Annotated in this window: 44 protein-coding genes and 5 pseudogenes (1 of these 49 running past the window's edge); 30 read left to right on the top strand and 19 right to left on the bottom strand. The window is 68.1% G+C overall.

What is annotated here, in order from left to right:
* Positions 1-1,009, top strand: partial view of a PQQ-binding-like beta-propeller repeat protein gene (locus ACIP63_RS14685; RefSeq protein WP_401515279.1) — the 3' portion only. The gene continues 497 nt to the left of window position 1, outside the view; only the last 1,009 of its 1,506 coding nucleotides appear in the window; its start codon lies beyond the left edge, outside the window; its stop codon occupies positions 1,007-1,009.
* A gap of 328 nt (positions 1,010-1,337) precedes the next feature.
* On the opposite strand, the gene ACIP63_RS14680 is transcribed toward ACIP63_RS14685, so the two are convergent.
* A complete protein-coding gene (locus ACIP63_RS14680; protein WP_401515276.1) occupies positions 1,338-1,517 on the bottom strand; it encodes a hypothetical protein in 180 nt (59 codons plus the stop codon).
* Positions 1,518-2,021: 504 nt separating this feature from the next.
* Here ACIP63_RS14680 and ACIP63_RS14675 point away from each other — a divergent pair.
* Positions 2,022-3,086: a fatty acid desaturase family protein gene (locus ACIP63_RS14675; RefSeq protein ID WP_401515274.1), complete on the top strand. Its 1,065-nt coding sequence runs from the start codon at positions 2,022-2,024 to the stop codon at positions 3,084-3,086.
* Between the two features lie 11 nt (positions 3,087-3,097).
* Here ACIP63_RS14675 and ACIP63_RS14670 read toward each other — a convergent pair.
* Together ACIP63_RS14670 and ACIP63_RS14665 are read right to left on the bottom strand one after the other, a co-directional pair.
* Positions 3,098-3,450 (bottom strand): annotated as a pseudogene (locus tag ACIP63_RS14670) (CNNM domain-containing protein); the annotation flags it as partial.
* Positions 3,451-4,038: 588 nt separating this feature from the next.
* Positions 4,039-5,520, bottom strand: coding sequence for a LamG domain-containing protein (locus tag ACIP63_RS14665; RefSeq protein WP_401515272.1), 1,482 nt, complete (start codon positions 5,518-5,520; stop codon positions 4,039-4,041).
* A 1,041-nt stretch (positions 5,521-6,561) separates the two neighbouring features.
* Here ACIP63_RS14665 and ACIP63_RS14660 point away from each other — a divergent pair.
* The 5 genes and pseudogenes from ACIP63_RS14660 (at position 6,562) to ACIP63_RS14640 (ending at position 11,981) form a co-directional block, all read left to right on the top strand.
* Positions 6,562-7,131 (top strand): 2'-5' RNA ligase family protein, encoded by a 570-nt coding sequence (locus tag ACIP63_RS14660; protein ID WP_401515269.1) that lies wholly within the window; start codon positions 6,562-6,564, stop codon positions 7,129-7,131.
* 355 nt (positions 7,132-7,486) lie between these two features.
* On the top strand, positions 7,487-8,308 hold the full coding sequence (locus ACIP63_RS14655) for a lipase family protein (protein ID WP_401515266.1): 822 nt from the start codon (positions 7,487-7,489) through the stop codon (positions 8,306-8,308).
* Between the two features lie 384 nt (positions 8,309-8,692).
* Complete coding sequence (locus ACIP63_RS14650) at positions 8,693-10,003, top strand: glutamine synthetase (RefSeq protein ID WP_401515263.1); 1,311 nt, start codon at positions 8,693-8,695, stop codon at positions 10,001-10,003.
* Positions 10,004-10,018: 15 nt separating this feature from the next.
* The gene (locus tag ACIP63_RS14645) at positions 10,019-10,390 is read left to right on the top strand and encodes a hypothetical protein (RefSeq protein ID WP_401515260.1); all 372 of its coding nucleotides are present in this window, start codon (positions 10,019-10,021) and stop codon (positions 10,388-10,390) included.
* Between the two features lie 772 nt (positions 10,391-11,162).
* Positions 11,163-11,981: pseudogene (locus ACIP63_RS14640) on the top strand (IS5 family transposase).
* Between the two features lie 81 nt (positions 11,982-12,062).
* Here the strand turns inward: ACIP63_RS14640 and ACIP63_RS14635 are convergent.
* Both ACIP63_RS14635 and ACIP63_RS14630 read right to left on the bottom strand, forming a co-directional pair.
* On the bottom strand, positions 12,063-12,809 hold the full coding sequence (locus ACIP63_RS14635) for a phosphotransferase family protein (protein WP_401515258.1): 747 nt from the start codon (positions 12,807-12,809) through the stop codon (positions 12,063-12,065).
* Positions 12,810-13,213: 404 nt separating this feature from the next.
* On the bottom strand, positions 13,214-13,711 hold the full coding sequence (locus tag ACIP63_RS14630; protein WP_401515255.1) for a hypothetical protein: 498 nt from the start codon (positions 13,709-13,711) through the stop codon (positions 13,214-13,216).
* Positions 13,712-14,756: 1,045 nt separating this feature from the next.
* Here ACIP63_RS14630 and ACIP63_RS14625 point away from each other — a divergent pair.
* Positions 14,757-14,912 (top strand): hypothetical protein, encoded by a 156-nt coding sequence (locus tag ACIP63_RS14625; RefSeq protein ID WP_401515252.1) that lies wholly within the window; start codon positions 14,757-14,759, stop codon positions 14,910-14,912.
* Positions 14,913-15,308: 396 nt separating this feature from the next.
* Positions 15,309-15,782 carry a transposase gene (locus ACIP63_RS14620; protein ID WP_401515249.1) on the top strand — a complete coding sequence of 158 codons (474 nt, stop codon included), beginning with the start codon at positions 15,309-15,311 and terminating at the stop codon, positions 15,780-15,782.
* Between the two features lie 282 nt (positions 15,783-16,064).
* On the opposite strand, the gene ACIP63_RS14615 is transcribed toward ACIP63_RS14620, so the two are convergent.
* Positions 16,065-16,970: an NADP-dependent oxidoreductase gene (locus ACIP63_RS14615; protein WP_401515247.1), complete on the bottom strand. Its 906-nt coding sequence runs from the start codon at positions 16,968-16,970 to the stop codon at positions 16,065-16,067.
* Positions 16,971-17,376: 406 nt separating this feature from the next.
* Here ACIP63_RS14615 and ACIP63_RS14610 point away from each other — a divergent pair, with 406 nt between their 5' ends.
* The 3 genes from ACIP63_RS14610 (at position 17,377) to ACIP63_RS14600 (ending at position 20,405) form a co-directional block, all read left to right on the top strand.
* Positions 17,377-17,733: a MerR family transcriptional regulator gene (locus ACIP63_RS14610; protein WP_401515244.1), complete on the top strand. Its 357-nt coding sequence runs from the start codon at positions 17,377-17,379 to the stop codon at positions 17,731-17,733.
* Between the two features lie 965 nt (positions 17,734-18,698).
* Positions 18,699-19,397, top strand: a complete 699-nt coding sequence (locus tag ACIP63_RS14605) for a restriction endonuclease (protein WP_401515241.1) — start codon at positions 18,699-18,701, stop codon at positions 19,395-19,397.
* Positions 19,398-19,841: 444 nt separating this feature from the next.
* Positions 19,842-20,405 (top strand): hypothetical protein, encoded by a 564-nt coding sequence (locus ACIP63_RS14600; RefSeq protein ID WP_401515238.1) that lies wholly within the window; start codon positions 19,842-19,844, stop codon positions 20,403-20,405.
* A gap of 473 nt (positions 20,406-20,878) precedes the next feature.
* On the opposite strand, the gene ACIP63_RS14595 is transcribed toward ACIP63_RS14600, so the two are convergent.
* Positions 20,879-21,439, bottom strand: a complete 561-nt coding sequence (locus tag ACIP63_RS14595) for a TetR/AcrR family transcriptional regulator (protein WP_401515235.1) — start codon at positions 21,437-21,439, stop codon at positions 20,879-20,881.
* 127 nt (positions 21,440-21,566) lie between these two features.
* On the opposite strand from ACIP63_RS14595, the gene ACIP63_RS14590 reads away from it, so the two are divergent.
* Positions 21,567-23,177: a carboxylesterase/lipase family protein gene (locus tag ACIP63_RS14590; RefSeq protein WP_401515232.1), complete on the top strand. Its 1,611-nt coding sequence runs from the start codon at positions 21,567-21,569 to the stop codon at positions 23,175-23,177.
* A 257-nt stretch (positions 23,178-23,434) separates the two neighbouring features.
* The gene (locus tag ACIP63_RS14585) at positions 23,435-23,902 is read left to right on the top strand and encodes a hypothetical protein (protein ID WP_401515230.1); all 468 of its coding nucleotides are present in this window, start codon (positions 23,435-23,437) and stop codon (positions 23,900-23,902) included.
* A gap of 1,071 nt (positions 23,903-24,973) precedes the next feature.
* On the opposite strand, the gene ACIP63_RS14580 is transcribed toward ACIP63_RS14585, so the two are convergent.
* Positions 24,974-25,486 carry a DUF4396 domain-containing protein gene (locus ACIP63_RS14580; RefSeq protein ID WP_401515227.1) on the bottom strand — a complete coding sequence of 171 codons (513 nt, stop codon included), beginning with the start codon at positions 25,484-25,486 and terminating at the stop codon, positions 24,974-24,976.
* Positions 25,487-25,720: 234 nt separating this feature from the next.
* Between ACIP63_RS14580 and ACIP63_RS14575 the strand changes: the two genes are divergently transcribed.
* Both ACIP63_RS14575 and ACIP63_RS14570 read left to right on the top strand, forming a co-directional pair.
* Positions 25,721-26,176, top strand: a complete 456-nt coding sequence (locus tag ACIP63_RS14575; RefSeq protein ID WP_401515224.1) for a hypothetical protein — start codon at positions 25,721-25,723, stop codon at positions 26,174-26,176.
* 252 nt (positions 26,177-26,428) lie between these two features.
* Positions 26,429-26,860, top strand: coding sequence for a hypothetical protein (locus ACIP63_RS14570; RefSeq protein WP_401515221.1), 432 nt, complete (start codon positions 26,429-26,431; stop codon positions 26,858-26,860).
* A 451-nt stretch (positions 26,861-27,311) separates the two neighbouring features.
* On the opposite strand, the gene ACIP63_RS14565 is transcribed toward ACIP63_RS14570, so the two are convergent.
* From ACIP63_RS14565 to ACIP63_RS14550, 4 genes and pseudogenes are all read right to left on the bottom strand, one after another.
* Positions 27,312-28,265 (bottom strand): hypothetical protein, encoded by a 954-nt coding sequence (locus ACIP63_RS14565; protein ID WP_401515218.1) that lies wholly within the window; start codon positions 28,263-28,265, stop codon positions 27,312-27,314.
* Between the two features lie 73 nt (positions 28,266-28,338).
* A complete protein-coding gene (locus ACIP63_RS14560; RefSeq protein ID WP_401515215.1) occupies positions 28,339-34,779 on the bottom strand; it encodes an RHS repeat-associated core domain-containing protein in 6,441 nt (2,146 codons plus the stop codon).
* A 325-nt stretch (positions 34,780-35,104) separates the two neighbouring features.
* On the bottom strand, positions 35,105-36,331 hold the full coding sequence (locus tag ACIP63_RS14555; RefSeq protein ID WP_401515213.1) for a phospholipase D-like domain-containing protein: 1,227 nt from the start codon (positions 36,329-36,331) through the stop codon (positions 35,105-35,107).
* A 412-nt stretch (positions 36,332-36,743) separates the two neighbouring features.
* Positions 36,744-37,013 (bottom strand): annotated as a pseudogene (locus ACIP63_RS14550) (CNNM domain-containing protein); the annotation flags it as partial.
* Positions 37,014-37,179: 166 nt separating this feature from the next.
* Between ACIP63_RS14550 and ACIP63_RS14545 the strand changes: the two are divergent.
* Complete coding sequence (locus ACIP63_RS14545) at positions 37,180-37,326, top strand: hypothetical protein (protein ID WP_401515210.1); 147 nt, start codon at positions 37,180-37,182, stop codon at positions 37,324-37,326.
* Positions 37,327-37,331: 5 nt separating this feature from the next.
* On the opposite strand, the pseudogene ACIP63_RS14540 reads toward ACIP63_RS14545, so the two are convergent.
* Positions 37,332-38,535: pseudogene (locus ACIP63_RS14540) on the bottom strand (IS110 family transposase).
* 438 nt (positions 38,536-38,973) lie between these two features.
* Here ACIP63_RS14540 and ACIP63_RS14535 point away from each other — a divergent pair.
* The 7 genes from ACIP63_RS14535 (at position 38,974) to ACIP63_RS14505 (ending at position 45,269) form a co-directional block, all read left to right on the top strand.
* Positions 38,974-39,780 (top strand): hypothetical protein, encoded by an 807-nt coding sequence (locus ACIP63_RS14535; protein ID WP_401515207.1) that lies wholly within the window; start codon positions 38,974-38,976, stop codon positions 39,778-39,780.
* Positions 39,777-40,193 (top strand): hypothetical protein, encoded by a 417-nt coding sequence (locus tag ACIP63_RS14530; RefSeq protein WP_401515204.1) that lies wholly within the window; start codon positions 39,777-39,779, stop codon positions 40,191-40,193. The genes ACIP63_RS14535 and ACIP63_RS14530 overlap by 4 nt, the downstream gene beginning before the upstream one ends.
* A gap of 131 nt (positions 40,194-40,324) precedes the next feature.
* Positions 40,325-41,195, top strand: a protein-coding gene (locus tag ACIP63_RS14525) for an IS5 family transposase (RefSeq protein WP_401515203.1) whose coding sequence is annotated in 2 segments (ribosomal slippage) — positions 40,325-40,744 and positions 40,746-41,195 — 870 coding nt in all. Because the reading frame shifts where the segments join, the coding sequence is not laid out codon by codon here.
* A gap of 73 nt (positions 41,196-41,268) precedes the next feature.
* Positions 41,269-41,598 (top strand): hypothetical protein, encoded by a 330-nt coding sequence (locus ACIP63_RS14520; RefSeq protein ID WP_401515200.1) that lies wholly within the window; start codon positions 41,269-41,271, stop codon positions 41,596-41,598.
* Between the two features lie 388 nt (positions 41,599-41,986).
* Positions 41,987-43,669, top strand: coding sequence for a helix-turn-helix domain-containing protein (locus tag ACIP63_RS14515; RefSeq protein WP_401515197.1), 1,683 nt, complete (start codon positions 41,987-41,989; stop codon positions 43,667-43,669).
* Entirely contained in the window at positions 43,669-44,244 is a 576-nt protein-coding gene (locus ACIP63_RS14510; protein ID WP_401515195.1) for a transcriptional regulator, read from the top strand. The genes ACIP63_RS14515 and ACIP63_RS14510 overlap by 1 nt, the downstream gene beginning before the upstream one ends.
* Before the next feature lie 458 nt (positions 44,245-44,702).
* A complete protein-coding gene (locus ACIP63_RS14505; RefSeq protein WP_401515192.1) occupies positions 44,703-45,269 on the top strand; it encodes a hypothetical protein in 567 nt (188 codons plus the stop codon).
* A 315-nt stretch (positions 45,270-45,584) separates the two neighbouring features.
* Here ACIP63_RS14505 and ACIP63_RS14500 read toward each other — a convergent pair whose 3' ends face one another.
* Positions 45,585-47,096 carry a helix-turn-helix domain-containing protein gene (locus ACIP63_RS14500; protein ID WP_401515189.1) on the bottom strand — a complete coding sequence of 504 codons (1,512 nt, stop codon included), beginning with the start codon at positions 47,094-47,096 and terminating at the stop codon, positions 45,585-45,587.
* 7 nt (positions 47,097-47,103) lie between these two features.
* The gene (locus ACIP63_RS14495; protein ID WP_401515186.1) at positions 47,104-47,319 is read right to left on the bottom strand and encodes a hypothetical protein; all 216 of its coding nucleotides are present in this window, start codon (positions 47,317-47,319) and stop codon (positions 47,104-47,106) included.
* Between the two features lie 1,579 nt (positions 47,320-48,898).
* Between ACIP63_RS14495 and ACIP63_RS14490 the strand changes: the two genes are divergently transcribed.
* The 5 genes and pseudogenes from ACIP63_RS14490 to ACIP63_RS14470 all read left to right on the top strand — a co-directional run bounded on the left by ACIP63_RS14490 (position 48,899) and on the right by ACIP63_RS14470 (position 52,414).
* Positions 48,899-49,696 (top strand): hypothetical protein, encoded by a 798-nt coding sequence (locus tag ACIP63_RS14490; protein WP_401515184.1) that lies wholly within the window; start codon positions 48,899-48,901, stop codon positions 49,694-49,696.
* A 119-nt stretch (positions 49,697-49,815) separates the two neighbouring features.
* A pseudogene (locus ACIP63_RS14485) lies at positions 49,816-50,947 on the top strand (replicative DNA helicase); the annotation flags it as partial.
* A gap of 272 nt (positions 50,948-51,219) precedes the next feature.
* Positions 51,220-51,444 (top strand): hypothetical protein, encoded by a 225-nt coding sequence (locus ACIP63_RS14480; protein WP_401515181.1) that lies wholly within the window; start codon positions 51,220-51,222, stop codon positions 51,442-51,444.
* A 186-nt stretch (positions 51,445-51,630) separates the two neighbouring features.
* Positions 51,631-51,783, top strand: coding sequence for a hypothetical protein (locus tag ACIP63_RS14475; RefSeq protein ID WP_401515179.1), 153 nt, complete (start codon positions 51,631-51,633; stop codon positions 51,781-51,783).
* A gap of 151 nt (positions 51,784-51,934) precedes the next feature.
* Positions 51,935-52,414 (top strand): hypothetical protein, encoded by a 480-nt coding sequence (locus ACIP63_RS14470; protein ID WP_401515176.1) that lies wholly within the window; start codon positions 51,935-51,937, stop codon positions 52,412-52,414.
* Between the two features lie 518 nt (positions 52,415-52,932).
* On the opposite strand, the gene ACIP63_RS14465 is transcribed toward ACIP63_RS14470, so the two are convergent.
* From ACIP63_RS14465 to ACIP63_RS14455, 3 genes are all read right to left on the bottom strand, one after another.
* Positions 52,933-53,262: a hypothetical protein gene (locus ACIP63_RS14465; protein ID WP_401515173.1), complete on the bottom strand. Its 330-nt coding sequence runs from the start codon at positions 53,260-53,262 to the stop codon at positions 52,933-52,935.
* A gap of 3 nt (positions 53,263-53,265) precedes the next feature.
* The gene (locus ACIP63_RS14460) at positions 53,266-53,715 is read right to left on the bottom strand and encodes a hypothetical protein (protein ID WP_401515170.1); all 450 of its coding nucleotides are present in this window, start codon (positions 53,713-53,715) and stop codon (positions 53,266-53,268) included.
* A 204-nt stretch (positions 53,716-53,919) separates the two neighbouring features.
* Positions 53,920-54,465 carry a hypothetical protein gene (locus ACIP63_RS14455; protein ID WP_401515167.1) on the bottom strand — a complete coding sequence of 182 codons (546 nt, stop codon included), beginning with the start codon at positions 54,463-54,465 and terminating at the stop codon, positions 53,920-53,922.
* Between the two features lie 221 nt (positions 54,466-54,686).
* Between ACIP63_RS14455 and ACIP63_RS14450 the strand changes: the two genes are divergently transcribed.
* Positions 54,687-55,154 carry a hypothetical protein gene (locus ACIP63_RS14450; RefSeq protein WP_401515164.1) on the top strand — a complete coding sequence of 156 codons (468 nt, stop codon included), beginning with the start codon at positions 54,687-54,689 and terminating at the stop codon, positions 55,152-55,154.
* Positions 55,155-55,319: 165 nt separating this feature from the next.
* On the opposite strand, the gene ACIP63_RS14445 is transcribed toward ACIP63_RS14450, so the two are convergent.
* Positions 55,320-55,922 (bottom strand): hypothetical protein, encoded by a 603-nt coding sequence (locus ACIP63_RS14445; RefSeq protein WP_401515162.1) that lies wholly within the window; start codon positions 55,920-55,922, stop codon positions 55,320-55,322.
* Positions 55,923-57,671 lie beyond the last annotated feature (1,749 nt).

Genomic DNA, 57,671 nt, shown 5'->3' with positions numbered 1-57,671 from the left:
CCGAACACCGCTCGACCCAGAGGACCCGAGGGTGTACGACGACATAGAGCCAGCGCAACCGCTGCTGCACACGCTTGCCGAGCAGGCCGGAAGCAGTTACGACGCGCGGGGCGGGGTCCGGGCCGTGGCCGGGCTGGGCGACGGCCGCGTGCTCGCCACCCGCAATCACGTGGCGGTGGAGTGTTGGGCCCCGGGCGGATCGGCCCTGTGGAGCGTGCCCGCGCCGTCGGCGAGCGGCGGCACCCGGATCGAGGTGGCCGCAGACGAGCGAAGCGTACGCGTGGCCGTCTCCGGTCCTGACGCCCGCGCTCGGACCGACTTCCTGCTGGTGGACACGGCCGACGGCACCGTCCTCGACCGGCACTCCGTGCCGTTCTCGGCCGCGATGTCCGCCCGTACGGACGGGGTCTGGGCGATCAGGGACACGTACGACCGCAGTTTCGGGACGGAGCCGCCCACCCCGCCCAACACACAGTTCTTCGCCCCCGGCAGCAGCGACCGGATCGGCGCGGTCGACGTGCCGGAGCGGTACGATCTCGTCCCGCTCCAGGTCCGCCGGTGCCCCGAGCTGCTGTACGGGAGAAGGGGCCGGAGTGTGGTCGCGCTCGCCTCCGACGGTGCGACCGAGACCGCGCTCTTCTCCGTCGACGCACCGCTCGGCCCGGTGGTGTACGTATCCGACGCCGCCGGCGCTGCACTGCTGCACGGGCGCACGGAGCTTGTCCGCCGACACTTCCCGTCCGGCGAGGTCCTCTGGACCAGACCGTTGGAATCCGGAGTCATCGACCTCGACGCCTATGACGGAGCCCTGCACGTCCTGTGCGCCGACGGCAGCCTCGTGTCCCTCGACGCGATCGACGGGACTGTACTCCACCGGCACCCGCTGCCCCCGTTCCAACCTCTCTCCCTGCACGCGGCGCCCGACGGCACGGTCCTCGTCGGCACCACCGCAGGCCAGATCCTGCGCTGTCCACCGGTCCGTGTGCAGGGTCGGACGGACGATCAGTAGCACGATGCAGCAGCGTCCACGGCCTGTTCGGCCCTCGCAGAGTCCGCCCGCGCAAACTGCGTGATGCGCTCGGGGGCCGGAGCCCGTGGCCCACAGCCGACGCCCGCGTACGGCGGTCCTACGAGCCCGGGCCGGAGTTATCCGAACGCAGCCTCACCCGTCTGCGAATTGACGGGCCCCCACACTCCGCACTGCACCTCCGCACCATGCACTTTCTGCGCGACCTGTTCGTCCGGTCGACCTCAAGATCCGTCGCGGCAGTCATTCTGTACCGTGGGCTGCAGCCCACGAGGCGCGCCGACGCCCCGGAGGCCCGTCATGTGGATGCTCAGTCCGGCTCGGTGGGGGATGGCAGGGAGCGCATCTGGGTGTGGTTGAGGTTGTGAGCTTGTGGCATGTAGCGGGCGATGACCTCGAGTTCGTCCTCGGTGTGGCCTTCCAGCAGCGACTGCCAGGCCAGGCCGAGGACGTCCCGTACCGCGGTGGCGCGGGCGACGCACTCTGCCACTGGGGCGGCCAGTACCCGGCGGCGGTCCTGCCGGCCCCGGGGCGCCGACCACATAGCTCTCGTTCGAGACGGCCCACCGGTCGTCGGGCGCAGCCTGCGGGTCCGTCATGTCGGCGATCCGCCTGACAATGAGCGGCCCGGCTCGCCCGCATTCCGGCCACACCTGCTCCTTACACCCCCTTGTGTACCCTGAAGCAAGGATGCCCGCCCCCCGGTTGCCCTGACGGGGCCTTGGGGGGAAGTACTGGTGTCCGAGCCGAATTTTTGGACCGCGGAGATTCCAAGTGCTGCGCCAGCACCGCGTGGAACCGATCTGCTGGACACGTGGCCACCGCGGCGACATAGATTCACCCCCTACCACCCCGACCCGCTTCCGTACGCGACGTGCCCTTGTGACGTCGCCCGCGTACTGGCCGGCGCCGGGAAATGAGGCATCATGCCGACCACTCGTCGTCTCTTGACGACAACCTGTCCCCGCTCTGTTCGCGAACGACAGGACCGACGATGACCACAGACACGACGCAACGCGCCGGCGACCCCGTCGCACCGACCCGGGAACGCCGCGCAGGCAGTGACTTCTCGCGGCTCGCCAAGCAGATCAAGGACGCCGGACTGATGCGGCGTCGCCCCTTCTACTACGGCGTGCGCATGGCGCTGGTGACTGCGGCCTACGCGGTGGGCTGGCTGGCCTTCGTGACGGTCGGCGACAGTTGGTGGACGCTGCTCACCGCCGTGTTTCTCGCTGCGGTTTTCGGACAGGTCGCGCTCGTCGCGCACGACGTCGGTCACCGTCAGGTATTCCGGCGCAGCAGTTCTAGCGCGCTGATCGGGCGGCTCGCCGCCAACATGGGGATCGGTATGGGATACGGCTGGTGGCAGGACAAGCACTCCCGCCATCACGCGAACCCCAACCACGAAGAGCTCGACCCTGATGTGGCACCCGACATCCTGGTATGGAGCCAGGCTCAGGCTCGCAAGGCCACCGGTCTGCCGCGCCTGCTCGGCAGGGTGCAGGCGTATCTGTTCTTCCCGCTGCTGACGCTGGAAGGCTTCAACCTCCACGTCGCGGGGATGAGGGCGCTGGCAGACCGAACCCTCAAGCAGCGCCGGATCGAAGGAACTCTTCTCGTCGCCCACTTCGTCCTGTACCTCGGCGCGCTGTTCCTCGTGCTCTCCCCGTGGAAGGCCGTGCTGTTCCTCGTCGTGCACCAGTGCCTGTTCGGGGTCTACCTGGGAGCCATCTTCGCCCCGAACCACAAGGGAATGCCGACGCTCACCGCCGGCGACCGGCCCGACTTTCTGCGCCGTCAGGTCCTCACTTCCCGCAACGTGCGCGGAAACTGGTTCAAGGACGTGGTGCTCGGTGGGCTGAACTACCAGATCGAGCACCACCTGTTTCCGAGCATGCCCTCGCCGAATCTCCGCAAGGCACAGCTTCTCGTGCAGCGGTACTGCGACGAACTGGGCGTGGCCTACCTTCAGACCTCGCTCATCGCCTCCTACGGACAGGCGCTCAGGAGCCTGCACCAGGCAAGCAGCCCGCTGCGGCACCGGGCACAGACCATCTGAAGTCGGTGTCAACGGACTTGCAGTTCCAGCGCATCTTGGACGCGCTCGCCGTTTGCGGGAGCCAGGAGTTTAGCCTCACTGGAGTCCTCCTTGACGAGCCGGACGAGTTCGTCTTCGGTGAAGACAGAGGTGACTTCGCCGTTGGGCTCACTTTCAGCAAACGAAGGATGGCATAGGCGAACGCGTTGATGCCGAAGAGGGCCGGTCTTAGCGCGGCGTGAGGGCCACCAGCGGGGGCCGAGCAGCAGGGCTGTCGGAGCCGGTGCTGCGAGCGAACGCGATGTTCTTGGGGATCATCTCGCCGATCAGCATGTGCAGGTACGTTGCCGCCGTGAGCGGCGATCACGAAGTCGATGGGGTGGGTAGCTGATCGTTTCAGAATGAGCTTCTCGGGCGACGGAGGCATACGAGGCTGCAGGTAAGTTCGAGCAGGCCTTACGGGAAGGTCAAGAGTCTGACGGGCCGGTACCTGCGCGGCTGGACCAAGGTCCGCCGCAGGGGACTCCACCGAAGAGTTCATCGACGGCGTCACGGGTTCGCCGCGCCGCCCCCAGGACCTGCTGCTGGGCCGCTACGACACCCCCCGCCGTCCAAGGCTGGTGGGGAAAACCATCCCGCAGGTTCACCACGACCCGATCGTCGAGCGGTCCGTCGAAAAGATCCACAGCGGCGTCGTCGTAGTCCGATACGCAGGGCGGCCGCGATCGCAGCCGCCCGCTCGGACTTTCCCCTCTTCCACCTGGCTTCTCCTGCTGATTGGGATGGGTGCCGGTAGCTGGTGGTGGGCGTGGTCTCGGGGAAGCGGGGCGGCGCTGCGCCGGTTCTTCCCCCGTCGGCCCGTCGCGGGGGTCCGAGCCGAGCAGCGCTCCACGCTGGGTGTCGGTTCTTCGGATCCCGCCGCAACGGGTTCATGGCAGGCCCGCACCACGCCTGCTGATCCATACGAAACCGTCTACGGCACCGCCTTGATCTCCTGCTCGGAGAGGGCCCCCTCCCATGTGCGCACCTCGTCGATGTCACCGGCGAGGAAGTGGGCACCCACGCCGTCGGCGGCGGAGTCCCGTCCCGCCTGGAGGAAGCGATCGGCTTGCCAGGCGTCGGCCTCCGCGTAGGGCGCGCTGTCGGCGAGAACCCCGTCGACGTACAGCTGCACCTGACCGGCCTTCTCGTCGTACTGGAGCAGCAGGTTCTGCGCCCCGCCCGATGCCGGTGCGCTGAGCTGTGTGGTGTCCGCGTCCGCAGAGTCGGCGTGGGCGAGGACCGCGCGCCAGGTCTGGTCCGTCGCGTGGTACCGGAGGGTGAAGGCGTCCGCCTGCCAACCGGTCTGCGACAGGACAGCCATGTCCCGGTCGAGAGCGCCGTGCAACCGGACCTTTGTGGATACGGCCCAGCTCCGGCCGGTGTAGAGCGGCGGGATGTCGCTGAAGAGGTAGTCGCCATCGCCGTCGAATGTGACGCAGGCGCTCCCCGCCAGCGGGTCCTCGCTGCTGAGGCGGGCGTCACCGGCGAGGACGAAGCCGATGTTGTGGTTCGCGTCGGGGACGCGTGCCAAGCCGCCCTCCAGAGTCTGGACGGACTCCATCGGCCAGTAAGCGAAGGGCCGAGGCTTGCGGCGGCCCAGCTCGGCGAGTTGGGTGGCGGGGACGTCGGCGTTCCAGACCCTGACATCCGCGAGGTCTCCCCGCCACCTCCGGGCGAAGGTGTAGCCGTCGGAGTCCAGGGCCTCGCCCATGACGAAGTTCCACAGAGCGGTGTCCGCGGGCACCACGGCGTCCCGGGCGGCCACTGCCGTGCCGTCCACGTAGAGCCGGGCGGAGCCGGTGGCCGGGTCGTAGGTCCCGGCCAGATGGGTCCACTCGCCCGCCTCCGGCGTCCCGCCGGTGACGACGACCCCTCCGCCCGCCGTGGGCAGCGCGAAGCCCCACGTGGGCTTCCCACCCGCCTCGGTGGTCGCGCCGAGGGTGAAGTTGGGTGTGCTCCAGATACCGGACTGGCTGACGGCGACCATGTCCTGACCGGTGTCCTCGGGACGCACCCACACCCCCACGGTGAAGGCGCGCGTGGTGTCCACGGCGGTTCCCTCGGTGATCAAGTAGCTGTAGTCGCCCCCGTCGAAGTAAGCGGCACCCGGCATCTTGCCGTCAGGGCCCTGCTCCCCGAGGCGGACGCCTGGGCCGGGAAGCCCGACGTAAGGCCCCGCCCACTGCGCCGCCCGCGCGGAACCATTCCGGTCGTCGAGCCGCCAGGCGGCCACTGGCGGGGCCTCAGCCGGAGTTTCCTCCTGAGCCCCGGCAACGACCGACGCGGCCGGGGCGTCGGTGGCCGGCCGGGGCAGCGGGTGGTCGAAGGCGGCCGGCGGCGTGGGTGTCGCCGCGAGCGTCGCCGCCGCGAGCACGGCGACCAGGGCGGTTCGGACTGCTGCTCTGACGTACAAGGCCCCTCCCGGGTACACGGCGCGGGCGGGGAGCCCCCTTGCTGCGCACACCCACCGCCCCGGCGCCGCGACCGCACTGGAACGGTCGGCGCGCCGCGGGCGTCGTGACCGTACCGGACCGGCACCTGGTGTGAGCCACCCGTCGGCCCCCCGGCCGGCCTCTCCAAGTGGCCCAGCCTAATTGCATGTTGCAAGGATGGGGGCCTCAATCGGATCATCTCGTCCGATCACGGGTGGCCCGTGTCCGCCGGTGCGCTTCCCACTCGCGTCGGCTCGGTCTCGTCTGTCCGGCGAGTGGGCCGCCTGACCGAAAGGAGCGCTTGATGTCTGGTACTACACCCATCCCTGCCCCAGCACAGTCACGGGAGAGCATCGTGGCGTGCCAGCCCCCAGAAACTGTCCGGCGCCTTGCTGTGCCGCGAGCACGGCGAGAGGTGGGGCCGGTCTGATCCCGCTTACTTCCGGCGGGCGACCTGCCGGAAGGCGGGGGACTGCCGGACATGGCCGCGTGCGGCCGTGTCCTTCCCGTCTCTTCACCCACTCGGGCTGGTCCAGCAGCTGTTCCGCGTCCGGGAGGCTGGCCCGGCGCAGGAACTCCACGACGTCCTGGTCCTCGTAGGCGAGCCCGGCGCTTTGCCCACGACTGGTGACCTGGTCGGCCGCCCGTAGGGGAGGGGTGGTGGATGACTCGCGACCTGCGGCGTGTCCCGTTGTGGACCACGGCCTGCCCGCACGTGCCGGAGGCCAGTACCCCGTGCTGACCTGCGGAACACCGAGGTCCTGAGGCCTACTGGGGTGGACGCTTCAGGGGAGCCCGACTCTGCGAGATGGTGCCCTCACCCCGAAAGATGCACAGAAAGCATCCTTCGGTATCTGGGGGGCGCTTTTTGGCCGTATGCGTGATCGTTTCTGTGGTGAAGCTCCTCGCCTGTCCGGGTGACGCCGCGGCCGCCTCTCACCGGCCGGGGCGGGCTGGAGGGCTATCCATGAGGTACGGGGGGCCACATGACGGGCTAACCAGGTGCTATCAGGAGGATCTCCATGACGAGCGGTCAAACGACGAACGCCTTCATCTGCTTGAGGGTGCCTTCCGCGCTGGTCGACGCTCTGGTCGATCTGCAAGGGCAATGCGAGGACCGGGTCGATCCGCAGCAGGCGGAGCACATTCACATCACGCTGGGCTTCCTCCACGGCGCTGACGAGCCCAGGCTCGCCGAGGCCCGCGAGCTCGTCGAGGGGGGAGCGTGGACTGCGCCGGCCATCCGACTGTCCGGAGAAGTACGACACGGGAGCTGGAACCTGCAGAACGACCCCGCCTATCACTATGACAAGAACTTGGTGCAGAAGGGGGAGCAGGTCCGCCTGGGTGTCGAGCAGAGCCCCGAGTTGGCGCGCGTCCATGAAGACATCACCCAGGGGCTGGAGATCGTCGAAGACGGATTCTGGCCTCACGTCACGCTGGGTCTTGCCCGGGAGGACTTTCCGGTCGCCGACGTGCAGACCCTCAACCTCCCGGTGGTGAGCGGACCGGCGCCGAGCGTGGACGTTCAGCGAGAAGTGTCAACGGCCGAGTTCACGATGCTCATCCGCAAAGACCTCCCGACCCCCTGACAGGGGCGACACGTACCGCCCTCGTTTGTTCTGAGAGCCCACCCAAGCCTCACAGCCGGCGTCCCCGTGTCTGTGGGATGACCGACGGGGCGCCACCGAAAGGCTGCGGCCCGATCACGTGGGCACCAGCCGGCTCCCCTTGAGGAAGCGGCAGTTGGCCTTCGGCTTGAAAGCCCCCGCCGCTGCGACCTGAGCGTCAACGATGACGCAGTAGTCGGTTAGGGCTGTCATGCCGTCCGGGTGACACTCGCGCGAGGGTATTCGGCTGCCAGGAAGTATGCATGTAACAAGGAGTGAAGGCGCCTGGTGCGAGACATCCGGGCGCGTCACACCGCAGTTGCGAGGAGACCATCGCATGACCATGCCGTCCACTGTCGATCACCGGGCCACCGACTACAGCCCGGCCCATGCCTACTGGATGGCCAAGGCCTCTGGCCTCGCCTACCAGGACACCGCCGTGATCGAGAAGCAGGTGCGTGCCTGGGGTTTCGACCGGGTACGCCACCACCAGACGCAATTCAGCCCGCCCTTCCCGCTGCAGGACACCCAGGCCTACACCGCGGCCAGCGAGCACATGATCATCATCGCGTTCCGCGGCACCGAACCGGTCCAGATCAAGGACTGGCTCTCGGACGCCACTACACCGCCCCGCCCCGGGCCTGGCGGGACTGGATACGTCCACCACGGCTTCGCCGAAGCACTCGAATCGATCTACCCCGATGTCAAGGACACTCTCGCGGAGTACCGCACCAACGGCCAGAGCGTCTGGTTCACCGGCCACAGCCTCGGCGGCGCCCTGGCCATGCTCGCCGGCGCCCGTATGTACCTCGACGAGCCGCGCCTGGCCGCCGACGGCGTGTACACCTACGGTCAGCCCCGCACATGCGACCGCCTCCTGGCCGCCGCCTACAACAAGGGCTACAGCAACCGCATGTACCGCTTCGTCAACAACAATGACGTCGTGCCGCAGATGCCGCCGGAGCCTGCCTACACCCACGTCAACGCGCTGCGCTACATCGATTCACGCGGAAGGCTGCACGAGACGATGCCTCTGCTCGGCTCACTCACCGATCGCGCCAGGGGCTTGACTGCCGACGTCCTGGCCCCAGCCAGCGACGGGGTACGCGACCACTTCATCGACGCGTACGTCGGTGCCCTGGAGAAGAACCTCACCTGACCGTGCCGGGGAACGGCTCCGACCAGGGGCCAACGGCTGGCGGAGAAATGCGTGTTTCCGCTCCGGGGCGGTTGCTTCGCCAAGGGTCGAGAAGCCCCCGACCTGGGAGCAGCAGCGCGTTTGGCGCCGCTCGCCTGTGCTTATTTTGTGGCCCTTCGGGGGATCCGCCCAGGGCCACAGCGGTCGCCAGGATCCGGATTGGCTGCATAAGTGCCCAGCTGAGCTGCGCAGTCTCATCAGGGTGCGGTGCGGCACCCAAAAGCGTCTCCTCAGGGGGGGTCGCCGCACCCGTTGTGGAGTGGCGAAAGGCTGCATGGCCTGCCCTGATAATCATGGGCATATGACTGTGGAAAGGCTGACAGAGCGGCGTTGGTAGAGCGGGCGATGGCCGGCCTGTCTGAGGCGGGAGTGCGCGTCATCGCGCTGAGCTGGGTCGACAACGCGGGTATCAGCCGGGTGAAGGGCGTGCCGCTCGATCGCCTGCCCCGGCTCGCCGACCACGGAGTGGGGATGTCCCCGGTGTTCGACACGTTCCTCGTGGACGACTCGGCAGCCAGTGCGGACGGGCACGGCGGCCCGGTCGGCGACTTGCTCCTGGTGCCGGACCTTCACCGGCTCACGCATCTGGCCGCACAGCCCGGTTGGGCCTGGGCGCCGGCTGACCGGTACAGCCAGGGAGGCGACCCGCATCCGGGGTGCCACCGGTCCTTCGTCAACCGCATGGTGCAGACGGCGGCCGACCTGGGACTGAGCCTGCGGATGGGCTTCGAGACGGAGTGGAGCATCGGCCCCGGCGGCCTCGGCGACGGTCCGGCGTACGAGCTGTCCCGGCTGGCGGACGCCGGGGCGTACCTCCTCGACGTGGTCGATGCGCTCACCGCGCAGAACGTCGAGGTCCTCCAGATCCACCCGGAGTACGAACCGGGGCAGTTCGAGGTTTCGACGGCGCCCGAGGACCCGCTGAACGCAGCCGACACCGCCGTCCTGGCCCGACACACGGTACGCACCGTCTCCCACGCCCATGGTCTGCAAGCTTCGTTCGCCCCCCTGACGACGCCTTCCGGCATCGGCAACGGCGGTCACGTGCATCTGAGCCTGTGGCGCGGCGAGGAGAACCTCATGCACGGCGGTACGGGACCGCGCGGAATGACCTCGGAGGGAGAGGCGTTCCTCGCCGGCGTGCTGCGGTCACTGCCCGCGCTGACCGCCATCGGCTGTCCTACCCCGGCCAGCTACCTGCGGCTTGCACCCTCCTCCTGGGCCGGCGTCTACCGCTGCTGGGGCTGGGAGAACCGGGAGGCAGCGCTGCGCTTCGTCACTGGTCCGGCCGGCACGGCATCGCACTGCGCGAACGCCGAACTCAAGTGCTTCGACCAAGCAGCCAACCCCTACCTGGTGGTGGGCTCGGTCATCGCCGCCGGCCTGGCGGGGTGCGAGGAGGCCTTGCACCTCCCGGAGGAATTCCCCAATGACCCCGCCCACGCGGACTCCGCTGACCTGGAGCGGCGCGACATCGAGCGCCTGCCGGCCACCCTGGCGGAAGCCGCCGGGCACCTTGAGGACTCGGCGGTGCTGCGCAAGGCGATGGGGGACCACTTGTTCGGCGCGGTACTCGCCGTACGGGGTGCGGAGGCTAGGCTCTTCGAAGGCCGCACCCGCGCGGAGACCGTCGAAGTCACCCGATCGCGCTACTGACGCAAGAGCGTTGTGGTGCAGATCAATCCCGTGGTCAACGAGATGAGAACAGCGATGCACGGAGTGCGGATCGCCCTGGCGCAGTGCCGTGTCCCGGAAGAACCCGATGACGACCTGGCTCCCCTGACCGCGGTTCTGTCCAGAGTGGGCGCCGAGACGGTGACGCTGCCCTGGGACGAACCCGTGGACTGGAGCCAGTTCGACGCCGTTGTGCTCGAATCTCCCTGGGACTACCCCAAGCGCAGTGACGAGTTCCTCGCCTGGGCCCGTCGGGTGGCGGCCGAAACGGTGCTGTGCAATCCCCTCCCGGTGGTGGAGTGGAACAGCGACAAACGCTACCTGGCCGACCTCGCCGCCGAGGGTGTGCCGATCGTGCCCAGCACCTGAACAGCACCTGGGCATGAGTGGGATCCCCCCACGGAGGGCGACTACGTCGTCAAACCGTCCGTCTCCTGCTCGGCCAAAGACACGGCACGTTACGGACACGGCACGTTACGGACGCAGAACGGCAGAGCAGACACGGGCGCGCCGCCATGCCGAGGCACTCCTCGCGCAGGGCCGGACCGTACTGACCCAGCCCTACCAGCACGCCGTCGACACCCACGGCGAAACGTCGCTGATCTACATCGACGGGACCTACAGCCACGCCATGCGGCGCAGCGCCTTGCTCAGACCCGGCGCCAAGGCCCAGGACGGCCTGCTCGCCGCCGCGTCAATGACGCCCTGACCTTCTGCCCTCGCCCGACGGCACTCCGCTGCTGTCAGAGTGCGAAGTCATCGAGCCCTGCCTGTTCCTCTCCCACAGCGTTACCGCGGCGGACGACCTGGCCAAACCCTCCTCCGACGTCTTACCCCCTGCACATGAAGCAGCTCCTGACGGCCGGCCGTCCCAGGCCGAAAGATGGCCGGCCACTGGCCGGACATGGACGCTCTGGGAAGAGAGGCGCACGGCTACGCTGGCGGTTACGGAGCCGTCCGCGCCTACCTCCGTCCGTGCCGCACAACCCCGAGCACGACGGCAGCCCGTGCGCCATCCCACGCACGGTCACCGGCTGGATCCTGACTAACGACTCCTAACAAAAGGAGGCTTCTGAACTTCCAGGAATGATGGTGTGTCAGTCCTCGTTGACGCTGGCCGAAGGGGGGCGAGCCAGTCGAGATGAGGAAGACCGCTGCCAGACCGTGGGAGATCGACGACGAGTTGTGGGCGCGCATCGAGCCGCTGCTGCCGGTTGTCCCGCGTAATCCGCGGCGTCCCGGTCGTAAGCGTCTGGCTAGTCACAGGGTGCTGTGCGGGATCCTGTTCGTGCTGTACACCGGGATCCGCTAGGAGTTTCTGCCCCAGGAGCTGGGCTTCGGCTCGGGGATGACCTGTTGGCGACGGCTGCGGGACTGGAACGAGGCCGGGGTCTGGCAGCGCCTGCACGAGCTGCTGCTTTCCGAGCTGCGGGCCGCAGACCTGCTGGACTTCTCCCGCGCCGCGGTCGACTCCAGCCGCGCGATGAAGGGCGGGTCGGCCACCGGTCCGTCCCCGGTGGACCGGGACAAGGCCGGCAGCAAGCACCATCTGATCGTCGAGGCGCACGGCATCCCGATCGCCGCGAGCACTACCGGCGGCAACCGAAACGACGTCACCCAACTGATCCCGCTGATCCAGGCCGTCCCGCCGATCCGCGGCAAGCGCGGCCAGCCACTGCGCCGCCCCAAGCACCTGTACGCCGACCGCGGCTATGACCATGAGGTCTACCGGAACAAGGTCCGACGGTTCCAGATCACCCCGCACATTGCCCGGCGCGGCACCGGGCACGGCTCTGGCCTGGGCGTGTACCGCTGGGTCGCGGAGGTAGCGATCGCGCTGCTGCACTGGTTCCGCCGCCTGCGTATCCGCTGGGAGATCCGCGACGACATCCACCACGCGTTCGTCACCCTTGGCTGCGCCGTCATCTGCTGGCGACGACTGCGCACCACACTTTGTTGAAAGTAAGGGCGGGCGATCGCCGGAGGGGCCGGCCTGCTCGATGCGTCAGAACGCATACGTAGCAGTCGCACCCGCGCAGCCTCACACCCGGGATCTCAGCACGTCGACCTCACACCCCGGCGCGAACGGGTCAAAACCATGCTCGATCAGCCAGCGAACTGCCAGCAGGCTTCGCAACGACCACCACGCGTGGATCACGTCGAGGTCGATGTCGGTGCCATAGCCGGCGAGCACGTCGTCGAGGTGCTCTTGGTGTCCGAGCGTGAAGGTGGCGAGGTCGTACAGAGCATCACCCAGGCCCGCCTCGGACCAGTCGATAATGCCCGTCACCTCGTCGCCGTCGACGAAGACGTGCGCGATCTGCAGGTCGCCGTGCGTGAACGCCGGAGTCCACGGCCGGAGCGCGGCCTCGGCGACCCGGCGGTTACGGATGACCAGGTCAGCGGGCAGGAGGCCGTTCGTCACGAGCAACTCGCACTCGTCGTCGAGTTCCGCCGCCAGCGCGACGATGCTCCGCCCGGCCCGGCCGGGGCGGGGCGGCAGGGGCGCGTCGTGAAGCTTCCGGATGGCGGAGCCCGCCGCGGCCCACGCCGTTGACGCCCCGGTCGACGGCCCGCCGAGGCGCCCAAGCGTCGCCCCGGGGAGCGCAGCGATCGCGAGCACGGGCGGCTTGCGCCACAGGACCTCCGGGGTCGGGACCGGCGCGAGGGACATCGCCTCGACCTCGACGTCGATACGCGCCTGATCGGCGTCCACCTTCAGGAACACGTCGCCGACGCGCAGGGTTGCGCGCTCGGAATGGGCGGCGACGACTTTGACCTCATCCATGGGCGACCAGTATCCCGGAGGTGATCGCCGACGTCGCCAGATTTATCGAATGCGATTACGCAGCTGACCGCGTCCCGCTACCCGACAGCCTCCTGCTCGACACTGACCCTTGACCAGGTCAAGCCCACTACTTTTGTTAGGAGTCCTAACCCCGACACCGTGCCGGAGGGCGAGCGCTTGAAGCTCAAGTCCGTCCCGCGCCGACGACCTGCCAAGCCTCCACGCCTTCGTCAACGGCCTCGAACGAGATCATGCCGCCGTCACCGCCGGCCTCATACCGCTCTGGAGCTCCGGCGTCGGCAAAGCCACGTCAACCGGGGCAAAATGATCAAACGCCGGATGTACGTCCTGGCCGGCTTCGGCCTCTCGCGGAAACGAGCCCTGCTGGCATCCTGACGGAAGAGTCACGAGCTCTGCTGGAGCCGCTCCGCAGCCTGAGCAGGGGTGTCGTAGTAGCCAGGCCGAGCCAGCAGGACCGAGCTGAAGTAGTAACCCTGCTCTTCTTCTGGCTCGTCGTCCGCCGCGAACGGGCGCCAGAAGCTCAGGAGCAGGTCAGAGGCGACGAAGGACGCTGGATCGTCAGGGTCTGCCTCGATCGAGGTGTACTCGCCCATGCGTTGCACCAGCTCGCGGGCCGGGAGCGCGAACACGTCCAGGCCCCGGAAGACGACTCGGTCCGTCTGAGTCGAAGGCCTCCCGATCTCGATGGCTTCGAGCATGTCTCGCGTGCAGTGGATGCTGATCATCAGTCCACTGGGACGGAAGACGTGCTGCCCCGGACGGTCGGACGCCGAGACCGCGGAGGGATCGCGGAGCGAGTCCAGCGCCGCGATGGCCGATTGCCGAGTCATCCCGATCCGCAACGGGCCGATGCCGGTTGGTGGGGCGAGGTCGAAGTCCATGCGGGCATGATCCCAAACAGGTCTGTCAGCGAGTCACGAAGGGCCATCCAGTCCCGACAAATTACATAGCGTGACCGCTCCACAGAAGTTGGACCAGAGTCGAAACTCGTGAACATCACCCGCCGTGGATCTTGGTGCCTCCCAAACCCGTGAACAACGGGCGGCACTACTCGTGAATAGAGCCAGGGGGTCGACCGGCCGTCCGGGTCGAGGCTCGTACGACCGTAGGAGGGGCGGCCTGCCCGGGGTGCGGTTGCTGGTCGGGGCGAATCCATGGCTTCCGGCGGTGGTGCACTGCCCTCGTTGTCCCGGGGGCCACGGGGTTGTCGGTGGCGGGAACTACAGTCGCCGGTGTGACGGATGATGAGCTTCGAGAAATGCTGGTTTCCTTTCGTACGCGGGCAGTTGAGGAGGGGTACCCGTGGGAGGACATAGACCCGCTACCGGCCGAAGAGGTGGACCGGTGGATCGGCCACGTCCGGCCTTGCGCGGTCCTCACCGGTGGCGGAGACGGGCCGGTCGCGGGCAGGTTCGGCGGGCCGCTGCTGCTGCCCCCCGTGGTCCCGGACCCTGAGCACCCACTCCTCGCGTCCATCGACTTCGCCGCGCTGCCGAAAGGGCGCGACGGACCTCCCTCTGCCGCCCGACGGCCGCCTGCTGCTCTTTGCCTCACTCGATGAAACGGACGGCGACGGCAACTGCGGCCAGGCCATTTATGTTCCGGCCGGCACACCGGTGGAGGAACGCGACAAGAACACTTGGAACGGCTACCCCGGCGATGACCACTACCAGAAGATCGTCGATTCCTACCCGCAGGGCGAGTTGAGAGCCAGAACCGAACCGGACCTGCCGTATCACTCACTTCCCGGGTTTCCGCACGCTGACGAGCTGGTCACTGTCTGGTGCGACGCCTCTGACAGAAGAGGGCATCTGCAGATCGGCGGGATACGCGGACCAGGAGGACTCCGACCCGGACCCGTTGGAAAATGTCGCGAGCTGCGCAGTCCGCCAGGCGAAGCGGGGGCGTTGGGGCGGCGATGGGCCGGTGTCGGGCGCCGTCGAGGACTGGGTGCTGCTGGCCCACTGGAACCCGGACATCAGTAATCGGGAAGGCGCGGACGTGCAGTGGGGAATCCAGCGCGCGGACCTGGAGGCCCGTCGGTTCGACCGTACCTTCGGCACCGTCTATTGGAATCCCTGACCGGGCCCGGTGGATGGCGTTTCTGGAATATGTGGGGTGTGCGCCGGGGTGGGTACCCGAGGACCGCTCAACCTTCGATGAGAATCACGCAACCTCCGCTGCGACACTTCTGTCGTCTGCCATGCCGAGGTCAGTGGTTCTGCCATGTGGTGTGTCAGTAGCCGTCGGCGTCGGCCAGTATGGCGGCGGTGCCGTCCTCGGCGCGGACCAGGAGGTCGGAGCCAGGCCGTGTTTTGGGTTGCGGCTCCGTAGTGGCTCCTGAGCCGTGATCTTGGCCCTGTGGGGCGTGGGGAAACGTGCGGGCGAGCAGTGGTCAGTGTTGGAGTCGGTGTTGCTGCCTGCGGCGGGCGTGAGCCGTAGACCGGAGAACCGGCGGCGGTTGGTCGATGGGGTGCGGTGGCGTTGCGAACTGGTTCGCCGTGGCGTGATCTTCCGCCCGAGTACGGGCCTTGGCAGACGGCGTACGGGCTGTTCCGCCGCTGTCAACGCCAGGGTGCCTGGGCGCGGGTGCTGACGTTGTTGCAGGCGAGGCCGGACACGGCAGGGCTCATCACGTGGGAGGTGAGTGTCGACTCGATGGTCTGCCAGGACCCACCAGCACGCGGCCGGCGCACGGCGGGACGAGACCAAGCAGAAGGAGCCGCCTGGCGGAGTCGTCCGCGAGCCGGACGCGACAGCCACGCGCAGAACAGCCAGGCCCGACGCCCACCGAGGCGGGGCCGGCCTCTCCCCAGTCGCACTGCAGCCAGCGGCCCGGCTCGGGAACCCACGGCCGGCCTGCCGCGTAGACACAGGCGTCCACGCGGCAGACCCGTAACTGTGGGAGCGGGCACATGTACGGCACTTCACCGTTCGTACGGTGTGAGTTGAAGTCGGCGCGGCGCTCCTCACACCACTGGCGGAAGGTGCCCGGTTCGGTGAACGGTTAGAACCCGTAATTGAACCTCTCTCACGGGGCTGCTGAAGCCGGATGAGGTTGGTGCCCCGTGGACGACGGCTCATGTGCCACGTGCGGCGCCCGAGTGGAGGCGGCCTGCTTGACGAGGCGCCATGGAGATCGGCCCGCTCCGGACCGCCCGCTCGCCGGGACCGATCGAGGGCCGCTTGCCAAGCAGGCCCGCACGCTGCGTGCTAGCCACCTCTTGGACCTGTTCAGATGCAGATCACGATCTTCCCTCGGGTGCGTCCGCGCTCGGCGTGCGCGTGGGCCTCGGCGATCCGCTTCAGGGGGTATGTCTGTTCGATACGGGGTGTGTAGCGGCCCTGCCCGCCCAGTTCCGCCGCCGCGGACAGGAGAACGGAATCGTTTTCCGCGTTGACCACATGCGTGCCCAGGCGCTGTCCGCCCGCGTGGTCGGCGACCGTCGCGACGCGCTTCGGGTCACCTGTGATCGCGACGAGGTCATCCAGCGATCCGGAGGCCGCGGTGTCGAGCACGATGTCGACGCCGTGCGGAGCGAGGGTGGTGAGGCGCTGCGCGAGGCAGGGGCCGTAGGTGGCGGGAACGGCGCCGAGTGCGGTGAGGAACTCGTGGTTGCGTTCACTGGCTGTCCCGATCACAGTGGCACCTTGCGCTACCGCGATCTCGACCGCCGCGCTGCCCACGCCTCCGGCGGCGCCCTCGACGAGAAGCGTGCGTCCCGCGACGGAGCCGAGCGCGTCGAGTCCACGCATCGCGGTCACTGACGCGAGACCGGCACCAGCGGCCTGCTCGTCGTTCCAGGTGGCGGGGGTGTGCGCCCAGGCCGAGAGGATGAACAGCTCTGCGGTCGCCCCGGTGACACCGCCCAGTCCGAAGACACGGTCGCCGATGCTCACCCCCTGCACCCCGTCGCCGATCTCGTCGACCACACCGGCGCCGTCGCGCCCGGGAATGGCGGGCAGTTCCAGGGGAATCAGCTGGTGCAGGGCGCCGGCGCGCAGCTTCCAGTCGATGGGATTGACGCTGGCCGCCGCGACACGGACACGGATTTCACCGGGCCCGGGGTGGGGGTCGGGGGCCTGCTCGATCACCAGGTTCTTCGCTCCGCCGTATTCGTGGAACCGGGCTGCGCGCATAATGGTCTGCCTTACTTTGACGGGCTGGAATGACGTGTACCTTCGACGCTCGTCACTCTAGAACCTGACGTTGACGTGAGGTGCAAGCCGCAACTGCCGTCCGGCCGGAGGAGGGCAGACGCGGCTGGGTGAGTTTGCCGGGGGGCCTGCGCCGGTACGAGCGATCACGCCGCCCGTCACGGTCGACACCCCTGCTCCCTCGGGCGGGCTCGCCGACCCCGGCACGCTGCGAGGACTGCCGTGCGTACGTGAATTGTGTGAACCCCCTCGGGTCCGCCACCGGTCATGATCGATCTCGGTGCCGGTAACGGTTCAATAAGCCCCCAGGGCTGCCCCGGGAGCCGGTATTGCTAGCCTTAACCTGACGTCAATGTGAGGTATGAGCGGGAAGGGAGTGACCTGCGGCATGCGCATCGGACAGCTTGCCAGGCGGTCAGGGGTCAGCGTGCGGGCCCTGCGCTACTACGAGGAGCAGCGGCTCCTTGAGTCGGCGCGGACGTCCGGTGGGCAGCGTGACTATCCCGACGAGGCTCTGGAGCGGGTCCAGCTCATCCAGGATCTTTTCGCAGCCGGCCTCTCCAGCCGTACCGTCGTCGAACTCCTGCCGTGCGTGAGCACCGGCGTCGCGACCCCCGCCATGCTCGACCAGCTCATCATCGAACGCGACCGCATCGCCGCACGTATCCAGGACCTGACCCGGGCCAAGACCAAACTCGGCCGCGTGATCGAGAATGTGACCGCGGCGAACGTGGTGCAGAACTGATCAACCCGCTTCGAGGGGTGGGGTTCCGAGCTCTCCGACATCTACCGGTCGCTGGCCGGCCCGGGGAAGCCCCGGGCGTAATCGCAGGACATCGAAACAGCGTTCGGCGCTCTCGCTACCCCGGACACACGCCGGGCAGCGGCGACAGGGCAGGTCGCGGCTGATCACGGTGCCAGCACACCGTAGGGCCGGTCAGCCGAAATATCTCCGACCGGACAAGGTCCACGGGCGGATAGCAAGGGTCGTCCGGGCGGCCTGCGGCTGGATCGACCACGCCATCGATGCCGGAGAGGTGGACATGTGACTTCCTGGGGCCACCGGTCTGAATTCGTATGGCCGCTTACCTGGACTTCGCCATGGCCACTCTCAGATGCGTTGCTCTGCGTCTGGGTACGGAGGGGATTGTGTCCCGGGGGCTCTGCACCCACACCCCTATCGGCCCCGACCAGCCGGGGCTTTCCGTGCGTGCGGCTGTCGGCCGGTCGTCAGATCCTCTGGGGTCTCGTTCAGGCCTTGTGACCAGAAGTGATCTTCTGGTGACGTGTTGTCAGTGGCGGCTGCTTTGATGGATCTGCTGCGCAAGGGGGCGCGGCTTGGTGGGGGAGGGGGTTCGTTGTGCCGTGGGTGAGACCGTACGTGCGCAGGGACGGAACGAGGGTGAAGGGTCATTCCCGGTGGGCCGCGGGTGGGCGCCGGGAGATGTCGGTCGTAGTCATGGTCGGGCTGGCGGTGGTCGTGCTGGGCAATCCCTCGAGCTCGGCCGAGGGCCCGGACAAGACGCCCAGACCGGGGTCGACCGCGGTGTACCCAGTCACGTTCCCCGGGACGCAGAAGTCGACGACCAGGCCGAGACCTCAGCCGACCGTGTCGTACCCGATCAAGTTTCCTGAGCCGCGAAAAGCTCCGGCGCGGCCGGCGCCGCGGTCCACGGTGGCGTACCCGATCCCGTGGGACAGGAGTGGGCGATGACCGCCCGCCGCCGACCCGTCGGGCCACGCGGACGGCCCCGGTCACGTAAGCGTAAGCAGGCTTACACCGGTGGCGAGGTGCTCGTCGGCGTCGTCGCCATCGTGGGGGTGGTCTCCGCACTGATGAACTGGCTCGCCGCCCACCCCTGGGTCCTGCCCCTTATCCCGCTGACGGCGGTAGCCGGAGCTTTCCTCTGGTTCCGGCTCCGCGTACAGGACGAGCGGCAACGACAGGCACGGGCCAGGGCCCTCAGGTACCCGATAGCCAGTCTGGACCAGCTGCATCACCGCCAGTTCGAGCACGCGATACGGGACTTGATGCTCCGCGACGGCTGCCCGGACGCCGCCCAGGTCGGCGGCGCCGGCGACAACGGCGCGGACGTCAAGGCCACCGACCCCTACGGCCGCCGCTGGGTCATCCAGTGCAAACACCGCCGCGCCGGCCTCGCCGGAGCAGCCGTCGGAACACCGGACCTGCACGTCCTGAACGGCACCGGACGCCCCGTACACCAGGGCGACGTCATCGTCCTGGTCACCAACGGCCGCTTCACCAAACCGGCCACCGACTTCGCCAGATCCCAGCGACTGCACCTGGTCGACCGGCACACCCTGGCCGCATGGGCCGCAGGCTCACGCCCGCTCTGGGAGCTCCTGCGGGCAGTGCCGCCTCCCCGCAGGCCGACCTCGCTCTCGTGAGGAGCTGCTCTCCGGCTCCTTCCGCTGGGGCTCAGTGAGTCGACTCGTAAGGCACGAGGCCAAGCAGACCGGATGAAGGCTGAGCGGCGACGCTGAAGACGAGTGCGTGGAGTGCCGAGTCGGTGGGCAGCCCGGGGCACCGATTACGTCGGGAGACGTCGCCGCCACGGCCCCAGCGACCGGGGGCGTCGGCCCGGGTCTTGTAGTCGGCGCGACTGTCGGCCCGAACTGGCCACGGGCTGTACTCGGCATGGCGCCGACGGCGTGTTCCGGTGGCGTGTCAGTGGGTCGGAGTTGATCGGTGGGTTCTCCACCAGCTGCCAGGAACATGCGCCTGATTCGTCATTGAACGTGTTCAGTAATGGCCCTAGGGTGGCGCTGAATGCCCGCGGATGCTTGTAGCGCGACCTGCGTGGGCAGGGCACGGTCGGGTCGGGGGTCGAGATGGCGCAACTGTCAGGCAGACGTGAGGCCAACCAAGTGGGGGCAGCGCCGTCGTCGGTATCGATGGCTGTGCTGTGTGTGGTCATTGCCGCGTTGGCACTGGCGTGCACCGGACGGCTCGCCGGTGTCCCGACGGGAGGCGCGCTGCTCCCTCTCACGCTGGTGGTTGGGTTGCCGGCGCTGTTGGGTGCGAGTGCGCTGCTGACGGCCGCATACATCCTGCCGACTGTGGCCTTGGGGCATTGGTTCGGGCGGCTCGCAGGCCACGGGAGGAAGTGGTGGTGGGTGGCGGTCAGCACAGTGCTGGGCCTTCTGCCCGTAGCAGGCTTGCCCACGATATTCCGAATGTCGCAGAGCGGGAACCATGAGTGGCGACAACTCGCCGTGGACGGGCTGCTGTTTGCGGGTGTGCTGTGGGCCGCTTCGGCACCGGCTTCCTTTGCCGTCCACATGACCGTGCTGCGGGAAGACGCAGGACGTCCGGTCCGGCCAGTTGGGGGCATCCTCCTCTGGGGTGCCCTGGGGTTGTCCATCGAACTCAGCGCGTTGTTGGCATACCTCTGAGCCGTCGCCGAACCAGTGTCCGGGCTGCGTTCCGATCGGGAGCGAGGAGAAGCCCACCGGCAGACTCAGAAGTGTCCAGCGACTTGTACCAGGAGCTCGCTGCCCGCTACAACGGTGGTCCCTCCTGGCAGGATGGGAGCGCCAGGCTTACGGCCGCGGCTTTGACGAGAACCTGGACGAAGCAAGGAGTGCTCTCAGCTGACCGGCGCGCTGCGGGGGCCGTAGGGCGTGCTCCTCATTCTCGCGAAGCTCACTCTGTTCCCCGTGGTGCGGCGATCCCTCAGCCGTTGGTGGCTGGCACCGCCGCTGATTTTCCTCGTAGCGGGCTTGGCGCGTCTGCAGTACATCGAGTACGCCTACCCGGTTGGGCCCGGTGGCTGAGGGCGCAACAGCCCCATGCGCCGCGGACCGAGGCACGATCGCCAGAAACCAAGGAGGCGTCTGCGTCCTGTCGCCTCGGTGCAGCCTGCGTCTCAGGTCTTCTCGGGCAGCTGGGCGGCCAGCTCCCGTAGGCCGGTCAGTACCTCGTCGGCGGTGGGTGCGGACTCCGGATCGGTGAGGTGCTGCATCATCAGGCCGCTGACGAGAGCGAGCTGTACTGAGCCGATGGTGCGGATCGTCTCTTCGGGAAGCTCTGCTTCGGCGGTTCCGGTGACCTCCCGCGCCATGCCACTGCGGCCCTGCCGCAGCCCGGTGGCCATCTGCTCACGAAGTTCCGGATCGCGCTGCGCGCGCAGGACGGTCTCGAGGTTGGCGATCCAGAAGGTCTTGTTGGCTGAGAACGCCTCGATCAGGCGGTGCCAGAGCACGCCGAGGTCGGTGTCGCCCGACGGCGGCCCGAACGCCTGGTCTCCCGAGTCGAGTGCCTCGAAGAGCGCCTGGTTGAGCAGCGCCTCCTTCGAGCCGAAGTGATAGCCGATGGCCGCCATGCTGACGCCAGCCGCGGAGGCGAGGTCGCGGACCGTCGTGCGCTCGTACCCCTTCGCGAAGAGGCACTCTCTGGCCGCCTCCAGCAGCTTCTCCCTGTTCCCCATGAAGCAGACCCTAGCAGCGAAGCGCACGTTTGCATCAGGCGAACGCCTTGGGCAAACGTCTTGCGCATTTGCCCAAATCTTCCCTACCGTTCTGGGCACCGAACCTCACACAGCCTCAGGAGCCCGGATGAGCATCAGAAAGACCCATGTCGTGGCCTTCGCAGCAGCCACCCTCTCCGTGACGCTCGCCGCCACGGTGATCGCGACCGGCCTGGCCTCTGCGCACCCCGGCGGCCAGGTCGCCCCCACCCGGGTCATGACCGCCGAAGGCCCGGTGCGGGGCACGGCCGCCGGGTCCGTGCGGACGTTCCAGGGCATCCCCTATGCGGCCCCGCCGACGGGAGAACGCAGATGGAAGGAGCCGCAGCCGGTGCGCCCCTGGTCGTCGCTGCTGGACGCCGGTGCACCGAAGGGAGCGTGCGCGCAGCCGACCGATCAACCCATTTCAATCGAAGGCGGCGGCACGGAGGACTGCCTCTACCTCAACGTCACGACTCCGGACACGAGTACGGAACGACTGCCGGTCATCGTCTGGATTCACGGCGGTAGCTTCACCTACGGTGACGGCGCCACCTATCGAGCAGCCAAGCTCGCTGCCGCGCGGCAGGGCGCGGTGGTCGTGACGATCAACTACCGGCTCGGGGCGTTCGGCTTCCTCACCGCGCCCGGCCTGCAAGCACCGGCCAACCTCGGCCTTCTCGACCAGCAAGCCGCGCTGAGATGGGTCAACCGCAACGCCCGCGCCTTCGGCGGTGACCCCAGCAACGTCACGATCATGGGGCAGTCGGGAGGGGGCTTCAGCGTCTGCGCCCAACTGGTCTCGCCCGGCGCCCGTGGGTTGTTCAGCAAGGCGATCGTGCAGAGCGCGGGCTGCGTCGGACCGGACGGCTCGTTCACCCGCAAGCAGGCGGAGGCCGGCGGGCTCGCAGTCGCTGGGGCCGCGCTCTGCAAGGATCCGCGTGCCGTCGACTCGTGCCTGCGGAGCAGGTCCACCGCCGAGCTCATGAAGGCTGCCGTCTCCGGGCACGACGGGTACCGGCCCGTGGTGGACGGCAAGGTGCTGCCCGAGGCCCCGTCACGTGCGATAGTCGCCGGGCGGTTCGCCCGGGTACCCGTGCTGCACGGCACCACTCACGACGAGATGAGCGGACTCGCCGGGATGCACGAGCTGACGACAGGGCAGCCGCTGACCGCCGAGGGCTACGCCGAGAAGGTGACCGATCAGTTCGGGAAGGACGCCTCTGCGGTCCTGGCCGAGTACCCGGCCGCGGAGTACCCGGCACCCGGAGCAGCGCTGTCGGCCGTGCTGACCGATTCCGAGTGGTCGACTGCGGCGCTCGACACCCAACGCGCGATGGCCCGTCACACTCGCGTCTACGCCTACGACTTCGCCGAAGCGCACGCCCCGTACTTCAAGAACGTTCCCCGCCCGACGAGTTTCCCGCTCGGCACCGGCCACATGACGGACTTGGCCTACCTCTTCGAAAACGACCTGTTCGAGCCACTCGACACCACGCAGGCCGCACTGTCGGACATGGTGATCGCCTACTGGAGCCGGTTCGCGGCCACCGGTCAGGTGAACGGAGAAGGCCTGCCCTTGTGGAAGCAGTTCACGAACCGAGGCTCCTACCTGCAACGGCTGGCGTCCGACCGGATCGGCTACACCGACTTCGCGGCCGAACACCACTACGCCTTCTGGAAGGCGCTCCCCCCACGCGGTGAGGAGAAGAACTCCTGACGGAGCACGCGACGATGCCGTGACGCCGCAACGGCATCGTCGCAACCGCGCCAGGTCGTACGACTCGAACGGCAACGTGGAGACCGCCTCCGACGCCATGGGGGTCGACGGCAGCGGTGCGAAACCTCACGACGTACGGCTGGGACGGTCGCAACAACCTCACCTCGGCCAAGCCCCGACCGGGGCCACGTCCACCGCGACCGGCCACCCCTACCTGCCAGGGCTTCCAGGGGCAGCGCTGTAAGGCCACGACGAAGATGACCTCGGCGAAGTCGGTGTCCACCACCTTCGCCTACGACGCCCAGGGCAACCTCAAGACGGTCAACGTCCTCGCCCCGCTGGGCACCACGACGTATACCTACGACGCGCTCGGCCGCACCGAAACCGTCAAGGAGCCCCGCGGCGTCACAGTCACCTACACCTACGACAACCGCGAACGCGTCACCAAGATCGACAGCTCCAACTACCGCGACGGTCACCTACTCGTACGACGTCGCCGGCAACCTCAAGCAGCGTTCGGACAGCACCGGCGTCATCAAGTACGACTTCGCCCCGCTCCCGGGAGACCGTGCGGACGCTGCAAGACGGCTCGCACACCGTCCTCACCTAACCCCGCCGGAAACGTCGACACCTACCAGGACCCGGCCGGTCTCACGGACTACACCTGGAACGAGGTGAACAAGCGCAAGTCGCTCAAGGACCCCAAAGGCAAGATCACCTCGTAGGAGTACGACAAGAATGACTTCGGGAAGACGACCACCTACCCGGGCAACACCATCCAGACGGTCACCCCGGACAAGTCGGGCCGCCCGGAAAGATCGAGGCCACCTCGCCCAAGGGAACCTGGTCGACCTCACCTACTCCTACCGCAACGGACCAAGGACGGCGGCAAGATCCGCACCAGGACAGATGCGGTCGGGCTTGAGTTCTTCGCCGCCTGCCGTGACCTGCGGGCCTCGCATTACGGCAAGCGAGACCGCCCGTGACGAAGTGCCCCCGCACCCGCGGGGGAGGCGTCGCGCGCGGCACGAACAAGGTCCTCGCCGAGTGCTCCGGGCCTCTGCGGGGATGGCCCCTCTGCTCGGCGCTACGTTCAGCGCCTGCGCGTCTGCGAACGCTCGGGGCCGGCCCCGCCCCCGAGCTGCCGGCTGAAGGTGAGTAGAGGTTCTGCGCAGCCCGGCCCGGCGCAGGAACTCCACGGCGTCGTAGTCCTCGTAGGTGAGCCCGGCGATCCGCCCACAGGGGGTGTGGCGGTCCGGATGGCGGGCTGCTACCCAGGCTGCCGGGTTTCGCGGAACCGGCAGGACAGGATGCCTCTCTGCCAGCCGAGGGCGCTGAGGAGTTCGTTGCATGCCTCTCGCAGGAGCGGCAGGCTTTGGCGCAGACGCGGCAGTGCTCGTGCATGTTCGCGTGCTGTCCGCATTAGTCGGCGCACGCCTTTCAGGCCCTGGCGCACGCTTGCAGGATCGCGGCGGTGATGTTCGGGTCGTAGCCGGTGCGCCGGGGAAGCACCGCGGCCGTCGCGGTGGAGATGTCGGCGCAGCCCATGCCCAGGCGACGCACTCCTTGATGCAGCGGGTGAGTTTGGCCTGGTCGATGTCGCCGAGATCAGCCAGGTGGTGGCGAGCATGTCCTTGTCGTGCTGGACTTCGGCGTGCCTCCTGAACGCCCGGGTTCGGCGGATCCGGGTCGGCCGCCTGTAAAACCTCAGGTACATCTCCAGCTGACGCCCCTCCATGCGAACGCGCCCGGCCGCACCGTGAAGGGTGCAGCCGGGCGCGCTGCCGAGAGATGGGTCAGTGGTAGGCATGGACGACGGCGTGGCCCTTGCCGCGGCCGATCATCCACTTGTTGACCGGCGTCGTGATCACGAAAGCCACGGCGAAGCCGCCCAGCAGCGCCGTCCAGAACAGCGCGTCAGACAGTTCGGCGTCCATCGCCCCGGGCGTCAGGGCAATGATGCCGTTGTCGACGAGCTCCATCACCGCGATCGATACGGTATCCGCGGCCAGCGCGACTTTGACCGCACTCTTCCAGCCCAGGCCGGCTCGCCGGACCGCGAAGAGGGTGAAGGAGTATCCGAAGACGAACGCCAGGGTGATCGCCAGGATCATCGTCTGGATATTGCCCCACATCAGGGTGGTACCGATGGCCATACCGAGAATCTCACCGATGGCACAGCCTGTCAGGCAGTGCAACGTCGCCTTCGCCGCCGTCCCCCAGGACGCATTCCCGAGCCCGTGGCCGCGGTGCGCCCGGTGCTCGGCGTGGTCGTGAGCGGTACCGGTGTGGTGTGAGCTGTGATCCATGACCGTCAACCCCAGTCCCGTCCATTGTCACTCGCTTCCCGCGGACTCACAGGACAACGATATACCCCTCGGGGGTATTCCGTGGGGAGGGATCCGGGGGATCCCAGCAAAGGGCAAGGGGGTGTGCCGGGCCACGCGAACCGGCACACCCCCTTGCCGGGTGGGCCAGCTCTTGCCGAGCAGGCTGGTCATCGTGGCGATCTCGGCGGTCTGCGAGGTGATGAGGAGTGGGCGATGCGGAACGTGAGCGATCTCGGCAGCAAAGCGCACGCGATCCACATCACCGCGGACACCTTGGCCGATCGGTTCCAGGTCGCCGTGGCCAAGGAGTTCGGTGACCGTAACCTGTACCGGGCTGGCGCGGGACTGACGGACATCGCCTTCCAGAAGGTCATGCCTCACTTGATCGAAAGTACTCCACTGGGGCGCATACCCGCGCTCGCAGATTCCGTCCGGCCGATCGTGGACGACGCCGGTGAGCCGGTCGGCCGCTACATAGACCCCCGATCCTGGACGGCACGCAGCTACGAGGCGGTCACCGGCGCCAAGAACCTGTATAAGGAAGGCGTGCGGCTGGCCTCCGACCCGATCGAGTACGGGACGGAGAAGATTCACGGGAAGATCGACCAGGCACGGGAGTCAGCCGGTGCTGCGCTTGGCCGCCTCTCCGACGTCAACCCGTTTGGATAACGCCGTGGACAATACGACGCACACGTTCCTGGTCTCCAGGGTCAACCCCGTTCCCGTGCCGGCACCGCGACCGGCTCACCTGCCGCCCGATGCAGACATGACCGTAACGATCCGGCTGTCCACAGTGCCGCGCTCCGAGGCCGCCCCGCTCGCACGGGTGTTACCTCCCGCGCCGACGAATACTCCGGTCGTCGGGCACCCGCCCCGCCATTCTGGATACATCACGGACCGGACTACAGCCTGTGGTGTTCGGTGCGCCCCATCGCCCCGGACGTCTACGAGGTCTGCGCGGCCGATGGCACCTCCGTAGCACGCGTCGACCGCCGCGCCGCCCGCATCCTGCCCTGGCCGCCCCGGCGCGTCCGGTGGTCGGCGCTGCTCACCGGCCCGCAACAGTCGGTGACAGGTCCGGTTGGCACCTGGTACGCATGGCTGCTCTATGTGGTGACCGCTCCGATCTGGTTCCTCTTCGCGCTGTGCGTGATGGTCTATTCGCTCTTCGACGGCACTGCGGACGACTGCAACTTCTGGAGTCCGGCCCGAACCCGCTGGTGCACCGCGGGCGCGGGTACGCTCTTGGACTATCGGCGACTCAGCAAGAACTATCGCTACGTCGCCCCGAGCCTGGACAACCGCGTTGCGTACGCCTTGGCGGTCCTCCGGAGCTGGGACCAGGAGGGCTGAGTACAGTCGAATGACCGGCCAGCACCGCAACCCTCACGTCGTTCAGCAAAGCCAAACTGGTCGTAAGGGGCTTGGTGGCTACGTAGGTGAGATGTAGGAACGAATATCGGTGAGTGCTGGCAGCGGTTTTCGCCCGAGAGGCTCGGGAATGTCGGTCAGAAGTAGAAACGGCTGGGCGGTCAGACATCGATTTGACGCATCCACCACGGCAGACCTGTGGCTGCGAAGGGATTGTTGAGTGTGCGCCGGAGTTTGTTGTCGTCTGCGGGCCCGATAGCTGCGGCAAGTTCGCGTCGTGCCTCGGTCCTCAGCGCATGGAGCGTGATTTCCAGCAGGGTGCGGACGTGGTAGATGCCGTTGCGGAGGTCGATGTCATCGTATTCGTAGAACCGATCCGTCTTCTCGCGTGGCCGTCGGGCAACGTCATTCCACCGGTGAGGTCTCGGACCGACTACTCGGGGGCCTCGAACACCAGTCGCCGCACTTCTGCCGCAAGAGAGGGAACCGGCTTCCCCGGCGGCAGGACCGGGGCAAGCGCCTGGAAGACGGCGCGTACGCGCGCGTCGGTGTAGCTGTGGATGTCCTCCGTCGCCTTCAGCCACACCCCTCCTCCGGGGAGGGGCGCGACCTCGGTGAACGTGTCGTCGGCCGCCGCCAGGGCCTGCGGTCCGCCCAGGGCCGCCGTGACCCCCGGGGAACAGACCGTCAACCACGAGTAACCGCGGAGCGTGGATTCCAGCTCCGGAAGGGTGTCCTCCAGCAGCAGGCCGAGACCGTCTTCGAGCGCGGTCCGGCCCGAGACGTACTCCGCGTCGTCGCAGATGGCCGCGTAGAGGGGGATGATGTGCGATGTCTCCGCCTCGGCGAGCTGCTCGCGCAGGAGTTCCTCCCAGCGGGTCTGGGCGGGGCGCGCCGTGGTGTGGTTCTCGAACTCTTCCGCCGTGCGAACGGCGACGAGCGAGACGACATCCGGTGTCTCGTTCTCCCGGATGACGAAGACCTCCAACCAGGGCTCCCCCGGCTGGCCCTCCCCGTCGAGGAGAGCCAGCTGGATTCCCGCCTGGACGGGCATGTTGCCCAGCTCCCGCTGAAACGTGCGGTGGTTCTCGGGCGACCAGTGCGTCTCGACCTCCTTCCAGCGGCCTCTGGTCTCCGTGTCGTACCGCAAGGAGGCCCACAGGGTGCCGGGGGCCCCGCACGGCCCTGTTCCATCGTGCGCGAGTGCCTGTTCCGTGAGGTCCAGGTCCTCGTGGAAGGTGTCGCCGAGCGGTCCGGCGAGAGCACGGACCGCCCGGGTGAACCAACTCGAGACGAGGTCGCGGTAGGCCTCGCCGTCGGCGGGGCAAGGCAGGTTGATCTCGGCTCGTAGGGTCGAGTTCAACCGGATGGCCTGCTCCGCCGACATGCTGTGCTCCTTCATCGGTTGCCGCGCGCGAGTCGATCGCGCGCGATGGGGAAAGGTTACTCCGGGCCGATTTCTACACCGGGCTCAGGAACAGAGCCACGAGCAGGGCCAGGCCCGCTCCCGCCGACCCCATCGTCGTGGCGTCGGGGGACGAGGCGCTCCCCCAGTCGAAGTCCCAGTCCACGTCACTGCCGCTGTGCGGATTGGGGAGGGCCGGCGAGGTGCCCGGCGCCGAGGTCGCACCCGGAAGGGGCTGGTAGGGATCGGCCGGCTGGGGTACCCGCTCGGGGACCGGCTCGGCCACCGGCTCAGGATTGGGCTCCGGGTTCGGCTCCTTCTTCCTCAACTTTTCCACGGTGTAGAGCTCGATGCCGGCCGCGCCCTTCTTGGTCGAGGAACGCACGGTGATGAGCTCGTTGTTCAGCAGGCTGAGCCCCTTTTGCGAGTACTCGAACTTGAAGCCCGCTCTGACAGGCCGCTTGTCGCCCTCGGCGCGCAGCTGCTTGGTCAGGTACTTGAGGTAGTTGGCGAGCTGTCGCGGGCCCTGTGCCTCAGCCGAGGGGCTCTTGGACTTGCGGTTCGCGCTCTCCTTCTGCTTGATCTCCCAGACGTACACGGCGTCGTCGGTCCAGTAGATGAGGTCGGCGTATCCGGTGTTCTTGTCCTTGTCATTCTTCTTGTTGATGGTTCCGTAGGAGCCGTGCCTGATGGCGTTGTTCTTGCGGCCCGTGGTGACGCGGCCCTTCCCGCCGTTGTTGGCGACGTCGTAGTGGACCACGGCCCAGGCGCGCATCATGACGGCGGCGTTGTGCCGGGCGTTGAGGATGGTGCGCCAGAAGTTCTTGAACCCGGAGAGCCCGAAGAAGAGCCCGGATGGGTCGCTGTAGGCGATGGGGTTGTTGACGCTGTAGCTGTAGCCGTTGAGGCTCTGCGGCAGGTACGGGGCGGCCAGGGCGTCCGGTGAGAGGAACCGGCCCAGGGCGGGGTCGTAGAGCCGCGCGCCCATGATGACCAGGCCGGTGGAGTCGTCCTCGGTCTTGCCCGTGAAGCCCCGGTCCGTCCCGGTGGGCAACGAGGTTGCGCCGCGCTGCTCACCGAAGGGCAGGTAGCGGCGCCGGATGACTACCCCGTTGGCCTGCGCGATGACGAGCTGGGTGGAGTTCTGGGTCTCCGACATCAGCCACATGAGCTGGCCGGTCGCGGTGCCGTCAGCGACGCGCATGGCGATCGCGGTGCCCTCCACGGCGTAGTACCGGGTGGCCTTGGGGCCGCCGGTGCCGGAGTGGATTTCCTGGCCGTCGAGGTAGAGGACCTTTTCGTTCTTGCCGGTGCGCAGAAGGATCTTGCCCTCGACGTCGTAGACGTAGGTCGAGACCTCGTCGCCGGTGGTCTTCTTCTGCGTGACCTTGGTCAGCCGGTGCTCGGCGTCCCAGGCCAGGACCGAGGAGACTCCGCCCACGGTTCGGCTGGTGAGGTCACCGGTTTCGTTGTAGCCGTAGGTGTCCTTGCCACTCGGCGTGGTGACCTCGCTGACGGCGTGCGGCCGGGCCTGGTCGGGGGCGTACGTCTTCTCGTCGGCGCTGTAGCCGGGGTACTTGTAGTCCCGGGTGGTCGACCCGGTGGCGGTGGTCGCGGTCAGCGACTGGAGGTTTCCCAGCTGGTCGTAGGCGTACTGCTGCTGGTAGGGGTCGGGTCCGGCGAAGTCGGACGTGGGGGTGGTGCCGCAGGCGGTCGCGGTCGTCGTCCAGGCCGCCGAGAGGCGGGAGAGGTCGTCGTAGCCGAAGCACTCCTGCTGGCCGGTGGTGTTGTCGCGCAGTGAGGTGGTGACGCCGGCGTTGTCGCGGGCGTAGACGTCTTCCTGGACACGCTTGGTGGCGGTGCCCGTGCGGGTGTCGGTGGTGACGCTCTTGAGCCAGCCGGTGGCGTTGGCGTCGTCGTAGGTGAAGACGCGGGTCGCGCTGGTGCCGGTGCCGACCTTGCCGTACGAGCGGGAGGTGAGGCGTCCCAGGTCGTCGTAGCCCGCCCCGGCGAGGTAGGTCGCCAGCGGGCTGGACAGGGTGTCGGCGTCGCCCGCCGCGGTGAACGACGTGGTCACCGTCTCGGCCGGGAGTCCGGCGACGGCGGGGTAGTCGACCGACGTCGTCTGGTCGTTGGCGTCGTAGTGGTAGGTGAAGGTGTAGCTGCCCTGGAGGCCGTTGCCGTCGGTGGGGATCACGGTCGTCTTCGCCGTGGCCCGGCCGCGGGCGTCGTAACCGTCGATGCGGGAGGTGTAGGCCTGCCCGTTCGCGTAGGACGTGGAGGAAGCGAGCAATCCCTTTCCGCCGGGGGCGGTGTCGTAGGCCCAGGAACTGAGCGTGCCGGTGGCTGACTTGAGGGACGTCTGGCGGCCGAGGTTGTCGTAGCCGTGTGTGATGACGTTCTTGGCGGCGTCGGTGACCGTCTCGATGTTGCCGTTGGGGTCGAAGGTGGTGGTGGTCTGGCCGCTGTCCTTGTCGTCGCTGACGGTGCGCTCGCCAACCCAGTTGTACGTGTAGTGGCTGAGCGTGTTGCCCCGCGCATCGTGCACGTACTTCAGGTCGCCCTTGCGGGTGTACTCGTACGTCGTCGTGGGCGAGGTGGCGCCGATGTGCTCGACGACCTTGACGATGTTCCCGTTGAGGTCCTTGTAGGTGTCCTTGGGTGTCCCGGTCGGCGGGAAGACGGTGGTCAGGTCGGCTCCACCGTAGCGGGTGACCGTCTTGTTCTGCGGCTGAGGAACGCCCTTGGCCATGAGCTGGGACAGTGTGGTGCGGCCGGCCCAGTCGACCTGGAGGTCGTTGTAGGCGGGCAGGGACGCGACGGTCGGGTTGACCATGCCGGAGTCGACGGACTTGTCGTTGTAGAAGGCGCCCGAGGTGCCGGCGACGTTCCCGGACGAGTCGTAGCGGGTGACCTGGACGGCGCGACCGGTGCCCGAGGGCGCCGGGTGCTGGGTCTCGCGGGTGCGCCCGAGGCCGTCCACGTAGGCGACGGTCTTCAGGTACGTGGTGCCGGCCTGCAGGGTCTCGCTCGTCACCCTGGCAGGCGATCCGGTGGCGACGCCTGGCACGCCGGTGGCCGACGTGGCGACGGGGACGTCATAGGAGAACCGCATGGACGGGGTGCCGTCCGGATAGTTCGCGGCCTCGGTCGGCTTGAAGACCTTGATCGTGCGGCCCAGTGCGTCGAGGGTGACGCGGGTGGTGTTGCCGTTGGCGTCGACCGTCTTCCACGGTGCGCCGAAGTACCGCGAGAGGTACGTCGTCGCGGACTGGGCCGTGAGCGGGCCGGTGCCGTCCGGGTCAGGTCCGGTGACCTTGATGCCGTCCACCGGCCAGGAGGTGGCGGGGGTGTATCCGGTCGTGGTGGCGTTCTTCTTGCCGTCCCACGAGGTGGTGACGCGGCCCGCTTGGTCGTAGACGGCGGTGGAGGAGCGGTAGTGCGTCGCGTCGGTGTAGCTGCGCGCCTCGGTGGCGTTGCCGTCGGTCAGCTTGGTGTCGTTCTCGGTGAGCGACGTGGCGTTGTCGTAGAAGGTGGTCTTGGCGGAGTCCTGGTGCAGCGCCGGGTTCCCGGCGGCCTGGTCCTCGGCCTGGGTGGTGCAGGACACGCTGTAGTGGCGTTCCTCGTCCGGGTACACCATCCAGCGGCGTGTGCCGGTACCGTCGAGCTGCTCGGTGTTGTAGGCGCGGCCGAACTCGGTGCACGTATTGTCGGAGACGTTCGTCTCGCCCCAGTCGTCCACGCGCATGGGGAGGCCGAAGGTGGTGCTGGCGGCCTCCTTGTCGTCGTACTCGTTCTCGACGATGTGCTCGCGCCAGGTGGCCAGGGCGTCGGTCGAGGAGTGCACGCGCTCGAGGGTGCGCGTCTTCGACTCTCTCACGAGGCGGGCGTCGGGAAGCCCGGTGTACTGGGCGGTGTTGTGGGTCCAGTAGTCGTGCCACTCCCGCCTCTGCGAGGCGCCCTCGTTGTCACGCTGGGACGTCTCCAGCGTCTTCCCGGCCAGCCAGGCGTGGTCGGTGGACTGGGCGCCCTCGGAGTCGGTGACTTGGACAGCGCGGGTCTTGGCCGGGTCGGCCTTGTCCGTGCGGTCGCCGTCGAGCCCCCGGTAGAACCAGTGGTACGTGGAATGCTTGTTGGTATTGGCGCCGGTGGTGACCAGGACCTTGCCGTAGCCGCGCCACTCCGACCAGGTCTCGTCCTCGTCCTTGGTCAGCGGGTCGGCGGTGAAGCGCCAGCCGGGCGCGCCATCGTATTCGTAGGTGCTGGTCATCGCCGGTGCGCCGTCGCTCCCGTCACCAGGATCCACGACGACCTTGGTGACGACGAATTTCTTGAACCAGCCCGTCTTGGCTTCTTCGGCGCCCTCGGGGGTCCACTTCTGCCAGAAGCACTCGTACGTGTTGTCGGACTGGGTCGGCAGGCGCGCGGCGTCGCACTGCCGGTCGATCGTCCCGTCCTCGTCGGTCGCGTGGCCGTAGGTGACCGCGACGGTGGAGCCGAGGTCGGTGTAGACCTTGTTGATGCGGCGGAAGTTGAGCAGCGAGGAGCCGACCTGGTTGTCGAGGTACTCGCCGTTGAAGTTGATGGTGGGCAGTGTGATGTCGTCGCCCGAGTAGCCGCGCCGCTGGATGTAGTCCAGCCACAGCGTGCCGTCGATGACCCCCTCGGGGTTGGTCAGGGCATACTTCATCTGGTACTGCGTCACCACGTCCCACGCGGCGCTGTCGTTGTCGCGGACGTAGGTGTTGATGTCCCAGAGCATGCTGCGCTGGAAGAACGTGGGGTAGTACGTCTTGCCGGCGCACGACTCCCCGTCGTCGGGGCCGTCGCAGATGAGGTCGACGGGCACGTCGGGGTAGGACGCCGGTTTCGCGTCGATCGTCGGGCATTCAGGGGTGGCGTTGTTCAGCGGGTCTTTCTCGGCCATCCGCTCCACGCAGCGGTTGACGTGCTGGAACTTCACCATGGCCGGAAGCTGCGCGCCGGGGATCTGCGAGGACCAGCCGTACTCGACGCGCTCCAGGTAGGATGCGCTGTCGTAGCCGCGGGCCTTGTCGGCGGCCGCGACGGAGCGGTAGTAGTTGCGCTCCTTGGCGTAGAAGTAAGAGTTCTCCACCTCGTTGGGCGTCACCTCGCGGTCCAGGTTCCAGCGCCAGGCCTGCTGGCAGGGGCTGGGGTAGGAGGCGTGGCAGGGCTCGCCTTCGTCGTCACCGATGACGGGCGCGGTCAGGACCGAGTTGGTCCTGGGGTTGGCGCCGTCGGAGTTCTTGCGCTCGGCCCGGCCCCAGCCGAAGTAGTTGCGCGTGCCGTCCTGGTGGGTGACGACCCAGAACTCGTCGGTGTTGTCGGAACCGTAGCCGCCGTTGAGTTTCTGGACGCGCCAGCCCGGGTCGTCCTGGAGGTGGAAGCTTCCGGTGCCGGTGTCGTCCTGGATCAGTTCGGAGGTCACACCGCCGATGTTGATCACGTAGACGGCCCCGTTGGGGTCCTTGGTGGAGTTGGGCGAGTCCCAGCAGAGGTCACCGAAGGTGGGGTGACCGTCCTGGGTGCAGTTCCTGTAGCGCCGTTCGATGTAGCCGACGTTGAGGTCCCAGCCCATGCCGACCCACGACGACTGGTTGTTGGACGTGGAGGTACGGCCGTCCACCGACTGGGAGTTGTAGTTGAGGGACAGGCTGGGTGCCTCGCCCACGGGCGGGTCGGGCACCTCGATGGGAACCGAGTAGGTGAACGCGCCGGAGCCCAGGGAGACGTCCCATTTGCCGGTGGGCGAGAGGGTGCTGGCCCGGTAGTCGCCCTTGTCCGAGGACGAGCCGGAGGTGAGCGCGTACACGGAGGGCTGGGAGACGGCTGCCATGCCGGAGATCTGCGCTACGTTCGGCGAAGCCTCGACGGTGGCACGCAGCGTCCCGGCCGCGGTGTCGATCGTCGCCTCGACGTACTCGGCCTGGCGGCACCAGGCGGCCTCCGGGGTCGTCGCGGCGCAGGCGGGCAGCTTCACCAAGCGCAAGCGGGAGGCGAAGTTGCCCCCGTAGGCGTGGGCGAAGCCGGAGTAGTCGATGGCGACGTCGACCGCTCCCGCAATGGCCGCCTCGTCGCGGCGGGACACCTGGAGGGCGAGGCCGAGGCCGCCGACGGCCTCGGTGCGGTGGCGGTCGAGGACCCGGACGTCGACCTTGGAGACGGGCGTGGCCACGCCGGCGCCCGGGGCGATCGGCGCTGTCCTGGCGGCCCCGCCGCGGTGGGCGGTCACGGAGACGACGGAGACCTTGGCCGGCGTGCTCGCGCTCAGGTCTACGGTGGCCGTCTTCGCGGCGGGCCACGTCACCTCGGGGGCCTTGGTCATCGAAGGCTCGGCGGCCTCGGGAACCGGCGGTTTCAGCGGACGGGCCGCCACGGAGGGTTCGGACCCGTCAGGCAGAGCTGCTGCATCGGGGCTGAGCATGAACACCGAAAGCAGCCCTGCCACCAGGCACTTGGCTGTCACTGCGGCCACGCCGCGGGATGGTATGGGTCTCAAGGGGGTTTTGTCCTCGGGAACGTAGGAAGCACTTGCCGAGTGAGGTCACCGGCAGAGGGCCAAGGGGTAGGTGCTGTGCGTGGAGGCGTGTCCGAGGGGCGGGTGTCGAGCGGCGCTCTCCGGGAGAACAGGCCTGGTACCGGTACGGGCAGGGCCCGGCGGACACCGGCTGCCCCGCGATACACGTGGACGAAGGCATGCGACGGCGTAGCCCGGCCTTCGGCGGCTACTGGTCTGGTGGCCGGGCCACGGGCCGACGCACCGCGTCGACGTACGGGAACCGGCGGGTGTCGGTGCCGGGTCAGTCGTCAGGGGTCGTCTTCACGCCCTTGCACGCGTCGGTGTTGTCGGCGGTGCCGGGGACCGCGGCCGCCTTCGCCGCGTTGAAGTTCGCGACGTAGGCGTCGTGGTGGGTGGAATCGTCGATCTTGAGGAGGGCCTCGTCGTTCTCGCGCAGGGCCGGGCCCGAGTAGTTGTGGCTGCCGGTCCAGACGAGTTTGTTGACCACGCCGTCGTACTTGCCGTCAATGAGCAGGTACTTGGAGTGGATCACCGAGTTGGTGGTGGAGGGGACGTTGTCCTCGTCGTGGTTGTAGCAGCGAAGCGCCGGCCCGCCCGTGGCGTGCAGGGCCTCCCAGGTGCCGGGCGTCCCGGAGCCGGCGGCACTGTCGGTCTCGGCGTAGAGCACGTCGACCGAGCAGCCCGCCTTCTGCAGTGCGGTCAGCTTCTCGGCGACGCCCTGGCGGGTGAGCCGCAGCACCGCGACCCGGATCTTCGTCTGCTTGGTCGTGCTGCCCTCGGTCCACTTGCAGGTGACGTTGTCGAGCGTGTTCCACACGGTGTCCAGCGAGTTGCCCGACCCTGGGTAGGGGAAGAAGTAGGCCTTGAAGGGAGCGTGGGTGACCGAGGTGTACTTCCACGCCTTCCAGTCCATGGCGACGAGCTTGTCGAAGTAGCTCGCGTACGTCCCGTACATCGCGGGGTTGAACGGCAGGACGAAGGCGTTGTTCCACATGCGGGTGTAGCCCGAGGGCGACATGTTTGACGAGCTCTGCACGACGAGGTCCGAAGCCCCGTCGACCTGGGAGAAGAGCCAGAACTTGTTGTGGTTGATGCCGTTGCTCGACAGAGCGTCGGGGTCGCCGAGGCAGGACCGCTTGGCGGGGCAGAGTCCGACGAAGGACGACTGGGTACGGTCCGTGCCCAGCGCGTTCGCGAGGATCTCGTACGAGCTGTCGGTGGGGATCACGCTGGTCGAGTCGAGCATGATCCGCACGTTCACCTGGCGGAGCGTGTGGGCGTCCGCGAGGGCCTGGGCCACCTCCTCGTCGTACAGGTGGTACAGGGCCACCTTGATGTCCGACTGCGGGGCCGCGGTGGTGATGTAGGAGAGCAGTTGCGTACGGATCGCACGCTGCTCCTCGTACGTGCCCGTGGGCTTGTTGAAGACCGGCCCCTCGGCCACGGCCGCGGCCGCCTCCCCGGCGCTCCCGAGGTGTATTCCGGCAGTCAGCAGGAGCGTGCTCACGGCCGCGCCCAGAATGCGGGATCTCCGTCGCGTGGTGGCTTGCATCGATTCCCCTCCCCGGTCAAGCCCGCGCCGGAGCACCAGGCCTGACACACTGTTTAAGTGAACGGCACATGACACGTGCCGGGAACGGATCTTGTCAGACGGAACGAACCACCGCAGCACCGGGCTGGAGGCCGGGGCCGAGACCGTACGGGGATCGGCACCACTCCGTGGCCTGGTAGGGCCGCCCACCCATGACGGCCGGGGAGGTTGCCGTCAGGTGGTCGAGGCGGCCATAGGGCCTCACACGATCAGGCCAGACCCGGCGACCTCAGGACACGGCAGCGTCGCGGACTCGGATCGGCCGGCCAGTAGACGTAGCAGCCCCCGCCCGCGCCGTTCGCGTTGTAGCGCTTCGTAGGAGCCAGATGAGGGGCCGGTAGAGCCGGGCGAACCCCCAGGCTGGGGCTGAGCCACATCGCGGTCCTCTCGGGGGCGGCCATCGCGAGGTTCTTATGGACCATCTCGCCGATGACGAGATGGAGAAAACCACGGGTACGAGCGCGACCGCGAAGCCGAGCGGGCGGCCGAGCCCTTCGGGAAGATGCACCGCGTGCAAGACCGGTTCTCGGAGATGGGCGACGGTCGGCTCGGCGACGGTGCCGAGGGTGAGGGAGCAGACGGTGATGCCGAACTGTGTGGGGCGGTCGGTGTCTGGGGTTGGATGCGGCGTGACGGGTCAGGGGGGTCAGCCGGTGAGTGAGGGCGTGGTTACTGACTGGGGGGGTGCCCCTATGTATTTGGTCAAGGTCGGAGGCCAGTAGGTTCGGGTGGTCGAGGGTGGGGGCCGAGCTGTAGGGGTGGGCATGGGCGATAGTCAGATCACGATCGAGCTCACGGCTGATGAGGCGCTGGTGCTGTCGCATTGGCTGGAGAAGCTCCAGATGATTACGGCCGGCGGCTTGAGGCGGCTCGTCAGCGGTTGCGGCCGGAGGACTGAAGGATCGGTTTGACCTCGTCATCTGGCGGTGGCGGGTTGAGGTTCGTAGAAGGTTCCGTCGCGGAGCATCGCGAAGAGGACGTCGGCTCGTCGTCTGGCGAGGCAGAGGAGAGCTTGGGTGTGGTGCTTGCCCTGGGCGATCTTCTTGTCGTAGTAGGTCCTCGATGCCGGGTCGGCCAGGGCGGCGAACGCGGAGAGAAAGAAGGCCCGTTTGAGCTGCTTGTTTCCGCGTCTGGAGGGTTGTTCGCCGCGGATCGAGGAGCCCGAACTTCGGGTTGCCGGGGCGAGGCCAGCGTAGGCGGCGAGGTGGGCGGCGGAGGGGAACGAACTGCCGTCGCCGACGTCGATGAGGATCCTGGCTCCGGTCCTGACGCCGATCCCCGGCATGGACGTCAGGACCTTGGAAAGAGGGTGGTTCTCCAAGACTTCCTCGATCCGGGCGGCCAAGAGTTTGCGCTGGTCAAGGACGGCGGTGAGTGAGCCGGCCAGGCTCGGGACGATCAGTGCAGCGGCGTCCGTGCCCGGCGACGGTCTGTTCGTCCAGCGCGGTGAAGATGTCTTCGACCAGCCGCTCGGCCATCCTCGGTGCTCTGGGACGTATCAACGTGATCAGCCGTCGGCGTCCGGCTTTGCGGATCTGGGCCCGGGACCCGAACCGCTCCAGCAGGGTCAGGACGGCCGGGTGCTGCAACCGCGGCCCCAGGACTCGTTCCAGCGATGGATGGATCTGGGTTAGCAGGCCGTGCAGCCGGTTAGCGATCCTGGTGGCCTCGCCGGCGAGGTCGTCGTCGAAGCCGACGATCATCTCCAGTTCGGCGATCGTCTCGTCCTCGCCGTCGATCGCCCGCAGCGTGTGAGGCATCGCGCGGGCGGCATCCGCGATGATGAACGCGTCCTTCGCGTCTGTCTTGGCTTCGCCGGGGTAGAGGTCGGCGATCCGCCGCATCGTCAATCCGGGCAGGTAGGCGACCGGGCAGCCCATGTCGCGGGCGACGGCCAGGGGCAGGGTTCCGATCGAGGCCGGCTGGTCGACCACGACCAGCACCGTTCCGTGCTTGGCCTGGAGTTTCGCGAACAGCTCGCGGAGCTTGGGCTCGGTGTTGGGCAGGCGTTTGTCGAACGCCTTCTTCCCGGCCGGGGTGACGGCGGTGGCGTGGTGTTCGCCCTTGCCGACGTCCAGGCCGAGATAGACGTCGATGTTGCCGGTCTCGATCACGTGCATACTCCGGTCGTGCTTCTGCCCGGCCTCGTCCACGGCACCGATCGCCACATCCACATTACGAAGAGCCTCCCGACCTGCGAAGAGTCGGTGGTTATGCCCCTAATCAGCGGTCAGTCAGTGCCTCCGGGCCCGGTGACACCACCCTCCGGATCATGGTTAACAAGGGGGGGAAGTCATGCCGGGCCCGGAGGCCGGTAGCCCCATTGCGGGGCCACCAAAAAGGTAATGGGGGGGGACTTGGGGTGGGTGTGGCTGTGATGGGCCGGTGCAGCCCGTTCCGTGCCGCTGTCTCGGGAATGGTGCTTCTGGTTCTTCGGTGCTTGTGCGGCGTTGTCACTGTGGTGGGTGTTGGTGTCCGCGGGGGAGAAGTTTTTCGGTGGGGGAGCCGAGTGCGTGGGGTGAGGTCGCGTCGGGGTTGCGGGTGCCCAGGCTGGTGGAGTGAAGGTGTGGCGGTGGCTGGGGCTGCGCGCGCGGAGGGCTGAGGAGCGCAAGCTCCGGGCCCGGCTGGAGTTGTCCGACCCGGGGTGGGAGGTACTGGCACAGGCGGGTGGGAACGTGGCGGTGCTGCACAGGCACCTGACAGCTGCTGGGGGCGAGGTGCCCTCGCTCGCGTGGTTGTACCGGGTGGTGCATCGGGACCTTCGAAACGGCAGGGTCCTGCCGGACCGTGCGGTGGTGTGGCGGGATCGGGAGGAGCGGGAGACGCGGCAGGCACTGGCTGACCTTGCGCTGGCCTCGCCGCCTCAGGGTGCCGTGGCGCAGGAGACTGCGCTCCGGCTGCCGCGCTCCGAGGCGATGGCGGTGCCTGTCGTGTTGGTGGGGGAGAGCGGTGCGGTGGCGGGTGTGGCTCTGCCGGCGGGAGCGAGGTTGGTGCGGACGTCTTTGGTTCGGGCGGTGGCGGAGGCGGTTGGGCAGGCGATGGCGGCCGAGGGCGCGGTGTGTGTGTTCGGTGGGCCGGGGCAGGGCCGCGGCCGTTCGGATGGCGCTTGGCGAGGTGCCGCGGGCTGGAAGGTGACGTGGGTGCCGGTGGCGGTGCGTCCGTCGGTGGTCGGCATGAGGCGGGTGGTGTTCGACGCGCTGGCACTGCCGGGCCGTTTCCCGCACATTTCGGCGCTCGCCGACGCCGTAGTCGCGGGCGCTCTGGGCGAGGCGCGGGTGTTCGTGATCGATGAAGCGCAGACTCTGCCCGTGTTGTTGTGCCTGAGTACCTCCAGAGCCTGTGGGACCACCCGGGCACGCGGATGACGCTGGTGCTGTGCGGGGCGGGCAGTGAGCGGTCGCTGGCCCCGACTGCCGCACAGGCCATCGGCACCGATCTTGCGGATCTGGCGCTGCCGGACCTCATCCCGCCGGCCGCGCCCCTAACCGGGTGGCGCACCCCGGCTTCCCTGACCGCCTTGACCACGCCAGGCCGGCCGGCCCCGCTCCCGTCCGGCGGTGATGAAGAGACCGCTCCGGACCGCCGCGACGGGTGGGGGTGGTGGGTGGAGCTGGTCAACCTGTACCGCACCACCCGAATCAACGTAGTCGTGGTGCACCGTGCCGGGCTGCACGCGGGCCTGGCCCGCCTGCTGCGCCACTGCGACCGCCGCGTGATCACCACCCACGCCGCTCTGCAGGCCCTGCACCCGCCCGCCGGAGTGGCACCAGACAACTGACCGCGTACCGGGCGCCCTTGGAGGGCCGCCGCCCGTAGGGCGCTGGCCTCTGCACAGTGTCGTGCCTGGTCGCCTAGGCCGTGTTTTAGAAGTGGGGTCTCTGTCTCGCCTCGTGCCGTGATGATCTCGGTGTGGGGCGAGGGGATCTTTCAGATGACCAGTGGGCGGTGCTGGGGCCGTTGTTGCCGGTCGCGGTGTTGGGCAGGCCGTCGCTCGGCCGGCGTCGGTTGATCGACGGGATCCGTTGGCGGGTGCGGACTGGTGCTCCGTGGCGGGATCTGCCATCCGAGTACGGCCCTTGGCAGACGGTCTGTGGGCTCTTCCGTCGCTGGCAGCGCGATGGCGTCTGGTCGGCGGTCCTGACCGGGTTGCAGGCCCGGGCGGATGCCGCCGGTTTGATCAATTGGGACGTGAACGTCGACTCCACGATCTGCCGGGCCCATCAGCACGCGGCCGGTGCCCGGCGGGACAGCCGAGCCCAGAAGGAACCGCCGGGCGGCAAGCAGGCCGAACCCGACGGCCATGGCCTGGGCCGGTCCCGCGGGGGGCTGGACCACGAAGATTCACCTGGCCTGCGAGCAAGGACAGAAGCCGTTATCGCTGCTGGTCACAGCAGGTCAGCGTGGAGACAGCCCGCAGTTCACGGCGGTGCTGGAAGCCATCAGGGTTCCCCGTCTCGGGCTGGGCCGGCCGCGGGTTCGTCCGTTGCGAGTGCGGGGCGACAAGGCGTATTCATCGCGCGCGAACCGTACGTATCTGCGTCGGCGCGGGATCCTCTGCACGATCCCGGAACCTGCCGATCAGGTCGGCCGCCGCAAGCGCCGGGGAACGGCTGGCGGGCGGCCTCCGGCCTTCGACCGCGAGGACTACAAGGCTAGGCACGCGGTCGAGTGCGGCATCAACCGGCTGAAGCGGAACCGGGCGGTGGCCACCCGGTTCGACAAGGTCGCGGTCTGCTTCGAGGCGACGATTCTCATCGCCGCGATCAACGAATGGCTGTGACCTGCCGGAAGTGTCAGCCCCGCGTGTCATTCTGGCCGCGATCAGGTCAGCAGGCTGAGGGGAGACAGGGCCGATGGGAGCCGCGTACTACCGGGCCGAGAGTGAGAGCGGCGACCACATCGAGGATCCGTCCGAGGACGCGCTGTTCATGCTGCTCTACGACCTCAGCGGCTCGGACAACACCTTCGTCGTCATCCAGCCCGACGAGGACGACCCGGTCTGGTTCGCCTCGGTCGCGGTCCTGGACGAAGGTGGATACGAGGTTGTCCGCCACGACACCACCCGCCGCGAACACGACGTCCTCACCGAGACCAGCATCGCTCGGATCGCCCGCGACCTCACGATCTGGATGGCCGCCCGGAACTTTCCCGAACAGCCCACCCAGCACACCAGCAACTTCTAAAACACCGCCTAGCTTTTCGGCCGGCAGCCCCGAGCGGCTTCCCGGCTGATGGCGGCGGCCATGCATGGTGACCGCCGGACTCTGGTGGCTGGTTGGTTGTCGCTGTTTGTTGTGGGTGGGAGGGGTGGAGGGTTGGTACCGGGGCGGTGGCTGGTTACGCGGGACCGTCCGGCACGGCGGACCGGCCTCGCGGCGAATGGCGCCAGGCCTGCGGCCGGGCAGTCCACGGCCTTGGCCTGGTGTGTGGCTGCAGGGGCGGGCCGGTGGTGGGCTTCTTGAGGGCTGCCCCGTGCGGCATTCACGCTCCCATCCTGTGAGTGGCCAGTATCGGCTCAATGGGTGTCCAACAAGGCGCCAGTTGTTGACCATGTGTTGTTAGAGTCGTGGTATGAGTGAAGTGAACGGTGTGGAGATGCTCTTGGAGGAAGCCCGGTTGACGGCTTCGATCCCGCCGCCGGCTGAGCGGCAGCGGTTGCGGGAGGCGGCGAGCCTGTCCCGCGCCCAGGTTGCCGAGGCGGTGGGTGTGGGGCGTTCCACCGTTGCGAACTGGGAGACCGGTGTGTCCGAGCCGGCTCCGCCCGGGCGCCTGCAGTACCTGCGTCTGCTGAAGGGTCTTGCCGAGATCTACCCGGCCACCCCCACCCCCACCCCCACCACCCCCACCCCCGCCGCCCACGCTCCTGCCCCCGCCGCCGCCCCGGATCCCGCCTCCGGGCCCGGTGTCCAGGAACCCGCTCCTGCCCCCGCCGCCGCCCCGGAACCTGTCTCCGGGCCTGGTGTCCAGGAACCTGCCCTGGCGTCAGTCGGGTTCAGGCCCGTCCTCGAGACGCTGCGCGCCCCGGACGGGCGTGCTGTCCAGGGCGAGCCGGGTCCTTGTATCCGCTGTGGTGTCACCACCACCTATCAGTCGACTGATGGCCGCCCGCTGCACTCAGGGGCCCTGTGCCGGCCTGTCGGCCCGGGCGCCGTGGCCTCGCCGGCGCTCGCCGCTGCGGCATCCGCCTCACCGGCCGCTCCCGCTCCGGTCCCGGTTGCTCCGGTCCCGGTGCCGATGGCAGTGCGCCCGGAGCGCCGTGCCCGCAGTGCCGCTCGTGCCCAGGAGGAAAGCACCGGCCTTATCAGCCGCGCGGTCCGGGAGGAGCTCGAGCGTGCCGGCGGCGACATGGACGTCGCGCTGAAGGCGCTGATCAAGCGTGCGATTCCTGACGTGATGCACCTGTTCAACGAGACCAGGGCGACCGCCCGCTACGACTACACCGCCTACCCGGCACTGCCCGACATCCTGAGGAAGCCCAGCAAGAAGGAACCGGACCGGATCTGGGAAGCCCGCCCCCGCTTCCATCACCCCGGCTACTCACTGCGCACCCCCGGCGACGTCAAGGTCACCGCCCTCGACGTGAACGCCGCTTATCTGTCGGCTCTCAAGTGCTGGCTGCCGATCGGGAAGCTGGAGCACCACGCCGGCACGGACGGTGTCGAACCCAAGCGGTCCGGGGTCCACCTGATCACCCCCGCCCCGTGGGAGCATCCGCACCTGCCCGACCCGATCGGCGACCGCGACGAGCCCGGCGCCCTGTGGGTCACGAACGCGACCCTCCGCCTCCTGCAGCGCCTCTCAGGCCCGAAGCACGCCCTGGCCGAGGCCCCGGTGATCCATGAGTCGTGGACGTCCGGGGCGACGGAGAACTTCCTGGACGCGCTGCGCAAGCTGCTGTCCGCCGCCCGGGACGAGGCGATCGAGAACAACGACACGCTGACGCTGGAGTACGTCAAGGCGATGTACAGCAAGTTCATCTCCACCATGGGGGAGTCGATCCACAACCGGGAGATGGTGCGCCCGGACTGGATGCACGTCATCCATTCCCAGGCCTACGCGAACTTGTGGGGCAAGGCCTTCAAGGCTCATCAGGCGGGCCTGGAGGTCATCAGCATGATGGGCACCGACGAGCTCCACGTCACCGGTGACTGGCGCAGTGTGTTCCCCGAGGGCAGGGGCGTGGCCCAGATGAAGGTCAAGCACGGTGATGCGAAGGCGTCCGGTGAGTACACCGTCGGCAAGGTGGCCCGCTGATGGCCGGGCGTTGGATGGACCTGGGCATGTTCAACGCCCGCGGTATCCCGGGCGCGGATGCGTTGGGTGCGGCGATCGAGAACATGGTCACCGGTATCGCCTCACCCGTGGACAGTGACCGCGGGCTTTCCGCCCGCCTGCGCTACCTCACCAAGACCGATGCCGGATACGAGGCCATGGACCGCGCGGGCATCCACGTCTCCCCGCGCACCCTTGTGGCCTGGCTCGCCGAGGAGCGCACCCCGAACAAGGCGAACCGGACCCGGCTGGACGCGGCGTACTGGGATCTGCGGCGCCGCAACGTGGCCACCGATCTCAAGCACCGGCTCAACAACGAGGGCCGCGGGACCCGGGTGGAGATCAACCCGGTCGATCAGTCCGGGGTCGGGCGCAGGCACCAGCGTGAGCTGGCCAGCCGCAGCATCAACGTCCGCGGCGTGTGGGACCGAGCGGTGGACGCCTGGCTCGAGGAGGACCTGGCCGGGCTCGACGCGGTCTGGGACCAGATCATCGAGGACATCGGCTCCGAGTACGACGCGTACAGCAACGTCTCCTCCATCGGCTGGGCCGCCTGAGCCCGGCAAGCGCCTCGTCCGGGATTGCGGCTGCCTTGGGTAGGGCCCACCCGGGAGGGGCAGTCGATCGCCCTTGGGGTTCGAATGAGTTGTGCGTGTTCCCTGCTCACAGGTTGTCCGCTTTTTCGAAGCTGGTTCTCCGGACCGGTAGGGCGTGGATTTATGGGGCTTTGGGGCGAGAGAGTGTCCGAGTGAAGATTCCACTTCACTACATCCTGGGGCTGTCGTGGTCGGCCTCGTCGCCGCGCTGATTTCCATGCCCTCTCCCAGGCCGGTCATGACTCCCTTGTCCGCGCGATCCGTACGGCTGCGAGCACGTTTGGTGTCGCCACGGCGCTCGGCCTTCTGATCGCGGGCCTCTGGCCCGGTGCGAGGCCCATCGTGAACACGTACTGGGCTGGAGGTATGAGTGTGTCGGGCCCGCGCACCATGACGGTGATGAGCCCTGGAACGAGGAGGTGCTGGTATCAGTCGCGGGCCGGCTGTTTCCTCCCCGATTTCGCATCAGCCTGCGGTGCGCGGCCACCGAGATCGAGATGTGCACCGCGGTGGAAGTCGAGCAGGGCGGTTTCATCGAGCCGAACAACGCGATCTCTGTCACCGGGCTCTCGTCCGGCTGGAGAAGGACTACGTCCGCGCCTCCGCCCGCAAGCTCGCGCTGCCAGTCGCACGCGCGACGGTGCCCGAGGACCTTCGAACAGTCATCGCACGGCTGGAAGTGGGGAGTCGATGGCTGGTCGCCAGGCAGCACGATGTGCACGGGCCTGGCGGACAGCGGACAGATCGCACTGTTGGAGGAGCTCCGGTGCCGCTGCGGACCCAAAGGGTGGTCCATCTACCTGCCCAGGATCGAGCAGACCGCAGAGGTCGTGTGGGAGGCGTCTGCCGACTGGTCTGCCCGACGCGTGATCGCGACGTTGGTCTGCCCAGCCACCCACGTGGGACGGATACAGGCGTACGCCGACCTGCAGTCCGCACGAGAATTCGGACTCCTGCCATCCTACGAGGACATGAAGGCGCGCTGAGCTGCACGGGGCGCTGCCCTTCCCCGGCGGAAAGAGGCGCGGACCGGCCGTGGCGCCGAACGATCTGGACCCGGCCGACCCGGCGACGGCGCTGCGCAGCTTGGTGCCGGCCCGGCGCCGCCGGTGAGTTCGGTCATCCGCACCGCGCGTCCCAGGACGGTCAGCTGCGCCTCGTCGGCCGGGTCAAGGTCAAAGGGGAGCGCTTGTTCCAGGGCGTCTGGGACGAGAGGGTCGCTACGGGCGCCTGCTCCCGGCTTCCGTCGGGTATGCCCGTCTCTGTCGGGTGGGGTGTCGCTGATGTCTGGCGTGGCAGGGTCAGGTGTTGTCCTGCGTGGCCGTGCTGCGGGATTCGTTCCCTTCCGGACTGGTCGTGTCAGGCGGGTTGACCTTTGGTGATGCGTGGGGAGGGGGCTCGCCGGGCGCGGGCTGGAGGGGTGCGCGCATCACGCTGGGCGGGGTGGGTGTGGATCCGGGGATGTTGAGGCGGACGCGAGTGGTCAGCGTCGCTGTGGGGAAGCACTGGACGTCTGGCTGCTGGCCGGTGGTCTTGTCCCCCTCGCCGTGTGTGGGGCAGGCGGCGCCCAGCACACAGACCACCGGCAAAAGGGAGGGCTTCGGGGGGAGCCTTCTCGTGCCGGGAAGGGCGTGGGCCGGTGTGTGCGGGTAGGGAGCTGCCGGTGTGCTCGGTGGCGCCATGGGATCGGCCCTTTGCGGTGGTGGGGACGGCGGCGCTGGGGGGCGGGGCCACGCCCCGGAGGTCCGCCGGGGAAGAGGAGGCCGTCCGCTGAGGCCGGGTACCCGCAGGGACAAGGTGGGAGTGTCCGCTGCGGGGAGGGGTGGGGGGCTGCTGGCGGGCGGGCCCGGCTCCAGTGGGGGAGTGGCGGCGCTGGGGTCTGAAGAAGCCACGCCGCGCAGCCCGGGCGCGGGGGCCGCGGGCGCGCAGCTCGAGCACAATTGTGGTACCCAGCCCTGCCCGTCGTCGTATCCGAACGAGGGCCGGCGGCACTGGGGGCAGGCGAGTTCCCCGCGGCGCTGCGCCTGGTCGATGAGGAGTTCCCGGCTCATTCGCGCGGCGGCGTCCTCGTCGGCGGTGGAGGGATCAGGCACGTGAACCAGGATCTTGAGAGCGGGCTCTTTGCGTGCGGTGGACTCCAGCTCGCTCATCAGCAGCTGCAGATCCCTGGGCGTGACACGGTCGTGGACGGTCAGCATCTGCTGCGCGGTCGGGCGCCGGCGTGAGCGCAGCCGGCTGCTGCGCCGGTCGGCGTCCGCCCGGTCCCATGCCTTCGTCCACTCGGGAAGCTCGCTCCTGCGCACGTTGCATGCCTCGGCGAACGCCGCCACGAACGTCCGGCTGGGCGTGGAACTGCCCTTGAGGACCCGCCCGACCGTGCTGTGCGGGAGGCGCCCCACACCGCCCAGACGGGCGTCCAGGGAGCGCAGGGGCGGCCTTCCGTCGTCGTGGTGGAGATCGACGATCGCCGCGTGCAGGTCGGCGAAGTCCTTGACGACGCTGATGTGCACGCCGCTGCGATGGCCGCTGAACACGCCCTGCGTGCGGGCCTCGTCGCGCCGGGCGTGTTTCCACAGCCGCTCGGCATCCTTCGTACTGAGACCGCAGGCCGCGGCGTAGGCGAGGACCACGACCATGTTCTGCGGGACACTGCGCCCCGAAGCGGCGCGCGCGAGAGTGTCCGCGCTGTACTCGGTACGAGCGGAGAGCTGCTCGTAGGTCAAAGCGGCAGCGGACCTGCCATTGCGCAGCCAGGTCACCAAGGCCAGCAGTGACCGGCTGCACGGGGGAACCGGGTTCTCTCGGCGCGCCATCGGACGCTCAGGCCTGCGCGGGCCGCACCGCCGCGGCGCGCTCGCGCCGCAGCCTCACCAGGAGACGGCGCCCCAGGGATATGGCCTCGAGGACCAGGACGAGCACGCTGACGGCCGGCAGGCCGGCGGCGGCCAGTACGGCGGCGACGATGATGATCACGATGAGGACGGCTGCCTCGGGCGCCGTCAGGGGACGCGAGGTGCCGCACGTTTCCTTGTTCAACTCACTGCCTAACTGTTCGTCGGGGACTCAACTGCACGTACTGCGGGCTCAACTGCGGTTACTGCGGGCTGTGCTGATGGTGCGCCGGGTCGGTTGCCGCCGCCCCGGGTGGTTAGCGATGTTGCAGCATCCCGGCCCGCAGTACTAACCCCCAGGCACGCAATCCGCAGGTGTGTCCCTTGGTCGGGCTGGGCCCACGTCGGCCCCTGCTTGGGGATCGTGCCTGGTCAAGGGTGGTTATGCGGGCTTCTTTCCGCAGTTGCGTCCCACCTTTCAACGGGCATGATGGTGACTGAGAGTGACAATCCGCAGGGTTGTTCCACGATCCACTACCGCTTTCGGACACGCCGAAACCCACATCACCGCAGCTCAGGACAGCACTTGTCACCCCAGTTCCCGCGACCGCGTCCCACCCTTGACCTTCGGGCCCACATGCCTGATCTTTATGCGTGCCTGACTGCACGCCTCACGGCCGCCGGCGGGCTCTCCGAAGTACTGCGGGCAACACAGTCACCCAGGAGATGGAGCAGCCCCGTTGCCGCGGGGATGTCCACTGTTCTGGCGCCGCCCACCGCGGCGCCAGAACAGCATCCAACCGCCAGCCCGGCACCAGGAGGCACTCGCACCCCGGCGCCCCTCACCACGCGGGTCGCACGAACCCGGGCCAGGTCAAAGCCCACCGAAGCCGTTGCCCATGTAGATCCATGCCGTGCTCGCCGCAGTTCGCGGCCCGCACACGCAGACGCTGGAACTCGGCGTCGACGAAAGCGGTGTCACCGACCTCCACAGGTGCTCCGCCTCCGCCTGAACAGGCCCACGGGCGCAGGCGGGATCATTCAGGCGGCTTCGGCGTGGGAACGATCGAGGAGGGGGTGGGGCTCGTGACGAGCACCACCGCCTCGGGGCGTGTAGCGAAGACGTGATGCAGCGCGGCAGACCGTTACCCGCACCGACGCGCACACACCTTGGTGGCCATACCTCACGGATACGTGAAGAGAGAATTCCGCTTTCTTTCGAGTGGGCTGCGAAATCGAAATGCCCACATTGAAGGTCTGGCGCAGGGTGGCGAATTCCGTCGGTGTCATATGTGCGATGAAACTTCGGTAAGACTCGTTGGTGGCCAGAAGCGAGCTCCCTCCGCCCCCACGTCACCGTTGCTCCGCGCTGGACGAAAGGCACCTGAGCGGAGCGGCCGTCGGCCGCGGTCCGAGCCGCACGAGCCGGGCAGCACCCCACCCAAGCCCCTGCAGACCAGTGAGGAGAGCGATGCACGACCACCGACTCCACACGCCGTCCTACCTGCATGCTTTCCATCTTCCGGCATTCCGGCGCCGAGTTCCTCGGACCCGCGGCCCTTCACCGCGGCGGGCCGACACCGGCACAGGCGAATAAAACGACCCTTGAATTCGGAGATACAAAGATGCCCGTACCTCATTTCGTCATCCGGAAGACGACACAAAGAGTCGTCCAGAAGGCGACATCACCTGTTCGCCCTCAGGCCGAGGGAAACCGGCTGCACGCCTGGCAACACCTGACCACCCCTCAAGCTCCCACCGGCTGGGCGGGAGAGATGGCAAACGTGAGCGGCCCCCTCCCCCCGACCGGCACGCTGAGGGAAGTCGCCGACAAATACGACGAGATCGCAAAACTCGTCGAACTGGACGCTGCCGACGAGATCACCGAGACCGACCTCCTGGCCAGCATCCTGGTCATCAGAGCGCTGCGCGAGAAGCTGGCCGAGGACGAACGCCGCCTCATCGCCGCCGCCCGCCGCAAGAAGGTCACCTGGGCACGCCTGGCAGAAGCACTGGAACTGCGCAGCAGACAGGCAGCCGAACGCCGCTACCTCCAGCTGCGCACCGACATGGATGAACTGCACGGCTCCACGCTGACGCAGCAGGAACGCATCGGGTACGCCCGAGACCAACGCGACCGGCGCGCCGAACGCGCATGGGCGGTCAGCAACGCCACAACGATCCGGGAACTCGCCCAACGGCTGCTGAACGTACCCGATCTCCAGGTCAGGGCCGACCGCTCGGTCACCGCCCAGAAGACGCACGACACCGCGATGCGCAGCGCCATACAGACCGGCACGCCGCTGCCGCAAGCGGCTCTCAGCATCCCCTGGCCCCAGCGGCTCAGGCAGGCCTACGAGGCCGACACAGCCCTCCAGGACGCCCCGGCGGCCCAAGGCGCCTCCGACCTCAACCCCGCCAGGCTGAAGGCGACGCGGGTGGCCAACTCGATCCACCAGCTCTCCGGGCTCCTGGCAAACGCCGCCAACCCCGAGAACGTCGACCTCGCTGACCAAGGGGACCTCCAGCCCGCCGTGACCGCCCTCTTCGCCCACCAGGACCGCTTCACCCTCCCCACATAGACAGCTCAGAACGAGCAGAGCGGGCTCCAGACTGTTCGGCGCCCGGGCCGCGAGCCTGTCAGCGGAATCAGCAACCGCGGACTCCAGAGGCATCGGGACCGACACCGCATGTTCGGCCCGACCCCATCACCGTGGCGGCCGAGCTGGGCAAACACGGCGACCTCACCCGGGCCGGCAGCGCCCCGTACCTCCCCACCCTCGTGCAGGCCGTGCCCAGCGCCGCGAACGCGGCCTACTACGCCGGCATCCTGCGCGGCCTGGCCCGCAAGCGCCGCCTGGTCGAAGCAGGCACAAAGATCACGTACCTCGGCTACGGCGACGGTGACGCCGACGAGGTCACCGACGCGGCCGGCGCCGAGTTCAACTCGGCCGTCGACATCAAGGACGACGCCGCCAGCTTCCGCCCCCGTGAGCGCTCCGTGTCCCCGATGGACCGTCTCGAAGCCCGCAGCCGCGGCGAGGTCACCCGGGCGTACCCACCGGCCTCGTGGACCTGGACAACCTGACCAACGGCTTCCACGGCGGCCAGGTCATCGTGGTCACAGCCCGCCCCGCGATGGGCAAGTCCACCCTCGCCGTGGACTTCCTGCGCGCCGCCACCATCAAGCACAACTACTCCGGCGCCCTGTTCAGCCTCGAAATGGGCGGCGACGACATCCACGAACGCATCGTGTCCGCCGACGCCAAGGTCGCCTTCCACAAGATGCAGACCGGCGACCTCACTGACGAGGACTGGACCCGCCTCGGCCGCAGCATGCAACGCCTGGAGAAGGTCGACCTGCACATCTTCGAAGACGCCAGCCTCACCGCCACCCAGATCAAGGCCCACTGCCGCCGCCTCCAGCAGCGCGGCGGCCTCGACATCATCGCCGTCGACTACCTCCAGCCCATGCAGTCCACCGGCCGCCGCGCCGAAAACCGGCAGGTCGAGGTCTCCGAGATGAGCCGCCAGTTCAAACTCCTCGCCAAAGAACTCAACATCCCCGTCGTGCTCCTGCCCCAGCTCAACCGCGGGCCCCAACAGCGCACCGACCACAAGCCGGTGGTCTCCGACCTGCGCGAGTCCGGATCCATCGAGCAGGACGCCGACACGGTGATCCTGCTACACCGCGAGGACGCCTACGAGAAGGAATCACCCCGGGCCGGCGAAGCCGACCTCATCATCGGCAAGAACCGCAACGGACCGACCGCGACCATCACCGTCGCCTTCCAGGCCACTACAGCCGCTTCGTCGACATGAACAAAACCTGAGGCGACGATCTCCGTCCCCAGCTGCCCCAGAAGCCCCCTGTGCGCCTCGCTCGCCGACGATCTCCGTCCCGGAACGCCTCGGGTCGATCGGAATGGAGATCGTCGGCGAGCGGCCCACGTGAGCGATCTTCGCGAGACCGTCGACCTGCGGCGCCTCACCTCTGATCAAAAACGGGAGAATATATAACAACTGATCCGCGTGCTGCCGAAATCAACACCGGGCTCTGACTTCGACGCCCTCGCCAGTATTCGAGGGCGGCACCGACACGATCATGGGGAACCTGCTTGCCGCTCACACTTCCGTAAATGTCGACCGCCCTCATTCGCTCAACTCGGGCCGCCGGGCACGCATCGACCGCGCCCGTGAGGCGATGGAGCGGTCCAACCTGCTGATGTGGAGCGCCGCGCAAAAGCAGGGCCGACCCTTCGCCGCCTTGATGGCGCAGTTGAAAGCCCAGCCGACTGTCCAGCTTCTGATCGTGGATGGATACAGCTAGGCCTCCTACAAAGAGCCCTCCGAGGCGTCCACGTTCGCCGAACTGGAGAAATTCGCCCATGAACGCGACGCCGTGGTCCTCGTGACCGCCCACCTCAGCGCAGACTCCGACCTACCTGAGGCCGAACCCCCAATCCTCGAGGAACTGAGCCGCTTTGAGCGGCCCCTCCCAAAGGCTCCGACAGCAGTGATCCTGGACCGACCCGACCGCGACGGAACGGTCCCCCGGCGACGCGGCGAAGTCGACCTCATCGCCGCCCACGGCTGGTCCGGTACCGGCACCGCCACCGTGCGCTTTGGACCCGAGTACCACCGCTTCGTCGACCTGCCCAACACCTGACCCCCGCGCCAGGCGAACCCCTCGTCATCACCCCGTGAAGACCGGCCGTTTGCTGGCGGCCCAGATGCTGCCCGCCCGGGAGCCGTCACCCGATCGGATGATCCACGCCGACTCCACGGCACGGCGGTGCCCGGACCGGGACAATGCGCCGGTGAACATCATTTCCAAGTCCGTCGCGGTGACGTTCGGGGCCGCTCTGCTCCTGGCTGTCTCCGGTTGCTCGGTCGATTCGCCGCAGGAGCACTCCCAGCGGCTGCAGAAGGCCGCCGGCCTGAAAACCTTCCATATCGACACCAGCAAGGAGCTGTGGACCACGACGTCGGACCAGACCCCTTACGACAACAGGGAACGCCCGATCAAGGCGAAGCTGACGCCCCTTCCCAACGGGCTGCAGCGAGTCGAGCTCTCCGGCGTGAGCCTGGCTAACTACCTGCGCGAACTCGACCACGACGCGCACGGAGGAGCCAGCGGCGATACACCCTGGGGGCGCAGCCGGGACGCGGAGTCCATCCGCATGTACGACGAGATCTCCGCGGTCCTGGACGCGTCCGTCGAGCGGCCTGCACCGACGGACCCGCCCCTGCGGATCGTCGTGGACAACGCCTTCGTCGACGCCAAGTCCTCACGATGACCGCCTCCACCTCAGGAACGGGGGAAGCCACGACGAAGAAGCTGCGCACTGCTTCTTCGCCCAGAACCCCGAGCTGGCACGGCTGGCCATAGAGGCCCTGGACGCCCTCGACGTCCCGCCCGACGCCCGCGCCGGCCGCCCTCGCCGCACCTCCCCTGCCGACGGTCAACGCCGCCGCGAGATACGCCCCGTTTCCTGACCCGCGCGACAATCACGAGCGCGACCCTCCGCCAAACGGCGCAGGGCCGAATCGCATGCCGGAAAGTCGTCCCGCGAGGTCCCTAGTCCTTCGGCTTCTCGCCGACCGGCAGTGCACATCTTCCCCGAAGAACTCAACCACTACGTCTTCGGCCTGGCACCCATCAGTGTCAAGGGCGGAGAGCAGAAAACAGCGCCCGCACACCCCGCCCTCTCACTCGTCCCGTAGCCATGAGCATCTCGCGGCCAATGCCCCGTCGAGCGATGCCACGCGCCGCTGTCAGTCCGGAGCTTTCCGCTTGCACCGCACTATCGGCGGCTTACTTGATCAGCGGCCACAGAGCAGCGGCAGTGCCTGCCACAGTTGCCAAGCCCACGACGATGGCGCCGATCCGGCGGCCCGTCGTGCCGAACAGTCCCGGCTCGTCATCGGTGCTTGGCGAGACCGTGGCACTGCTTTCCCCGGAGGCGTGCGCGCTGGTCACCGTCACACGGGACCGGTTGCCAAGGACGGCAACGTCCAACGCCTGGCCGAACTGCTCGGGGGTAGGAAGGTTGCTGTCGTCGGAAGCCATCGTGGCCCGCAGCTCGCCCATGAGGTCGGCCAGCGCTGTCCGCACCTGATCGATGACACCCAGTACCGCGGCCACAGCTCAGTACAGCTCGGTGATCTGCTGGCGAGGGTTGCCGATGTCATGGTTCATGTACCGCACCAGATCAGCGGCTCCCGGCAAGCTGAGCTTCAAAGGCATGTCTGCCTCGCTGACCCGACGGGCCGCGGCCTCCAACTCGCCGACCCCCATGCGTAGGGGGAGCTCATTGGTAATCAAGTCGCGGGCAAAGTCAGGCAACGCGCCGGGACTAATCTGCTGGCCGGTGATGATCCCGTTCGCCACCATCGCGTCGATCCGCACAGACGCCACCACCATGCAGTACGGCGGGACGTCCGCCAGGTCCACGCCGTTATAGCCCCGTAGTTCACGCTGCGCCCAGTTGCGAAGAGCCGCCGAATTGGCGTGACCTCCGAGGATCACACACTTGCGTAGGGTTCCGGCAAACAGCCCGGCCTCCGCCACACCCGCGAGCACAGAGCCGTTGATCACCGAGCCGAACCTCACGGCCTCCCGCAGGCCGCTTGCGAGCAGCCCTTAACCCGCACGGATGAATCCCTGGCCTGCGGCGCCCTACCACTACTTCCTGCGGGTGACGTCGTGTCAGTCCCGCTCCCTACCGCCCGAACCATGACATCCGCGCCGTAGGTGGCGCCCGACGAACGGTGGTGATCGGTCATGTCCCTGGTCGACGGGCTACGTAGCCCTCACCCCCCACTGCGCCGGTTCCTGGACCGCGAATTGTCCGCCGGTCCGAAGCCGTTGCGTGACAACTACCGCGCTCAGCACCGCGCCGACCACGTCCTGCTCCCGCCGCCCGGCGTCGGCACCGAGGCCGGCACCGTCGGCACGGCAATCGACCAACGGCTGCGCCTGGCCTTCACCGCAGCCGCGCCCGTCGACGACGCCTCTCTGATCGGGATCGATCTGTCCGGCGGGATCAGCGGCCGCGGGGCCGGCCTTCGGATGCGCGCCGCCGGAAACGAACTCGCGGTCCGCCTGACAGAGACGGTGCGCCGCCCGGACCTCGACAACAGGAACCAGCCGATCGACCACGGCCAGGACGAGGAGGAAGACCTGGCCCGCATGCTCATCGCCGCAGCCTGGTACCAGGCCCTCGCCCGTACTCCGATCGGCTTCTCCTTCACCCCGCTGGCCAAGGCCGCCCTCGAGGACCCCGGCGCATTCACGTTCACACGGCTGCTGGAACTCCCACACCGCGGACCTGGTGGCCGACGTCACCAACCAGCTCCACGCCGCCCCCCACAGCCCCCTGCAGGCTCTGCGCGCCCGCACCAGACCAGTGGACTGCGTCGGTGGGCCGACGTTCGCCGACACCCAGATCACCGCCGACGCCGACCTCGTCGTCAACGGCCTGCTCCTCGACTTCAAAAGCGCCCGACGCCCACTGCCCGAGATGTCGCAGCGCACGGCCTGGCACCTGACCGGCTACCTGCTCCTCGATGCCACCGACCAGTACCGGATCGACACGGTCGGCCTCTACCTGCCGCTCCGGGCCCCTCACCTCCTGGCCCGTCGACGACTTCCTCGCCCTGCTGGGCGCCTGCCGCCGCGACCTCACCGAGCTGCGCGACGTATTCGGGAAACTCCTCGCCGGATGCCGGGGCCAGGCCGACGCCCGGTACTTCGCCACGGACGAAGAGACCGAACGCGTCCGGCAGCTGCTGGAGCGCCTGGCGGCAGTCGCCGACCCCGGCTGTCGCCCGGTGTGCACCCAGCCACTACCCGAAGCCACCCGCCGCCCCCGGAAGTTCTGCACCGCCTGGTGCCGCGACCGGGACAAGGTCCTCCACCGCCGCGGGCTCATGCCCGGCGGCCTCCACCCGCTACTCCCTGCCCCTCGCAAGCAGCGCCTGGACGTTCCCGACGACGCGGAGCTTGTAAGCCTCACACTCCGCATGCCCAGGTAGGCGACCCCGCAGCCACTGGTGCGTGCTCAGACTTCCCCTCTTCTACCTGGCTGCCTGGCTGTGGGTGTGTGGCTGGTGGGCGGGCGTGGTCTCGGGTAAGCGGGGCGGCGCTGCGCTGGCCCCTTCCACGACGGGTGTCGATTCCTCGGCTTCCACACCCGCTCGCTACCTCTTCACGGACACGTACTCGGGCTCTCCCTCATCCGGGTCTCCCGGCTCGCTGAAGAGCTTGATGTCCCACCACAGCACCTTCTCCTGGAGCCAGTGGAACCCCGCGGCCAGGTCCCAGGGTTCGGAGCTGGTGGTGAACCTGACTTCCGCATGGCGAGCGCCCTTCTCGCGACGGCCCTTGAGCGTGAGCCATTGCTGGGACTCATGGTCGAATTCCAGATGACCGTGCACGAAGCGATGCCGACTCTTGAACTGCTCCTTGCACCGCTCAAGGACCTCGAGCAGCGCCTCGCGCGAGGCGGAAGGAACGCGGCCTCCCTCGATGGCCTTCAGGCTCTTTATGCACTCATTGGCGAAGAACGAGCCCGTTCCCCCGGCCTCGTAGGCGTAGGCCCGGGGCGCACCTGCAAGGTGCACCAAAAGGCCGTGAAGCGTGTACTCCAGGAGCGCCGCTTCGCGTACGAGGAGGCCGACTCCCATCGTGAGCTCCGCCTCCTCCTCGTCCATGCCGGCCGCCAGCCACGGGATCGGGGGAGTGAACGCTGGAACGCTGGGTGCTTCCTCGGGGTCGGGCTGGGACGGGAGCGACTCGGGCATGCGTGCCTCCATGGTGGTGCTGATGCGCCTGTGAGACCCGCGCGACCTTCGGAAGGTTGCCTCACACAGGCCCCTCACCACTCGGTAAGGGCGGGCACGATGCCACTGGCCCTTACTCCGCCTGCGGGGCCGGCCGCTGCGCCTTGTGCTCGTCCTCGGTGGTCTCGGCGGCGTACATCGCCCGAGCGTCGGTGACGGGGCCCGCGCCCAGGTCCGCTCGTTCCCGCCGTGCGTACGGGCCAGCCGCCCGGCCAGGCCCCGCTGGTGTCCAACGGCCCGGCGGAGCTCCGCGAGCGCGACCTGGACGGCCTGAGCGCGCTCTGCAGACACCGGAAGCCTCCCCGGGGCTCTCCCCTCCGTGCTCGGCACCACTCTTGCGCCCGGAGACGCCCAGCAGGGCGGTTCCTACGGCCTCCTGGTGCGCAGCCCAGAACGCCTCCACCTCGGCTTGGTCGTAGTGGTGACGTGGTCGATCGTGACCACCCGCTCCGTGACGGCGCTCCTGCGGCTGCTCGTGGCGCAGGGCGTACCACCGGGCCCCGGTCGAGCGTCCCGCCCCGGCGCACCAGGTGAACGACGCACAACTGACGATCACGCGCCCCTCGACGACTCGGTGACAGCAGTAAGCAACGGGGCGTCGGCAGACCTGTACCTCGTGCTCAACTGCCATGACCGCCTTACTGCTGGTCCCCTACACCGGGTGATTCTGGAGGATGCGTCCCGCCGCCGTTCTTGATGTCCGTGTCGCAGGTTGCTCCGCCGGCTTAGGACTGGTCATTGGGGATCAATAGCACTTGCGGGTGGAGCTCAAGGCGCCAGTCAACGACCGCAGCGGTGACGCCGAGAGGCTGCCCAGACATGTCCTCGACCTGCACCCGGACACCGGCCTCACCGCGCTCTGCCATCGTGTCGGTGCAGACCCAGGAAGAGCAGCCGGACAGGGCGAGAACCGCCAGCAGCGAAAGGGCCCCTGCTAGTACACGTACACCGGTAACACTGAGTTGACCTCCGGTCAGGGTAAGGCCGAGCAGCGTATCCCGGGGCTCTGGCAGCTGCGGGTGATGCCCTGTGGGGGCGTAGTCGCGGCGAAGCATGCCGGCGCTGCGCCAGCCAACGTGTCCGGCTGTCGCGAAACGCCGGGGCCGACAGCGGGCGATCCGGTAGACGTCAACGCCTTACACGGCCGCTCGCGCCCCTCGAAGCTCCGTTCTCGTGGCACCCACTGCCGTAAACTACTGAGCTCCCTGAGCGTCAGAAATAATGGACTCAGGGGTAATTGGAGGCCGCGCGAGACCTATGACGAACTGAATAGCAGTGAGACGCGGAGTGCTCTCACACGAGTTCGCACTATTTGGTTTTCGAAGGTCAGAAGCGGATTTCGATATCCGGTCGGCGGTAGAGCAGATTCCCAATTTCTACCATGCATCTTGGATGATGCAGGAGGGCGTGTTCTGAGTCCAGTTCTTAGCTGCTATCAGAAATGATGCACGCGGTTCGCGTCCGGTCCCTTTCTGGTGCGTAGTTGTCGTGACGTCAGCCATGAGCCGTGCGGTAGATGGTGATCCGGCATCAGCTCTGTCTGCACTGCGGAGCCGTGCAGACAGAGCGTCCCAGGGCCTGACCTCCTGTCACCCCCGGGGCCTGCTGTCGCCGAACATGCCCGCACCAATCCCCGCACCCCGCGCGGGAATTCCGGAGGAATTCCAAAACCCATTCCGGAGGAATGGGTTTGAAAGCCCGTAGGGCTTT

The organism is Streptomyces sp. NPDC088746 (assembly GCF_044751065.1).
In the GTDB taxonomy this organism is placed as follows: domain Bacteria; phylum Actinomycetota; class Actinomycetes; order Streptomycetales; family Streptomycetaceae; genus Streptomyces.
This window is presented reverse-complemented; position numbering and strand designations above follow the sequence as displayed.

What these genes read in the sequence shown, in the direction of transcription:
- ACIP63_RS14600 (WP_401515238.1), top strand. Translation starts at nt 19,842, where the DNA reads ATGGCGCAACTGTCAGGCAGACGTGAGGCCAACCAAGTGGGGGCAGCG.
- ACIP63_RS14650 (WP_401515263.1), top strand. Translation starts at nt 8,693, where the DNA reads ATGGCCGGCCTGTCTGAGGCGGGAGTGCGCGTCATCGCGCTGAGCTGG.
- ACIP63_RS14655 (WP_401515266.1), top strand. Translation starts at nt 7,487, where the DNA reads ATGACCATGCCGTCCACTGTCGATCACCGGGCCACCGACTACAGCCCG.
- ACIP63_RS14595 (WP_401515235.1), bottom strand. Translation starts at nt 21,439, where the DNA reads ATGGGGAACAGGGAGAAGCTGCTGGAGGCGGCCAGAGAGTGCCTCTTC.
- ACIP63_RS14565 (WP_401515218.1), bottom strand. Translation starts at nt 28,265, where the DNA reads ATGTCGGCGGAGCAGGCCATCCGGTTGAACTCGACCCTACGAGCCGAG.
- ACIP63_RS14660 (WP_401515269.1), top strand. Translation starts at nt 6,562, where the DNA reads ATGACGAGCGGTCAAACGACGAACGCCTTCATCTGCTTGAGGGTGCCT.
- ACIP63_RS14530 (WP_401515204.1), top strand. Translation starts at nt 39,777, where the DNA reads ATGACGCTGGTGCTGTGCGGGGCGGGCAGTGAGCGGTCGCTGGCCCCG.
- ACIP63_RS14520 (WP_401515200.1), top strand. Translation starts at nt 41,269, where the DNA reads ATGGGAGCCGCGTACTACCGGGCCGAGAGTGAGAGCGGCGACCACATC.
- ACIP63_RS14615 (WP_401515247.1), bottom strand. Translation starts at nt 16,970, where the DNA reads ATGCGCGCAGCCCGGTTCCACGAATACGGCGGAGCGAAGAACCTGGTG.
- ACIP63_RS14500 (WP_401515189.1), bottom strand. Translation starts at nt 47,096, where the DNA reads ATGGCGCGCCGAGAGAACCCGGTTCCCCCGTGCAGCCGGTCACTGCTG.
- ACIP63_RS14450 (WP_401515164.1), top strand. Translation starts at nt 54,687, where the DNA reads ATGCCACCGACCAGTACCGGATCGACACGGTCGGCCTCTACCTGCCGC.
- ACIP63_RS14675 (WP_401515274.1), top strand. Translation starts at nt 2,022, where the DNA reads ATGACCACAGACACGACGCAACGCGCCGGCGACCCCGTCGCACCGACC.
- ACIP63_RS14630 (WP_401515255.1), bottom strand. Translation starts at nt 13,711, where the DNA reads ATGGACTTCGACCTCGCCCCACCAACCGGCATCGGCCCGTTGCGGATC.
- ACIP63_RS14545 (WP_401515210.1), top strand. Translation starts at nt 37,180, where the DNA reads ATGGGCGATAGTCAGATCACGATCGAGCTCACGGCTGATGAGGCGCTG.
- ACIP63_RS14610 (WP_401515244.1), top strand. Translation starts at nt 17,377, where the DNA reads ATGCGCATCGGACAGCTTGCCAGGCGGTCAGGGGTCAGCGTGCGGGCC.
- ACIP63_RS14575 (WP_401515224.1), top strand. Translation starts at nt 25,721, where the DNA reads ATGCGGAACGTGAGCGATCTCGGCAGCAAAGCGCACGCGATCCACATC.
- ACIP63_RS14580 (WP_401515227.1), bottom strand. Translation starts at nt 25,486, where the DNA reads ATGGATCACAGCTCACACCACACCGGTACCGCTCACGACCACGCCGAG.
- ACIP63_RS14510 (WP_401515195.1), top strand. Translation starts at nt 43,669, where the DNA reads ATGGCCGGGCGTTGGATGGACCTGGGCATGTTCAACGCCCGCGGTATC.
- ACIP63_RS14515 (WP_401515197.1), top strand. Translation starts at nt 41,987, where the DNA reads ATGAGTGAAGTGAACGGTGTGGAGATGCTCTTGGAGGAAGCCCGGTTG.
- ACIP63_RS14445 (WP_401515162.1), bottom strand. Translation starts at nt 55,922, where the DNA reads ATGCCCGAGTCGCTCCCGTCCCAGCCCGACCCCGAGGAAGCACCCAGC.
- ACIP63_RS14480 (WP_401515181.1), top strand. Translation starts at nt 51,220, where the DNA reads ATGGGGAACCTGCTTGCCGCTCACACTTCCGTAAATGTCGACCGCCCT.
- ACIP63_RS14605 (WP_401515241.1), top strand. Translation starts at nt 18,699, where the DNA reads ATGACCGCCCGCCGCCGACCCGTCGGGCCACGCGGACGGCCCCGGTCA.
- ACIP63_RS14590 (WP_401515232.1), top strand. Translation starts at nt 21,567, where the DNA reads ATGAGCATCAGAAAGACCCATGTCGTGGCCTTCGCAGCAGCCACCCTC.
- ACIP63_RS14635 (WP_401515258.1), bottom strand. Translation starts at nt 12,809, where the DNA reads ATGGATGAGGTCAAAGTCGTCGCCGCCCATTCCGAGCGCGCAACCCTG.
- ACIP63_RS14585 (WP_401515230.1), top strand. Translation starts at nt 23,435, where the DNA reads ATGACCTCGGCGAAGTCGGTGTCCACCACCTTCGCCTACGACGCCCAG.